Annotated in this window: 53 protein-coding genes (2 of these 53 running past the window's edge); 32 read left to right on the top strand and 21 right to left on the bottom strand. The window is 64.1% G+C overall.

Features of this window, described 5'->3' with window-relative positions; genetic code table 11:
- The 3 genes in view from ACW174_RS06370 to ACW174_RS06360 are tightly spaced (at most 13 nt apart) and all read left to right on the top strand, a layout consistent with a single transcriptional unit that may run on beyond the window.
- On the top strand, positions 1-3,114 hold the 3' portion of the coding sequence (locus tag ACW174_RS06370; RefSeq protein ID WP_035308111.1) for an efflux RND transporter permease subunit. Its footprint begins 75 nt before the window's first position; the window shows 3,114 of its 3,189 coding nt (coding positions 76-3,189); the start codon falls outside the window, past its left edge; the stop codon is at positions 3,112-3,114.
- Positions 3,111-3,839 carry a HupE/UreJ family protein gene (locus ACW174_RS06365; RefSeq protein ID WP_035308114.1) on the top strand — a complete coding sequence of 243 codons (729 nt, stop codon included), beginning with the start codon at positions 3,111-3,113 and terminating at the stop codon, positions 3,837-3,839. Before ACW174_RS06370 ends, ACW174_RS06365 begins: the two co-directional genes overlap by 4 nt.
- 13 nt (positions 3,840-3,852) lie before the next feature.
- Positions 3,853-4,569 carry a hypothetical protein gene (locus tag ACW174_RS06360; RefSeq protein WP_035308115.1) on the top strand — a complete coding sequence of 239 codons (717 nt, stop codon included), beginning with the start codon at positions 3,853-3,855 and terminating at the stop codon, positions 4,567-4,569.
- Positions 4,570-4,600: 31 nt separating this feature from the next.
- Here ACW174_RS06360 and ACW174_RS06355 read toward each other — a convergent pair whose 3' ends face one another.
- Positions 4,601-5,920, bottom strand: coding sequence for an MFS transporter (locus ACW174_RS06355; protein ID WP_088582497.1), 1,320 nt, complete (start codon positions 5,918-5,920; stop codon positions 4,601-4,603).
- 67 nt (positions 5,921-5,987) lie between these two features.
- Between ACW174_RS06355 and ACW174_RS06350 the strand changes: the two genes are divergently transcribed.
- The 8 genes from ACW174_RS06350 (at position 5,988) to ACW174_RS06315 (ending at position 11,351) form a co-directional block, all read left to right on the top strand.
- Complete coding sequence (locus ACW174_RS06350) at positions 5,988-6,263, top strand: metal-sensing transcriptional repressor (RefSeq protein ID WP_088582496.1); 276 nt, start codon at positions 5,988-5,990, stop codon at positions 6,261-6,263.
- A 7-nt stretch (positions 6,264-6,270) separates the two neighbouring features.
- Entirely contained in the window at positions 6,271-7,383 is a 1,113-nt protein-coding gene (locus tag ACW174_RS06345) for a nickel/cobalt efflux transporter (RefSeq protein ID WP_135194135.1), read from the top strand.
- 7 nt (positions 7,384-7,390) lie between these two features.
- Complete coding sequence (locus tag ACW174_RS06340) at positions 7,391-7,585, top strand: DUF1289 domain-containing protein (RefSeq protein WP_135194134.1); 195 nt, start codon at positions 7,391-7,393, stop codon at positions 7,583-7,585.
- Positions 7,586-7,895: 310 nt separating this feature from the next.
- Positions 7,896-8,948, top strand: coding sequence for a type III polyketide synthase (locus ACW174_RS06335; RefSeq protein WP_492016826.1), 1,053 nt, complete (start codon positions 7,896-7,898; stop codon positions 8,946-8,948).
- On the top strand, positions 8,948-9,454 hold the full coding sequence (locus ACW174_RS06330; RefSeq protein WP_245159367.1) for an isoprenylcysteine carboxyl methyltransferase family protein: 507 nt from the start codon (positions 8,948-8,950) through the stop codon (positions 9,452-9,454). The genes ACW174_RS06335 and ACW174_RS06330 overlap by 1 nt, the downstream gene beginning before the upstream one ends.
- A 455-nt stretch (positions 9,455-9,909) precedes the next feature.
- On the top strand, positions 9,910-10,479 hold the full coding sequence (locus tag ACW174_RS06325; protein WP_492016825.1) for a JAB domain-containing protein: 570 nt from the start codon (positions 9,910-9,912) through the stop codon (positions 10,477-10,479).
- Positions 10,480-10,749: 270 nt separating this feature from the next.
- Positions 10,750-10,956 carry a hypothetical protein gene (locus ACW174_RS06320; RefSeq protein ID WP_287928202.1) on the top strand — a complete coding sequence of 69 codons (207 nt, stop codon included), beginning with the start codon at positions 10,750-10,752 and terminating at the stop codon, positions 10,954-10,956.
- A complete protein-coding gene (locus tag ACW174_RS06315; protein WP_492016824.1) occupies positions 10,944-11,351 on the top strand; it encodes a helix-turn-helix transcriptional regulator in 408 nt (135 codons plus the stop codon). Before ACW174_RS06320 ends, ACW174_RS06315 begins: the two co-directional genes overlap by 13 nt.
- Here the strand turns inward: ACW174_RS06315 and ACW174_RS06310 are convergent.
- On the bottom strand, positions 11,348-11,614 hold the full coding sequence (locus ACW174_RS06310; protein ID WP_492016823.1) for a DUF7662 domain-containing protein: 267 nt from the start codon (positions 11,612-11,614) through the stop codon (positions 11,348-11,350). The two genes, ACW174_RS06315 and ACW174_RS06310, sit on opposite strands and share 4 nt — an antisense overlap.
- A gap of 404 nt (positions 11,615-12,018) precedes the next feature.
- Here ACW174_RS06310 and ACW174_RS06305 point away from each other — a divergent pair, with 404 nt between their 5' ends.
- Both ACW174_RS06305 and ACW174_RS06300 read left to right on the top strand, forming a co-directional pair.
- Complete coding sequence (locus ACW174_RS06305; RefSeq protein ID WP_287928198.1) at positions 12,019-12,405, top strand: c-type cytochrome; 387 nt, start codon at positions 12,019-12,021, stop codon at positions 12,403-12,405.
- Between the two features lie 268 nt (positions 12,406-12,673).
- On the top strand, positions 12,674-13,612 hold the full coding sequence (locus ACW174_RS06300; RefSeq protein WP_372693229.1) for an L-lactate dehydrogenase: 939 nt from the start codon (positions 12,674-12,676) through the stop codon (positions 13,610-13,612).
- Positions 13,613-13,723: 111 nt separating this feature from the next.
- On the opposite strand, the gene ACW174_RS06295 is transcribed toward ACW174_RS06300, so the two are convergent.
- From ACW174_RS06295 to ACW174_RS06285, 3 genes are all read right to left on the bottom strand, one after another.
- Positions 13,724-14,770, bottom strand: coding sequence for a YncE family protein (locus ACW174_RS06295; protein WP_287928196.1), 1,047 nt, complete (start codon positions 14,768-14,770; stop codon positions 13,724-13,726).
- Positions 14,771-14,875: 105 nt separating this feature from the next.
- Entirely contained in the window at positions 14,876-17,170 is a 2,295-nt protein-coding gene (locus ACW174_RS06290; RefSeq protein WP_372693231.1) for a glycoside hydrolase family 65 protein, read from the bottom strand.
- Between the two features lie 14 nt (positions 17,171-17,184).
- Entirely contained in the window at positions 17,185-17,883 is a 699-nt protein-coding gene (locus tag ACW174_RS06285) for an HAD family hydrolase (protein ID WP_287928194.1), read from the bottom strand.
- 164 nt (positions 17,884-18,047) lie between these two features.
- Between ACW174_RS06285 and ACW174_RS06280 the strand changes: the two genes are divergently transcribed.
- The 3 genes from ACW174_RS06280 to ACW174_RS06270 all read left to right on the top strand — a co-directional run bounded on the left by ACW174_RS06280 (position 18,048) and on the right by ACW174_RS06270 (position 22,911).
- Positions 18,048-19,106 (top strand): type II glyceraldehyde-3-phosphate dehydrogenase, encoded by a 1,059-nt coding sequence (locus ACW174_RS06280; protein ID WP_287928193.1) that lies wholly within the window; start codon positions 18,048-18,050, stop codon positions 19,104-19,106.
- Between the two features lie 110 nt (positions 19,107-19,216).
- Positions 19,217-21,640 (top strand): heavy metal translocating P-type ATPase, encoded by a 2,424-nt coding sequence (locus tag ACW174_RS06275; protein ID WP_492016822.1) that lies wholly within the window; start codon positions 19,217-19,219, stop codon positions 21,638-21,640.
- Between the two features lie 47 nt (positions 21,641-21,687).
- On the top strand, positions 21,688-22,911 hold the full coding sequence (locus tag ACW174_RS06270) for an MFS transporter (RefSeq protein WP_492016821.1): 1,224 nt from the start codon (positions 21,688-21,690) through the stop codon (positions 22,909-22,911).
- A 138-nt stretch (positions 22,912-23,049) separates the two neighbouring features.
- Here ACW174_RS06270 and ACW174_RS06265 read toward each other — a convergent pair whose 3' ends face one another.
- Both ACW174_RS06265 and ACW174_RS06260 read right to left on the bottom strand, forming a co-directional pair.
- A complete protein-coding gene (locus ACW174_RS06265; RefSeq protein ID WP_287928190.1) occupies positions 23,050-24,327 on the bottom strand; it encodes an ATP-grasp domain-containing protein in 1,278 nt (425 codons plus the stop codon).
- 93 nt (positions 24,328-24,420) lie between these two features.
- Positions 24,421-25,083, bottom strand: a complete 663-nt coding sequence (locus tag ACW174_RS06260; RefSeq protein WP_287928189.1) for a DUF6629 family protein — start codon at positions 25,081-25,083, stop codon at positions 24,421-24,423.
- A 198-nt stretch (positions 25,084-25,281) separates the two neighbouring features.
- Between ACW174_RS06260 and ACW174_RS06255 the strand changes: the two genes are divergently transcribed.
- The gene (locus tag ACW174_RS06255) at positions 25,282-26,709 is read left to right on the top strand and encodes a multicopper oxidase family protein (protein ID WP_492016820.1); all 1,428 of its coding nucleotides are present in this window, start codon (positions 25,282-25,284) and stop codon (positions 26,707-26,709) included.
- A 380-nt stretch (positions 26,710-27,089) separates the two neighbouring features.
- Here ACW174_RS06255 and ACW174_RS06250 read toward each other — a convergent pair whose 3' ends face one another.
- The 5 genes from ACW174_RS06250 to ACW174_RS06230 all read right to left on the bottom strand — a co-directional run bounded on the left by ACW174_RS06250 (position 27,090) and on the right by ACW174_RS06230 (position 31,972).
- Entirely contained in the window at positions 27,090-27,815 is a 726-nt protein-coding gene (locus ACW174_RS06250) for an alternative oxidase (protein ID WP_287928186.1), read from the bottom strand.
- Between the two features lie 30 nt (positions 27,816-27,845).
- Positions 27,846-28,874 carry a sensor histidine kinase gene (locus tag ACW174_RS06245; protein WP_292078892.1) on the bottom strand — a complete coding sequence of 343 codons (1,029 nt, stop codon included), beginning with the start codon at positions 28,872-28,874 and terminating at the stop codon, positions 27,846-27,848.
- A gap of 151 nt (positions 28,875-29,025) precedes the next feature.
- On the bottom strand, positions 29,026-29,559 hold the full coding sequence (locus ACW174_RS06240) for a pyridoxamine 5'-phosphate oxidase family protein (protein WP_287928184.1): 534 nt from the start codon (positions 29,557-29,559) through the stop codon (positions 29,026-29,028).
- 80 nt (positions 29,560-29,639) lie between these two features.
- Positions 29,640-30,398 (bottom strand): cyclic nucleotide-binding domain-containing protein, encoded by a 759-nt coding sequence (locus ACW174_RS06235; protein WP_372693233.1) that lies wholly within the window; start codon positions 30,396-30,398, stop codon positions 29,640-29,642.
- Between the two features lie 542 nt (positions 30,399-30,940).
- Complete coding sequence (locus ACW174_RS06230; protein ID WP_287928182.1) at positions 30,941-31,972, bottom strand: glycosyltransferase family 4 protein; 1,032 nt, start codon at positions 31,970-31,972, stop codon at positions 30,941-30,943.
- Between the two features lie 208 nt (positions 31,973-32,180).
- Between ACW174_RS06230 and ACW174_RS06225 the strand changes: the two genes are divergently transcribed.
- Both ACW174_RS06225 and scpC read left to right on the top strand, forming a co-directional pair.
- The gene (locus ACW174_RS06225) at positions 32,181-33,014 is read left to right on the top strand and encodes a universal stress protein (RefSeq protein ID WP_287928181.1); all 834 of its coding nucleotides are present in this window, start codon (positions 32,181-32,183) and stop codon (positions 33,012-33,014) included.
- A gap of 93 nt (positions 33,015-33,107) precedes the next feature.
- On the top strand, positions 33,108-34,625 hold the full coding sequence (gene scpC, locus ACW174_RS06220) for a succinyl-CoA:acetate CoA-transferase ScpC (protein WP_287928180.1): 1,518 nt from the start codon (positions 33,108-33,110) through the stop codon (positions 34,623-34,625).
- 11 nt (positions 34,626-34,636) lie between these two features.
- Here scpC and ACW174_RS06215 read toward each other — a convergent pair whose 3' ends face one another.
- Positions 34,637-35,158, bottom strand: coding sequence for a DUF1003 domain-containing protein (locus tag ACW174_RS06215; RefSeq protein ID WP_292078893.1), 522 nt, complete (start codon positions 35,156-35,158; stop codon positions 34,637-34,639).
- Positions 35,159-36,437: 1,279 nt separating this feature from the next.
- Here ACW174_RS06215 and ACW174_RS06210 point away from each other — a divergent pair.
- From ACW174_RS06210 to ACW174_RS06190, 5 genes are all read left to right on the top strand, one after another.
- Positions 36,438-37,373 carry a hypothetical protein gene (locus ACW174_RS06210; protein ID WP_492016819.1) on the top strand — a complete coding sequence of 312 codons (936 nt, stop codon included), beginning with the start codon at positions 36,438-36,440 and terminating at the stop codon, positions 37,371-37,373.
- 8 nt (positions 37,374-37,381) lie between these two features.
- Positions 37,382-38,122: a hypothetical protein gene (locus tag ACW174_RS06205; protein WP_287928177.1), complete on the top strand. Its 741-nt coding sequence runs from the start codon at positions 37,382-37,384 to the stop codon at positions 38,120-38,122.
- A gap of 20 nt (positions 38,123-38,142) precedes the next feature.
- Positions 38,143-39,669: a toll/interleukin-1 receptor domain-containing protein gene (locus ACW174_RS06200; RefSeq protein WP_287928175.1), complete on the top strand. Its 1,527-nt coding sequence runs from the start codon at positions 38,143-38,145 to the stop codon at positions 39,667-39,669.
- Positions 39,662-41,182, top strand: a complete 1,521-nt coding sequence (locus ACW174_RS06195) for an argonaute/piwi family protein (RefSeq protein ID WP_287928173.1) — start codon at positions 39,662-39,664, stop codon at positions 41,180-41,182. The genes ACW174_RS06200 and ACW174_RS06195 overlap by 8 nt, the downstream gene beginning before the upstream one ends.
- A gap of 107 nt (positions 41,183-41,289) precedes the next feature.
- A complete protein-coding gene (locus ACW174_RS06190) occupies positions 41,290-42,090 on the top strand; it encodes a hypothetical protein (protein ID WP_287928172.1) in 801 nt (266 codons plus the stop codon).
- Between the two features lie 46 nt (positions 42,091-42,136).
- Here the strand turns inward: ACW174_RS06190 and ACW174_RS06185 are convergent, their stop codons facing one another.
- The 3 genes from ACW174_RS06185 to ACW174_RS06175 all read right to left on the bottom strand — a co-directional run bounded on the left by ACW174_RS06185 (position 42,137) and on the right by ACW174_RS06175 (position 44,475).
- Complete coding sequence (locus tag ACW174_RS06185; protein WP_314527351.1) at positions 42,137-43,003, bottom strand: hypothetical protein; 867 nt, start codon at positions 43,001-43,003, stop codon at positions 42,137-42,139.
- A gap of 294 nt (positions 43,004-43,297) precedes the next feature.
- Positions 43,298-44,167: an ImmA/IrrE family metallo-endopeptidase gene (locus ACW174_RS06180; RefSeq protein ID WP_287928169.1), complete on the bottom strand. Its 870-nt coding sequence runs from the start codon at positions 44,165-44,167 to the stop codon at positions 43,298-43,300.
- Entirely contained in the window at positions 44,164-44,475 is a 312-nt protein-coding gene (locus tag ACW174_RS06175) for a helix-turn-helix domain-containing protein (RefSeq protein ID WP_314527349.1), read from the bottom strand. The genes ACW174_RS06180 and ACW174_RS06175 overlap by 4 nt, the downstream gene beginning before the upstream one ends.
- 122 nt (positions 44,476-44,597) lie before the next feature.
- Here ACW174_RS06175 and ACW174_RS06170 point away from each other — a divergent pair, with 122 nt between their 5' ends.
- From ACW174_RS06170 to ACW174_RS06160, 3 genes are all read left to right on the top strand, one after another.
- Positions 44,598-44,819, top strand: coding sequence for a DUF2188 domain-containing protein (locus ACW174_RS06170; RefSeq protein WP_183197751.1), 222 nt, complete (start codon positions 44,598-44,600; stop codon positions 44,817-44,819).
- Positions 44,820-44,876: 57 nt separating this feature from the next.
- Positions 44,877-45,137: a hypothetical protein gene (locus ACW174_RS06165; protein ID WP_183197753.1), complete on the top strand. Its 261-nt coding sequence runs from the start codon at positions 44,877-44,879 to the stop codon at positions 45,135-45,137.
- Positions 45,138-45,384: 247 nt separating this feature from the next.
- Positions 45,385-45,855: a hypothetical protein gene (locus tag ACW174_RS06160; RefSeq protein ID WP_287928168.1), complete on the top strand. Its 471-nt coding sequence runs from the start codon at positions 45,385-45,387 to the stop codon at positions 45,853-45,855.
- Positions 45,856-45,948: 93 nt separating this feature from the next.
- Here ACW174_RS06160 and ACW174_RS06155 read toward each other — a convergent pair whose 3' ends face one another.
- Complete coding sequence (locus ACW174_RS06155) at positions 45,949-46,611, bottom strand: hypothetical protein (RefSeq protein WP_287928167.1); 663 nt, start codon at positions 46,609-46,611, stop codon at positions 45,949-45,951.
- 373 nt (positions 46,612-46,984) lie between these two features.
- Here ACW174_RS06155 and ACW174_RS06150 point away from each other — a divergent pair, with 373 nt between their 5' ends.
- The gene (locus ACW174_RS06150; RefSeq protein WP_492016818.1) at positions 46,985-48,976 is read left to right on the top strand and encodes an ATP-dependent nuclease; all 1,992 of its coding nucleotides are present in this window, start codon (positions 46,985-46,987) and stop codon (positions 48,974-48,976) included.
- Positions 48,973-50,862, top strand: coding sequence for a UvrD-helicase domain-containing protein (locus ACW174_RS06145; protein ID WP_287928165.1), 1,890 nt, complete (start codon positions 48,973-48,975; stop codon positions 50,860-50,862). The genes ACW174_RS06150 and ACW174_RS06145 overlap by 4 nt, the downstream gene beginning before the upstream one ends.
- 95 nt (positions 50,863-50,957) lie before the next feature.
- On the opposite strand, the gene ACW174_RS06140 is transcribed toward ACW174_RS06145, so the two are convergent.
- The 4 genes from ACW174_RS06140 to ACW174_RS06125 form a co-directional block, all read right to left on the bottom strand.
- Positions 50,958-51,881, bottom strand: a complete 924-nt coding sequence (locus ACW174_RS06140; RefSeq protein WP_287928164.1) for a nucleotidyl transferase AbiEii/AbiGii toxin family protein — start codon at positions 51,879-51,881, stop codon at positions 50,958-50,960.
- Positions 51,868-52,698, bottom strand: coding sequence for a type IV toxin-antitoxin system AbiEi family antitoxin domain-containing protein (locus tag ACW174_RS06135; protein ID WP_287928163.1), 831 nt, complete (start codon positions 52,696-52,698; stop codon positions 51,868-51,870). Before ACW174_RS06135 ends, ACW174_RS06140 begins: the two co-directional genes overlap by 14 nt.
- 528 nt (positions 52,699-53,226) lie before the next feature.
- Positions 53,227-53,637, bottom strand: a complete 411-nt coding sequence (merC, locus tag ACW174_RS06130) for an organomercurial transporter MerC (RefSeq protein WP_287928162.1) — start codon at positions 53,635-53,637, stop codon at positions 53,227-53,229.
- Positions 53,638-53,907: 270 nt separating this feature from the next.
- A complete protein-coding gene (locus tag ACW174_RS06125; RefSeq protein ID WP_088582493.1) occupies positions 53,908-54,357 on the bottom strand; it encodes a MerR family transcriptional regulator in 450 nt (149 codons plus the stop codon).
- 81 nt (positions 54,358-54,438) lie between these two features.
- Here ACW174_RS06125 and ACW174_RS06120 point away from each other — a divergent pair, with 81 nt between their 5' ends.
- The 3 genes from ACW174_RS06120 to merA all read left to right on the top strand — a co-directional run.
- The gene (locus ACW174_RS06120; RefSeq protein WP_205678540.1) at positions 54,439-54,840 is read left to right on the top strand and encodes a mercuric transporter MerT family protein; all 402 of its coding nucleotides are present in this window, start codon (positions 54,439-54,441) and stop codon (positions 54,838-54,840) included.
- A gap of 22 nt (positions 54,841-54,862) precedes the next feature.
- Positions 54,863-55,171 carry a heavy-metal-associated domain-containing protein gene (locus ACW174_RS06115; protein ID WP_312595178.1) on the top strand — a complete coding sequence of 103 codons (309 nt, stop codon included), beginning with the start codon at positions 54,863-54,865 and terminating at the stop codon, positions 55,169-55,171.
- Between the two features lie 187 nt (positions 55,172-55,358).
- A protein-coding gene (merA, locus tag ACW174_RS06110) for a mercury(II) reductase (RefSeq protein WP_088582490.1) crosses the window boundary here: on the top strand, positions 55,359-56,729 show its 5' portion. Its footprint extends 60 nt past the window's final position; 1,371 of the gene's 1,431 nt are visible here — the first part of the coding sequence; the start codon lies at positions 55,359-55,361; the stop codon falls past the right edge of the window.

Genomic DNA, 56,729 nt, shown 5'->3' with positions numbered 1-56,729 from the left:
ATCGGCGTCTGGAGCTTCCAGCGCCTGCCGATCGACGCCACTCCGGACATCACCAACGTCCAGATTCAGATCAACACCGAAGCCCCCGGCTATTCGCCGCTGGAGGCCGAACAGCGCATCACCTTCCCCGTCGAGACCGCCGTCGCAGGCGTTCCGGGCCTTCAATACACCCGCTCGGTTTCGCGATACGGGTTGAGCCAGGTGACCGTCATCTTCGACGACGGCACCGACATCTATTTCGCACGCCAACTGGTGAATGAGCGCCTCCAAAGCGCCCTCGGTCAGCTTCCCCCCGGCGTCACCCCTGAACTTGGCCCTATCGCCACCGGCCTCGGGGAGATCTTCATGTATACGGTCGAGGCCGAGCCGGGTGCACGACGTCCCGACGGCCAGCCCTATACGACCGAAGACCTGCGCACGCTTCAGGACTGGGTCATCCGGCCCCAGCTTCGCAACACGCGCGGTGTCACCGAGGTCAACACCGTCGGCGGCTACGAGCGTCAGTATCACGTCACACCCGATCCGCAGCGGCTGGCGGCCTACGGGGTGACCATGGCCGAGGTGGTCGAAGCGCTGGACAACAACAACGCCAACGTCGGCGCGGGCTATGTCGAGCGCTTCGGCGAACAGTATCTGATCCGGGTGCCGGGGCAGGCTTCGACGAGTGAAGACCTGGGCAACATCGTGATCGCCACGCGTGGGGGCGTTCCGATCCGCATCCTGGACGTCGCCGACATCGGAATGGGCCAGGAACTTCGCACCGGCGCCGCGACCGAGAACGGCAAGGAGACGGTCCTTGCGACGGTTCTCATGCTGGCTGGCGAGAACAGCCGTATCGTCGCCCAGGCCGCCGCCGCCAGCCTGCAGGAAGCCGCCAAGGCCCTGCCGCCCGGTGTCGTCGCCACGCCGGTCTACGACCGCACCGAACTGGTGGAACGCGCCATCCACACCGTCGAAAAGAACCTCGTCGAGGGCGCCCTGCTGGTCATCGTCGTGCTGTTCCTGCTGCTCGGCAACATCCGCGCGGCCCTGATCACGGCGGCGGTCATTCCCGTCACCATGCTGATGACCATCACCGGCATGGTGCGGACCGGAACCTCCGGCAATCTGATGAGCCTCGGCGCGCTCGACTTCGGCCTGATCGTGGACGGCGCCGTCATCATCGTCGAGAACTGCCTCAGGCGCTACGGCGAGGCCCAGCATCGCCTGGGTCGTATCCTGACCCGCGAGGAACGGTTCGATCTGGCGGCGACCGCCTCCAGCGAGGTAATCCGGCCCTCGCTATTCGGGGTCATGATCATCACCCTGGTCTATGTCCCCATCTTCGCCCTGACCGGGGTGGAGGGGAAGACCTTCCACCCGATGGCGATCACCGTCGTCATCGCCCTGACGGCAGCGCTCCTGCTGTCCCTGACCTTCGTACCCGCCGCCGTCGCCATGTTCGTCACCGGCAAGGTCGAGGAGAAGGACAGCTTCCTGATGCGCTGGGCCCGGGTGGGTTATCAGCCGGCGCTCGACTTCGCGCTCAGGACCCGCAGCCTGATGATCGGCATTGCGGTCGTGCTGGTGCTGCTCGCCGGGTTCGGGGCGTCGCGGATGGGCTCGGAGTTCGTGCCCAATCTCGACGAAGGCGACATCGCCATGCACGCCCTGCGCATCCCGGGCACCAGCCTGACCCAGGCCGTGCAGATGCAGACTGCGTTGGAAGCCCGCATCGCCCGCTTCCCCGAGGTGGAGCGGGTCGTGGCCAAGATCGGCACCGCCGAGGTCGCCACCGATCCGGTGCCGCCCTCGGTCGCCGACACCTTCATCATGCTGAAGGACAGGAAGGATTGGCCGAACCCTCGCAAGTCTCGCGGCGACCTCGTCGCCGAGATGGAAGAGGCCGTGAATGAGATTCCCGGCAGCAAATACGAGTTCACCCAGCCGATCCAGATGCGGTTCAACGAACTGCTGAGCGGGGTGCGGGCCGACGTCGCCATCAAGGTCTATGGCGACGATCTCGACGAACTGCTGCGCCTCGGCGCCGAGATCGAAGCCATCGTGGCCTCGGTGGACGGGGCCGCCGATCCCCAGACCGAACAGATCACCGGCCTGCCGGTGCTCCAGATCACACCCAACCGACCCGCCATGGCGCGCCTTGGCCTGAGCATCGAAGACGTCCAGTCGGTTATCTCCACCTCGATGGGCGGCACGACCGCCGGGCAAATCTTCGAGGGTGACCGTCGTTTCGACGTCGTTGTCCGCCTGCCCGAGCGTCTGCGCGCCGACACCAACGCCATCGGTCGTCTCCAGGTCCCGCTCCCGGCGGGCGAAGGACAGCCGCGTCAGTTCGTGCCCCTGAATGAGGTCGCCACGATCGAACTCACAAAGGGTCCGAACCAGATCAGCCGAGAGAACGGCAAACGCCGCATCGTGACCACGGCCAATGTCCGCGACCGCGACCTGGGTTCGTTCATCCGCGAGGTTCAGGACCGGGTCGATGCTGAGGTCGCCATACCGGCCGGCTATTGGGTCACCTATGGCGGAACGTTCGAGCAGTTGATCTCGGCCGCCAAACGATTGCAACTCGTGGTTCCCGCGGTGTTGCTGCTGATCTTCGGCCTGCTGTTCGCCTTGTTCCGCTCGGTCAAGGACTCGGCCATCGTTTTCTCCGGCGTGCCTCTGGCCCTGACCGGAGGGGTGGCCGCCCTGATGCTGCGTGGGCTGCCTCTGTCGATCTCGGCGGGGGTCGGATTCATCGCCCTGTCCGGGGTCGCCGTGCTCAACGGTGTCGTCATGGTCACCTTCATCCGCAGCCTGATCGCCGAAGGGAAGCCTCTTGGCGAGGCAATCCGGGAGGGGGCGCTGACCCGTCTTCGCCCGGTGCTGATGACGGCGCTCGTCGCCAGCCTCGGCTTCGTGCCCATGGCCTTGAACGTCGGAGCCGGCGCCGAGGTCCAGCGCCCGCTGGCCACGGTCGTCATCGGCGGGATCATCTCCTCGACCCTGCTGACCCTGCTCGTGCTCCCCGCCCTCTACAGCCTCGTCCACGGCCGCCCGTCTTCGCCGAACGGCGTCAGACGGTCGTGGCGTGAGCGGCTTCCCTTCGCATACTCCCGGAGGACTTCATGAACCCGCGTCTCCAGCGCGCGACCGCCTGGTTGCGAACGCCCATCGGCCTGCTGAGCGCAGGCCTGTTGGTGCTCTTCCTCAACGGCCTGTTCACCGCCACCCTGGCGCACGGGGTGGCGGCAGGGGACAAGGGCTACATCCAGGAGACGTCCGGCATCGTCTTCTGGCCCTTCGTCTATCTGGGGGCCAAGCACATGGTCACCGGTTACGACCATCTGCTGTTCCTGTTCGGGGTGATCTTCTACCTCTACCGCCTCAAGGATATCAGCCTCTACGTCACCATGTTCGCCGTCGGGCATTCGACGACCCTGCTGCTGGGCGTGATGCTGAACGTCAACGTCTCCAGTTATCTGATCGACGCCATCATCGGCCTGTCCGTCGTCTACAAGGCGCTCGACAACATGGGGGCCTACCGACGCTGGTTCGGTGTCCAGCCGGACGCCAGGGCCGCGACCCTGGCGTTCGGTCTGTTCCACGGCCTGGGTCTGGCGACCAAACTGCAGGACTTCCAGCTGTCTTCAGACGGCCTCTTGGTCAACCTGATCGCCTTCAACATCGGCGTGGAGATCGGCCAGCTTCTGGCGCTCGGAGCCATCCTGATCGCCATGGGATTCTGGCGCCGGACCGCCAGCTTCGGGCGCCACGCCTATCTGGCCAACGTCATCCTCATGATCCTCGGTTTCATCCTGACGGGCTATCAGCTCGTCGGCTTCTTCGTCGCCTGACGGGAGACCTTCCATGCAAAATCTCAATCAACCCGATCCCGCCGAACTGCCGTCGACGGCCAAGCTGCTCAAGTCTACCGGCGTCGCCGTCGTCATCGCCTCGGCCCTGCTGGTCACCGTGGTCCTTCCAGCCGAGTACGGCGTCGATCCTACCCGCATCGGCTCGGTCTTCGGGCTGACCGAGATGGGCCGGATCAAGCGCCAACTCGCCGTTGAAGCTGCGGCTGAAGCGGCCTCAACGGCGGCGGTCATTACATCCACGAGGACCGCGCCTGCCTTGCCGGCAGCCGCACCAGTGGGCTCACCAGACACCGCAACTCAGGAGCCGGCCAGGTCTGCCAAGACCGAAGCCGTCCCGCCAGCGGTCACGACCCAGACGGCAGCCGCAGCTACGACAACCAATGGCGCATCGGCGGGTCGCAGCCATCGCACGTCCCTGACCCTTGAGCCTGACGAGGGGGCCGAGATCAAAATGGCCATGGGGGACGGCGCGAAGGCGAACTTCACCTGGTCCACCAGTGGCCCGGCGGTGAACTATGACACCCATGGTGACGGCCAAGGGATCACCTATCACGGCTATAGCAAGGGAACCTCCGCCCGCGAGACGGGGGTGCTAACGGCCGCTTTCGCGGGTCATCACGGCTGGTTCTGGCGTAACCGCAGCGGCGAGCGTGTCACCATCACGCTTCAAACCTCGGGCGACTACGAGAGCGTCGATTTCGTCGACTGAGGCTTACGGTCGGATGTCTCCCGCCTTGGGCTCACTCCTTCGTCGTCGGCCATCGCGGGTGGCGCTCGTCGATGACGAAGGGATGGCTGTGCAACGCCTCTCCGGATTGACCGTCCAGATGCGGATCGTCTTCGGCCGGTGCGTCATGCCGATGCGGCAGGTCCGTCGGGTCGTTCGCAGGCCAGACTACAAATCCTAGGACCGTTCCGAACGCGCACAGGGCGGCCAGCACCAGAAAGGCCGCGCTGGGGTCCGCAGCCGCGCTGACCAGACCGGCGACCGGATAGGCGATCAGCCAGGCGGCGTGGGACAGGGCGAACTGCGCCGCGAACAGGGCCGGACGATCCTGTGCGTTGGAAGACCGACGCAAGGCGCGACCCGCCGGTGTGAGGGTCAGCGAATAGCCGACGCCCATGACGGCCCAGAGGATGAGCAGGGCGACATAGGTGGTCGCCAGCACCGATCCCCCAAGCAGCACCAGGGTCATGATCGCGGCGCCCCACAACATGGCGGTCCGGTCTGCGACCCGGTCCAGCAGGCGAGGCAGGGCGATCGCCGCCGCCATCGACCCCGCCCCGAAAGCCGCTAGCGCCCAGGCGGCGGCTTGGCCGGACATGGCGAAGCGGGACTGCACCAGGACGACCGTGTTGACGAACACCATGGCCCCGCCGGCGGCCTCGGCGATGCTGATGGCGATCAGACCGCGCAGACGTGGCGTCAAAGCGAACAGGCGAACCCCGCCCGTGAGCCGCTGGATGAAGGGTTTCTGAGCCGTCTGCGTCAGTACCGGCAGTGCAGCCGTGACGACGAAAAGGGCCGAGATAACGAAGCCGAGGGACGTCCCGGCGAACAGATTGTTGTAGCTCATGAAGGCGAGGAGCACGGCCGCCAGCACGGGACTGGCCACGCTCTCGAGATCGGCCGCGAGGCGCGAGAGCGACAGGGCCTTGGTGTATTCCGCCTCGTCAGGCAGCAGGTCGGGGATCATCGCCTGGAACGCCGGGGTGAAGGCCGCCGAGGCGACGTACAGCACCGTCATCAGGGCATAGACCTCCCAGGCCTCGCCAACGAACGGCAAGGCGCCGGCGACACAGGCCCGGACGACATCCAGCGAGACCAGCAGGGCCTTGCGGGGAAGCCTGGCCGCCAGGGCGCTCGCGAAGGGCGCGACGCCGATATAGGCGATCATCTTGATGGCCAGGGCCATCCCCAAGACTTCGCCGGCATTGGCCCCGGCCAGATCATGCGCCAGCAGACCCAGCGCCACCGTCGCCATGCCCGTGCCGAGCAGGGCCGCGACCTGAGCCGTAAACAGGTGCCGATAACCGGCATGTCGGAGCGGGGAAAACATCGAAGATCATCCTGCGGGTCGAGCCAGGGGGCTAGCCTTATCCCCTCCGGGGGGATAGCATCTTGCTATGGCCCACGTCGTCCATAAATCCCATCCCGAGATCGTCAATCGGCTCAAACGCGCCGAGGGACATCTGCGGAAAACCATCGCCATGATCGAGGGCGGCCGCACCTGCCTCGACCTCGCCCAGCAGCTTCACGCAATCGAGAAGGCCGTGGCGGCGGCCAAGAAGGCCCTGATCCACGATCACATCGACCATTGCCTCGCCCATGCGGCGGAGGGCGATCCGGCTGAGGCGCGGCAGGCCATGGCCGAGTTCAAAGACATCACCAAATACCTGTGAGACGCCGATGACTCCGTTTGCGGACCTGCTCGCGCAGGGCTCGGCCCATGCCTGGCTGTTCATTCCCTCGGCCCTCCTTCTCGGGGCGCTTCACGGTCTTGAGCCGGGGCATTCCAAGACCATGATGGCGGCCTTCATCGTCGCCGTGCGCGGGACGGTCTGGCAGGCGGTATTGCTCGGGCTTTCGGCGACCTTGTCGCACACGGCCATCGTCTGGGCGATCGCCCTGACCGGTCTTTACTTCGGTCAGTTCTTCGACATCGAAGCCTCGGAGGGCTGGTTCCAACTGGCCTCGGCCGTGATCATCCTCGGTGTCGCCGCATGGATGCTGTTGGCCACATGGCGCGAGCAGAACGCCGTCCATAACGAGCATGATCATGACCACACCCACGACGAGACGCGCTGGATCGACACGGGCCATGGCGTCGTCAGCCTGAGTATCTTCGAGGACGGTATTCCGCCGCGCTTCCGGTTTGCCCCCGATCACGGTCCTGTCCCGAGGGCCGGCGACATCAAGGTCGCCACCACGCGCGCGGACGGCTCCGTCCAGACATTCCACTTCGAGACACGCGACGGCTATCTCGAATCGGCTGACGTCATTCCCGAACCCCACGCCTTCACGGCGCGGCTGGTTCTGGGCCACGGCAATCACACCCATGACTTCGACGTCGAGTTCGCCGAACACGATCACGAGCATGGTCATGACCACGGCGGCCTGGATGTCTCAAACCCCGGCCACCAGGACGCCCATGAACGCGCCCACGCCAACGACATCAAGAAACGGTTCGCCAACCGCAAGGTGACCACCTGGCAGATCATGCTCTTCGGCCTGACAGGCGGCCTGATCCCGTGCCCGGCCTCGATCACCGTCCTGCTGCTCTGCCTGCAGCTGAAGCAGGTGGCCTTGGGTGCGACCCTCGTCCTGTGCTTTTCGATCGGATTGGCGGCGACCATGGTCACCGTCGGTGTCGCAGCGGCGATCGGGATGCGGCATGCGGAGAAGCGCTGGTCGGGAGGTTTCGCGGCTTTTGCGCGGAAAGCGCCCTATTTTTCAGGCGGGCTGATCGCCATCGTCGGCCTGGTTCTCACCTGGCAGGCCGTCGTGGCCCTGGCCGGGTAGTTCCTTCATGACCGGCACGCCCTGTATCGATATCTGCACCTTCGACGGCCGCTCGGGTCAGTGCGAAGGCTGTGGTCGAACGCGCCCGGAGATAGCGGGCTGGCGCAAGCTTAGTCCCTATCAGAAGAGAACCATCGAACGGGATCTGCCGCGTCGTCTCGCCAGGCTTTCAGCCAACCTCACACCGAAACCGACGGTGTGAAAAGAGACGTGAGGCCGTGGCCATCGCTCCGGTCCACCTTGCGGGTTACGGCGTTTGAGACCCGACGACGTCTCATTCTGACCGGCGCTGGCGAGATAGCGGTCGAGAATGAACTGGTCGAGAGGCACGCCGACCGCCCATCTCGGGAGCTGTTTCGTGCTTCATCCTCGAACGCTATGCTTCCGCTTCTGGGTGCTTTTGCGAGTGATGCCGGTTCTTATCTAGCTGTACTGTAAGCCTTTTTGGAACCTTGAAGCTTTCGCGCGATTAGCGTTCGGGTCGCAACCGATGCCGACCGGAGCGAACCTCGATGCCGGCTTCCGCCAAACTTCTCTCCATCGCGACCGCAAACGCGCCGAATGTCATGACCCAGCCGGACGTGGTCCGGGTCGCTCAGGCGCTGTTTAGAGACCGGTTTCCCGGAATCGACCGGATGCTGCCCGTGTTCGACACTGCGGGGATCAGGACGCGGCAATCGGCCATGCCCCTGGATTGGTATCTCACTCCACGGAGTTGGCCGGAACGGACCCAGGCCTATCTCGACATCGCGGTCGGCATGTTGGCCAGAGCCGCGGAAGCGGCTCTCGATCAAGCAGGCCTGAAAGGTTCCGATGTCGACGTGGTCATCACGGTCTCATCGACGGGCATCGCCACGCCCAGCCTTGAGGCCCGCGCCATGGCCCGGATGGGATTTCGCTCCGATGCAGCGCGGGTCCCGGTCTTCGGCCTCGGCTGCGCCGGCGGAGCGACGGGCCTCGCCCTTGCGGGAAGGCTGGCCCAGGCCTCGCCGGGGGCCGTGATCCTTGTGGTCGTGGTCGAGCTCTGCACCCTTTCGTTCCGGATGGAGGATCTGACCAAGGCGGACATTGTTGCGACGGCGCTGTTCGGCGACGGGTCGGCCGCCTGTGTGGTGCGCTGCGGCGAGGCGGGCTTCGCCTCGATCGAGGCGGCGGGCGAACACACCTGGCCCGGAAGTCTGGACGTCATGGGCTGGCGCGTCGGCCCGACCGGTCTGGGCGTGATCTTCGACCGCGCCATTCCTCCGTTCGCCCGCGAAAACCTTCGACCGGCGATGGTCGGGATGCTCGAACGCCAGGGCCTGGAGCTTGAGGATGTTGATCGTTTCATCTGTCACCCGGGCGGAATGAAGGTCATCTACGCCCTGGAGGGATCCCTGTCCCTCGATCAGGGCAGTCTGGATCACGAACGGGAGGTTCTGGCCGACCACGGCAACATGTCCGCGCCGACGGTCCTCTACGTCCTCGACCGGGCGAGACGACGGGGCCTGCCGAACCGGTCGGTCGTGACCGCCCTGGGGCCAGGTTTCACCCTCAGCACCGTGACCCTGAGGGCGGCGGCGTGATGTTGTCCATCGTCGTCCTCGCCCTGGTGACCGCGCAGCGGCTCGGGGAACTGGTTCTGGCCGAGTATAACACTCACCGTCTGCGCGCCCAGGGCGCCGTCGAGACGGGCGCGGACCACTACGTCTTCATCGTCCTCCTGCACGGGGCCTGGCTTCTGGGACTGTGGGCGTTCGCGTGGGACAGGCCGGTCAACCTTGCCCTGCTCGCCGTCTTCGTTCTGCTCCAGGCAGGCCGGGTCTGGGTGATCGCCACTCTCGGTTCCCGCTGGACGACCCGGATCATCACCTTGCCAGGCGCGCCGCTGGTCACTCGGGGGCCTTATCGCTTCGTCTCCCATCCCAACTATGTCGTGGTCGCCCTCGAGATCGCGGTCCTGCCGCTGGCCTTCGGACTGGTCGGCTATGCGATCATATTCAGCCTTCTCAACGCAGCGATGATGTGGGTGCGCATCCGCAGCGAGGCCCGGGCTCTTTCGGCGGCAACCGCCGGAGCGCAGCCGGGATAGGAGACCGCTCGAGGCCTTCCTGTCGTGTCAGCAGGCGCGGATCCTGGCGGTGAGCTTAGCAACTCTGGTGCGAAGCCCCGTCCACCAGCCAAGCGGCTTTTTGGTTTTAGGCGGTCCAGCAAGTTCGCGGCGCCTGGCTCAGGGCAGTGTGAACACCGTCTGGATCCAGCCGCTCGTCTGGGCATGTTCGAGCAGCTCGAAGATCGGGATCGCAAACAGGAAGATCAGGCCATTCCTGAGGGTGACCAGAAAAAAGATGGGGCGGACTTCGAGGGTCTCGGCGTCCCGCCACTTCGAGACGTCTGGCCAGAAACGAGGCGTGGCCGGCGAGCATGAGGAGCCATTTCAGGAGCCAACCTGACGCCCGCGGCGTACCTCGCCAACAGTGAACCGGAGAAAAAGGAAGGGCGGAGGCGGCCGCCCCGAGCGGGGGTGGAACAGTCCAGGAGCCCGTGATGCGACCCTTGCCCTCATCGACGCCCCAGCCTTCCGATCGTCTCTCGGCGTCGCTTTTTGATCTACCGGGAGCCCTTCAGCCGGAGTTGGACGACGCGTCCCTACTCTCCCTGCTGATGACACGCACCTTGCCACAGCGTGACATTCCCCGGGCCGTTGAGACTTTGCTGAAGGTCTTCGGCTCGGTGGCAGCCGTCGTCGCTGCCGACCCGCCGGAACTCGCCCGGGCCGCTTCACTGAACGCGACCACGATCACCGACCTCAAACTACTGCAGCAGTTGAGCGTCCGTCTGGCCCGGTCGGAAGCTTGCCGACGTCCCGTCGTATCGTCCTGGTCATGCCTTATAGCCTATGTGCGCTCAGCGTTGGCCCACGCACCCCGGGAGCAGTTCCGCGCCCTCTACCTGGATCGAAAGAACGTCCTCCTCCGGGACGAATTCCTCGCAGAAGGGACCGTTGACCACGCGCCGGTCTACGTCGCCGCAGCCGTTGACTGCTACCTCGCGCTCTCGGCCGGGAGGGGCGCCCGCAATTCCCGAGACTGTCGGGTGCGGGAGCCGAGCCGATGACCCCGGCGACGGAACCGGTCATCTCGCCGACAGGGGCGACCGATGAGGATCTGCTGACCCGCAAGGAAGCGTCCGCCTTCCTGATACAGTTCGGTATCCGCATGAAGCCCGAGACCCTCGCACGGCTGTGGTCCACTGGGGGAAATGGCCCTCCCTGTCTCCACGTTCGGCATAGGCCCTACTATCCGCGTGGCGTGCTTCGCGCCTGGGCCCTGGACCAGGTCAGTGACTTGCGAGCGTCTGCGCCGCCGGCGGCACGGGGGCGGCGGCATGGCTGAGATGTGTTTCGAAGGGTTCAGGACCGAGTGGGCGCCCACGGTGGCGGATCTGCTGATCGACCCCGCAGTCAGCTTCGCCCTCAAGGACGTTCTTAAAACCTGGGAGGTTCGAGATCCGGTCGATGCGGCGCGAGACGCCCGCTTGCTGGCCGAGGTTCTGGAGCGCCGGGCGGACGAGGCGGTGTCATGGACCCTGTGAGCGAGCCGCCTCCGTTCGACGCGTTGGAAGACCGGATCCTGCCCTGGTCGCAGGTCAGGGTGATCTGTGGTCTGAGCCGGACGACGGTTTGGCGCATGCAGAAGAGCGGAGACTTCCCGGCCAGCGTCCAGGTGTCGCAGAACCGTGTGGGCTGGTGGCAGAGCGAGTTGCTGGCATGGAGACGAGCAAGGACGCCCCGGCGTCTGCCGGAGCCGCGGGCCATAGTAGCGGCGCAGGAACCGGTCGAACCGCCACAGATCAGGCGAATCCAGGAACAGGCAAAGGGAGCCGGTCGACCAGAGGCCGTGATTGACCCGGATCCAGGCGCCAAGACCCGTCGAAAACGGAAAGCCGCCGTTGCGGAAAACCAGACGGCGTTCGATTTTGGCGGTTAATGCGCGGGATGTGGGGCTTTGACCCGCTTGAAACGCACACGGTCAGCCCCAGCGATCAAAAGGGCGTCGAAGCCGGCGTCGCCCCAGGCCCGACGCTGAATTTGGGTCGTGGCCGGATCGGCCGTGCTGGCCCACCACTGCGGCAGGCTCGCGCTCTTGGGCAGCATATAGCCGATCTTGCGTTCCATCTCGACGAAGGAGAGTTCGAGCTCATCCGTCTTCTGTCTGCGGAGATAGTCTCGAAGCGGATCGTATTTGCCCATCGCTTCAGATGACCGGACACGGGGGTTCAGCGCAAGTCGAGCCGTCCTCAGAACAGCGCGGGCGAACCCGCCGCACATCCGGCCGGGGGTGGGAAATCGCTGGTGCGGCTCTAACCGACGGCGGATAGCCCGGCTCGGATCTCAACGACCTCATCGAACCGATCATCATTGAGGCGGTGGCGCTCGCGCGGTCTTGATCGACGTCATGGGACAAGGACAGGAAGCTGGCTTCAGCTGTATGTCGAGACCGCGCTCATACCGGTCGGGAGGCTCTCTGGCTCAGGGCGAACCGCTACGACCTGGGCAAGGTGTGCTACTGCACCGCATCCCGATGGCTTTGATCTCGATCAATGACGGCCGCGCCGAAAGAGGCGCTTTGAGCACAACCTCATGGAGCGGAAGTCTTGCGTCTAATCGCGATCACCGGATTGTTCTTGTTGACGGGATGTACGACCGATCCTGTCTATCGTGAAGCATCACGCACTGCGGAAGCAGCGCGATACTATCCGGTGGAAACGCTGGATTTCGCCTCCATCGCTCGGGGGAAGGCGCTTGTAGAAAGCCGCTGTGCAGCCTGCCACTCCGTCGGACCCACGGGGGAGAGTCCGAGCGCCGCCGCGCCGCCGCTGCGGCACTTGGGGACCCGTTATCCGGTGGCGGACCTTCAGGAAGCTTTTGCCGAAGGCATTACGAACGGCCATCCGGAGATGCCCCAAATCACTCTGGAAAGCGACGAAATCGCGGATCTGATTGTCTATCTTCAGGACGTACAGAACCATTCGAAGCCGTGACCGGGATGCGGGGCCGGCCGGCCCCTCTGGGTCGTCCGGCCTGATCCGGCCCGGGCTCACAAACCATTAGGGTTTCGAGCTCGATTGGGTGAGTGCGCGCGCTGTCAAAGCTGGCGAGTATTCAGGCCGATCCCCGTGTTTCCCGGGCAATCAGAAGCGGCAGCGGTCAAGGCCGAAGCCGATCAGAATGTTTTTCGGTCAGCGACGCTGGCCGGGGAGGCGGCGCGGTGCGGGCGGCTCCAGCCGCGCCGGTCGAAAGGAAGACCCGATGATCGAACACGAACGGATTGTGATCGTTGGCGCAGGCCACGTCGGGGCGACGGCCGCATATGCCCTGATGCTTCGAGCCCTGTTCGAGGAGATTGTGCTGATCGACAGCGATTTGGCGCTGGCCGAGGCTGAGGCGGCCGACCTCTCCGATGCGAACGCGCTCGCCAGGCCCGCGCGCATCTGGGCCGGAAGCTACGCCGACGCGGCAACAGCCCGGATTGCTGTCATTACCGCAGGGGCGGCGACGCACGGCTCGGAAAGTCGCCTGTCCGTAGCGTCCCAAAGCGCCATGATCGTCACGACCTGCGTCGGAGAGCTGGTCCAGGCCGGGTTCGCGGGGATCATCCTTGTCGCCGCCAACCCGGTGGACGTGATGACGCTAATGGCGCTGCGTCGCTCGGGCTTTGCGTCGGCAAAGGTCATCGGCACGGGAACACTGCTCGACACGAGCCGTCTCAAACAGACGCTCGCCGAGAGCCTGCAGGTCACGCCCGGGTCCATCGACGGGCTTGTTCTGGGCGAGCATGGCGACAGCGAGGTAGCAGCGTTCTCGACCGTTCGTGTCGGAGGGTTGCCGCTGAGCGAATTCTGTCCGCCGGGGCAGGAACTCGACCAGGGCCAGATCGCCACGGAGGTGCGCGACGCCGGCTACCGAATTGTCCAGGGCAAGGGCTACACATCCTTCGGGGTGGCGACCGCGATCGTGCGGATATGCGAGGCGATCTTGCGCAATGAGAGGGCGGTGCTGCCAGTCTCGACGCTGCTGACCGGACAATACGGTATCGCCGATGTCTGTCTCAGCCTGCCGTGCATTCTTGGCGCAGGCGGGGTCGAACGCATTCTGTCGCCGGCACTCACCCCCTCGGAGACGGCGGCATTGAACGCGTCGGCGAGGGCGTTACAGCAGGTGCTTGCGCATATGGATCTGGCCATCTGATCGCGAGACGTCGTGGCGGGCAAGGTTCCGTCGACGCCACACAGCCTCTGTGCCGCCGACGGCGGCTCGATGCCGGCGGTTCGTTCCGTGGCGTGGAGACCGAAGGAGAAATCAGTCGTTGACCTCGGCGAGGCTGATGCCGCCCGGCCCCCTTCCGACCGGGATGGTGCGGACAAGCCGGCGGGTCCGGGGATCGAGCACGGACACCGTGTCGGCGAAACTATTGGCGATATAGACCCGGTCGCCATTGCCGCCGACCACGACGCCGTGAGCGCCCGCGCCGGCGACGATCGTGGCGACGACAGTTTGACGGGCGGTGTCGATCACAGAGACGGTGTTGCCTGGACGCGCTTCTGTCCCCTGGTTGGCGACATAGACCTCCCGGCCGTCAGGTGAGGCGAAGACCTGAATAGGTCCGGGTCCGACCGGGATACGGGCGACCACCCGTCGGCTTGCGGTGTCGATCACGGCCGTGCCGTTCTCATCTCGCAAGGTCACATAGCCGAAGCGTCCATCCGGCGTGAATGCGACCTGGACCGGGCCACGGCCGACTGGAATGCGCTCGACTTCGTCCAGATCGACGGCGTCGACGACGGAAACCGTCCCATCGCCAGTATTGGCGACATAGAGGGTACGACCATCCGGGCTCATACGCAGGCCGTGGGGCGATCGCCCGACAGTGATGTTGCGATCCACTGAGCCCGACTTGAGATCGACGACCGTGAGCATGTTGTCTCCCGCGCTGGTGACAAACGCCCGCTCGCTCCGCGCATCGACGACGACATGCGCCGGCATCCTGCCGACGGGGATAGTCGTGCTGGGGCCTTTTGAAACGGCGCTCGCGTCGAAGATGAGGAGGCGCCCCGGTCCATCCATTTCAGCCTCTCCGTCCGGGCCCTGAGGTGCTGAGGCGCCGACTGCAAAGAGGGATCGACCGTCGCTGGAGACCTGAACGTTGTGAGGGGAAACGGCAATACGGGTCGTCTCGACCTGGCCTGTCTCGGGATTGATGACGGAAATCGATCGGCCCTGTTCGTCGGCTGTAAACAGGATCGGGCGAGTATTCCGATCCTGGTTTTCACACCCGGCCAACAAAAGGGCTGCGGTCGCGCTTGCCGCCACCAGGACGACTCTCTTGACGTAGGTTTTGAGAAACATCTGCTGTTCCGGTTTACGGGACGGGCCGATAGCGACCCCAGGCTCCATGACGCTATCCGGCGAATTCGCGCATTGATCCATGTCAGAACTGGGCGGTGGGCAACCTCATCCATCACCGGGTTCAACCGGTTGCCTGATGTCGGCGACAAGGGCCTGGTCGAGGCTGACGCTGTGGGGTTCTCCGTAAACCGCGATGATCATCGGCAGTCCGGATTCCAGCGAGACCTCGAGTGTCCGGTTGGTCTGGTCGATCCTGATCGCGAGGCTCCGGTTGCGCCATTGGAGGCTGAAACTCAGGCTGGTCCAACTCGCCGGCAGCTGCGGCGCGAGGGCGAGTCCGTCGCTCCGTAGCGCCAGTCCGGCGAACCCAAAGACCGACATCATCCAGAGGCCGCCTTGAGCCGCGATGTGGACCCCCCCTCCGATCGCGGACTTGGTGTCGATCAAATCGATCGCCGCAGTCCTGTGGAAATAGTCGAGCGCCCTTTCGACATCTCCCAGCCGCGCGGCCACGAGGCCGTGCATGGCCGTGCTCAAAGAACTGCCGTGCCCGCAGCGGGGCTCGTAGTATCGGAAGTTTTTCAGGTCCGCGCCGGCGTTGAATTCGCCAGGCAGCAAAGCCAGCAGGGCAACGACATCGGCCTGTTTCACCACCTGCGACTGCTGGGTGCGTTCACGCCCGAGGATGACGTCCATTGGGACGGTGCGGCCCGCATAGGCCGATAGATCCACGTCCTCGAGATCGAAATAACCCGCGAACTGCTCGTACAGGCCGGTGGCCGGATCCAGACCCGTCGCCAACGTCTCCGCGACGTCGGACCAACGTTTCAGCTCGGCCTCGTTCAGGTCGAGGTGGCTCGACAGGGCTGACCATCGATCGGGCCATCTTTGGCGCAGCAGGCCGGCGACGTCGAGCGCGCGGCGAATGTTCCAACGGGCCATGACGTTGGTGAACGCGTTGTCGTCGATATTCTCGTGATACTCGTCGGGGCCGATGACGTTGCGGATGTGGTGCAGGCCATCGGCTTCGGGCTGGGCCCGACTGGCCCAGAAGCGTGCGGTCTCGAGCAGTATTTCCGCCCCGGCCTCGATCAGGAATTCGTCGTCGCCTGTCGCCTGCCAATATTGCCAGACGGCATAGGCGACGTCGGCGCTGATGTGTTGCTCCTGCACGCCGGTAAGGATGTCGACGATTTGTCGATCCGGACCGACCGCCTGCTCAGGCGTGGTCTCCAGACCGGTATCCGTCGACTCCCAGGCGTAGAACGCGCCGCGCCATCCTCGATCCGCAGCCTTTGCCCGCGCCCCGTTCAGGGTGTGGAACCGGTACATCAGCAGGGACCGGGCCGCCTCCGGCCAGGTCACGATATAGAAGGGCAGGAGGAAGATCTCGGTGTCCCAGAAGACGTGCCCCCGATAGTCGGCCCCTGTCAGCGCCCTGGCGCCGATAGAGACACGCGGGTCGTCCGGGTTGGCGGCGCTGTTCAAATGGTAGATGGCGAATCGAAGCGCCTTCTGCGCCGCGGCGTCGCCTTTGAGGTCGATGTCGCTGGACGACCAACGATGTGCCCAGGCCGTCTCATGCCGTGTGAGCAGGTCTCGCCACCCTAAATCTCGACCGGCCTTGAGTTCATTCAGAGCCTTGACGCCGGCGTCCGGACCGGGAACCGCGCTTCGCGCCACCCCCATAATGCGCTCAAGGCAGATGATCTGTCCGGGACGGCTTTTCCAGGTCCACGACCATTTGAACGGGGCGAGCACGACCGGCGCCATCTCCAGGCCGTCGATCCGCAACGCCACCGCTGCCGCGATTTCCAAGCGCTTGCCGGAACGGCGGGTGCGCCATACGCCCAATTCGTTGTCGAGCCGCTCCGCCATGAGGTCGCGATCGAGGCCTTCGAAGGACGCTTCGAGCGTCATCTCGGACTCGCCGCGCTCAACCTCCAAATGATGCATTTGCAATCCCAGGGATCTGCGGTCCTGTGACACCAGGTTCAACCGGACAAGGCGGGCGCTCACGGCGGATCCGTCGACCAGGCGGCATTCCGAAAGCAAAAGGCCTCGCCGCATATCGAGCGTGAGCGCATGCGATGGACCAGGGCCGAAATGCTGGACAAGCGGCCCCCCAGGCAGGCTGATATGGACCTGCAACCCGTTCGGGACAGGGATCAACTCAGGCACTGCCCGGTCGCCATCGGGCGTATCGAACAGTCCGGCGACATAGGTGTTCGGTGAACCGACGCCCTGCGGTGATCGATTGACCGTCTGGGACGCTCGTACGCCGAGAAACCCGTTGCTGATCGCGAACCGAGTGGCGCGATCGCTCTCGCGGAGCGGATCACAGCCATCGTCACTCAGGACCCATGAGGCGTCGGCAGTCGGCTCCAGCGCCTGTTTCATGGTCTTCGGATCCTTCACAGTGTCGGGCCGACCAGCCGGCCAAGCGCAAGCTCGGTGATCACGACGTCGTCCAGGCTTGTGACCACCAGGTCCGCGCGCGCCGCACGCAGCATCTCGGCGTCGCCGAGGCGTGCAACGCCGATAGCCGCCATGCCCCCGGCGCGGGCCGCTTCAATCCCCGCTGGAGCGTCTTCCGCCACGAAACACTGCGCGGGCGCCACGCCCATCTCGCGGGCCGCGATCAGAAAAAGCTCCGGATCCGGCTTGCCGTGCGTGAGGTCTCGACCCGAGACATTGACGCGGAAGATGTCGAGCAGGCTCCGGCCGGCCCGCAGCGGGATCGCGCGCATCATGGCGGTGGCGTTCCTGGAGGAGGAAGCGGCCGCCATGGGCCAGCCGAGGGCGGCGACCGCCTCAACGAAACGCAGCGCGTCCGGAAAGGCCGCCACGGCGCCTGTCCGGATCAGCTCCTCCAGCCGCGCCTGCTTGCGTTCGGCATAGGCGACCGCGTGGCGGTCGGCGTTGCTCACACCCAAGGCCTCGAGTGCGGACCGGGCGCCGTCGAGCCGTAGCTTTCCCGCGACATGGGCTTGATAAATAGCCGTCGTGAAGCGGTCCGGCTCGGCAAGCCCCACGAGCGCCTCGCGCCACGCCCTCTCGTGGGGCGAAGCCAGCAGGACCCCATCGACGTCGAAGATTGCAGCGGCCAGCATCACCGCCGCTCGACCCTGCGGTTCGTCTCTTCTGGCATCTGCGCCTCGGCTCCGCTGTCCTTCGACATCGACCGAGGATGACATGCACCGGCGCGGCGAGCTTTGATCCAGATCAATGCGCGGATCCCGCATCGTCTGCTTTCTAGGCCGGAGGAGACGTATGTATGACCAGGTCGATACGGGTTGCCGTGAATGGTTATGGCGTGATCGGCAAACGCGTCGCCGATGCCGTTAGGGCCCAGAGCGATATGACGCTCATTGGCGTGTCCGACGTCGCGACGGACTGGCGAACCCGTGTGCTTCAGACCAAGGGTGTGCCGCTTTTTGCCGCCACGGCCCCGGCAGAGGATGCGTTCCGGGCCGCAGGCGTTCAGACGGCTGGCCGCCTGGATGATTTGCTTGGCGAGGCGGATGTCGTTGTCGATTGCACCCCCAAGCGCGTGGCGGCGGACAATGTCCCCCAATACCGCAAGCGTCAGCTCAAGTTCATTCTTCAAGGGGGCGAGAAGCACGGCATAACCGGGCATTCCTTCGTCGCCGAGGCCAATTTCGAGACGGCGATCGGGCGTGAATCGACCCGAGTGGTTTCTTGCAACACAACCGCGACTGTGCGGACCTTGAGCGCACTCAAGCGCGCCGGTCTGCTTGGACGCGCCCGGGGAACCCTGCTTCGCCGCGCGACCGATCCGTGGGAGAGCCATCAGGGCGGCATCATGAACACCCTGGTTCCTGAGCCCGAAATCCCCAGCCACCAGGGTCCGGACGCCCGGACTGTCGATCCCGACCTCGACGTGGTGACCATGGCGGTCAAGGTCCCCGAGACGATCGCCCATCTGCACTACTGGTCAGTCCAGTTGACCCGTCCCGTGGACAAGGAGGAGGTGCTCAATGCCTTCCGCTCGTCGTCACGCATCCTGTTGATGAAGACTGAGCACGGTCTGGATGCGCTTAACGCCGTCAAGGAACTGATGGCGGATCGGGGCCGCTCCCGCAGCGACCTTTATGAAGTGGCGCTGTGGGCCGACATGCTCACGGTGCAGGGCGATGAGCTCTTCTACGCCTACATGGTCGACAATCAGGCGATCGTCGTGCCCGAAACGATCGACGCCATCAGAGCGCTCGATGGACGCGAGACATCCGGGCGGCGCTCAATCGCCGCGACCGACTCGGCCATGGGCATCGAAGGCCGACTCTTCGCCGAGGCCGGCGCCCGGACACCCTAGACGCCCGCGCTTAAAGACGTGACCGCTCCAGGACCATTGCCGACCGGGAGGGGCGCAGACAATCCAACGGAGCGTCACTCGGGCTCTCCCTCACCAGTCGGAGAGCATCAATGACCACCCGGACGCTTGAAGTCGGTAATCTCTTCTCCGTCCTTGGGGCGTCCGGGATTGAACGACAGCTGCGTCGCATCGACGGCGTCGGCCGCGTTTCCGTCAATCCGGTGTCGGGGTCCACCACGGTCGCCTACGACGCGGCCAAGACCAGCCTGTCTGAAATCAGGGCGGCGATCGAGGCCTGCGGCTTCCACTGCGCCGGCGAGGCCCTCCCCAACCATGTCTGCCAGAATCACGAAGCGCCGGCCAAAGGCGCCCCGGAGCCGGTCGGGCCCGCCGACGCGCATCGAGGACATTCCCGCGAGACATCCAAGGCGAAGTCGGGCCTCATGAACGGGAAAGACCCGGCCCGGGGCAAGGCGCAGAAGGACGCCATGGCCCACGAAATGGGCCATGGCTCCGGAAAAGACATGCAGTCGATGGTGCGCGATATGCGCAACCGCTTCTGGGTCGCGCTGGGATTCAGTCTGCCGATCTTCGCCTTCTCGCCGATGGGCATGGACTTCATCCGGATTCCGCCTCCGTTCGGCATGAGGCTGGACCTCGTCCTGTTCATCCTTGCGAGCGGCGCCATCCTCTATCCGGTCTGGCCCTTCGTCGTTGCCGCCTGGCGGTCATTGCGAAGCGGCGTCGCCAACATGGCGGTGCTCATAGTTTTGAGCGTTGGCACCGGTTATCTCTTCAGCGTCGGCTCCACCTTTATCTACGGCGGACAGCAGTTCTACGAAGCGTCGGCGATTCTGCTGGTCTTCATCCTTCTCGGTCACTGGCTTGAGATGCGCGCCAGGGCCGGCGCATCCGAAGCCATTCGGGCCTTGATGGATCTGACCCCGCCCAAGGCGACCGTTTTGCGTGACGGCAAGGAAGTGGAGGTGCCCACCGCGGAGGTGGTGTCCGGCTATACGGTCGTGATCCGGCCCGGCAACAAGATACCGGTCGATGGCACCGTGCTGGAGGGGGCGTCGCTCGTCGATGAATCCATGCTGACCGGCGAGTCGATGCCGGTCGAGAAAAAGGTGGGCGACACCGTGATCGGCGCGACGATCAACAAGAGCGGCACGTTCCAGTACAGCGCCACCAAAGTCGGTGCGGACACAGCACTCGCCCAGATCGTCAAACTGGTTCAGGAGGCCCAGAACTCCAAGGCTCCCTCGCAGCTGCTGGCCGACCGCGCGGCCCAGTGGCTTGTCTGGGCCGCGATCCTCGTAGGCCTGCTGACCTTCGTGGTCTGGTTCTGGGTCATCGGCCAGCCCCTCCTGTTCGCCGTCAGCCTGACCATCACCGTCTTTGTCATCGCCTGTCCAGACGCGCTGGGCCTGGCGACTCCTATGGCCATCATGGTCGGGACCGGACTGGGCGCCATGAATGGCATCCTGTTCAAGAATGCGTCGGCGCTCGAGGACGCCACCAAGCTGGACGTTATCATCTTCGACAAGACCGGCACCCTGACGATGGGCCAACCCGAAGTCGTCGATCTGGTGACGGCGGACGGCGCCACGGAGCATCAGGTGTTGGCCGCAGCCGCGGCCGTGGAGGCCGGATCTGACCACCCTCTGGCCCAGGCCATCCTGCGCAGGGCCGAAAAGGTGAAGGCGCCCAAGGCGAGCGGGTTCACCAATCTCGAGGGCAAGGGCGCTCAGGCAAAGATCGGCGGCAAGACGGTGTTGCTCGGCAACAAGCGGCTGATGACCGAGAACAAGATCGACCTCGGGGAACTCGGCGCAAAATCCGAGGCGTTGCAGGGCGCCGGCCGGACCGTGGTCCACCTGGCCGTGGCCGGCAAACTGGTCGGTCTGATCGCCATCGCCGACGCGGTGCGGCCCACTGCGATCGAGGCGGTCAAGGCCCTGCGCGCTCGGGGCGTCGAGGTCATCATGCTGACCGGGGACAACCAGGGTACGGCCGAACGGATCGCCAAGGGTCTCGGCATCGATCGCGTGTTCGCCGACGTTCTGCCCGGCGACAAGGCGAGCAAGGTCAAGGAGCTGCAGGCTCAGGGCAAGAAGGTCGGCATGGTCGGCGACGGCGTCAATGACGCCCCGGCCCTGACCCAGGCCGATGTCGGCTTCGCCATCGGCGCCGGCACGGATGTCGCCATGGAGAGCGCAGACATCGTCTTGATGAAGAGCGACCCGTTCGACGTCGTCGGCGCCATCGAACTGTCCCGGGCGACGCTTCGAAAGATGCACCAGAACCTGTGGTGGGCCGTCGGGTACAACGTCATCGCCTTCCCGCTGGCCGCCGGCGTGCTCTATCCCTTCCTGCTTGGACCGAGCATCGCCGCCATCGCCATGTCCGGGAGCTCAGCGCTCGTGGCGATCAACGCCCTGATGTTGAAACGAACCCGCCTGACCGGCATCCGCCGGACCGGCGAGGCGGTCGTAGCGGAGCCGACGCTTACCGCGACGGCGGCGGTGTGAAGCGTAACGCCAGATTGACCCTGCCACCGGTTGCGATGGCTGTCCTGATGGCCTCGGTGTTCACGGTGTCGATGGGCTTCGGCGTCGTCCTCCCATTGCTGCCGTTCCTGATTGAACGGCTGGTTGGCGAAAGCGCCTCGGCGAGAGAGGTCTCCCGGTCGACAGGTCTGCTGACCGGCCTCTATATGCTGTCGTTGTTTCTCTTCGCACCGATGTGGGGCCGCCTTTCGGACAGGCATGGACGCCGCGTCATCCTGCTGATCGGCCTGACGGGTTTTGGCGCCACCATGCTGGTCTTCGCCTTCGTCGAGAGCCTCGTCGCGGTCTACGCGGAGCGGATCCTGAGCGGTCTGTTCGCCGCTGCGGTCACGCCGGTGGCGCTTGCCGCCGTAGGGGATCTGGCGGCGACCGACGAGGTGCGCGCGCGCCGATTGACCTTCGTCAGCCTGGCGGGGGTCTCGGGATTTCTCCTGGGACCCATGTTAGGCGTGTTCATCGCGCGCGCTGCCGCAGACGTGCTGTCGATCACCAATCCCATGGGGTCGTTGGCGTTTCCGCTGGGCGCGACGGCGGTTCTCGCATTTTCCGTGGCCGGCGCAGCCGTCTTGGCGATACCACGAAGCCGGCGCAGGGGGCGGATGGGCGCGCCCGACCCGACCGCTTCGTCGACAGGCCGCTGGCTGATCCCAAATCTGCTGATCCTGGGATTCATCGTCGCGGCCGGTGTCGGTGTTTTCGAGGTCGGTCTGGCGCTTCGCGGCAAGCAGGAACTGGGCATGACCCCGACTCAGATCGCCCTGATGTTTACGGAGTGCAGCCTGGTCATGCTCGTGGTTCAGGCCATTGTCTTCTCGCCCTGGATCAAGCCCTCGGCGACCCGCTGGCTCATAGCACCGGCCCTGGTCGTCCTGGCGACGGGATTGTTCCTGCTTCCGCGCGCGACGGATTTCACCCTGATGCTCGCGGTGATCGGCGCCGTGGCGGCAAGCGCCGGCATTCTCGCGCCGATCCTGACCTACTGGACCTCCAGCATGGCCGGTCAGGCGCAGGGCGCTCAACTCGGCCGGCAAACGGCTGCCGCAAGCTTGGGTGCGGCCGTCGGTTCGGCCGGGGGAGGCCTTTTATACGATGTCGCCTGGTTGCCCGATGCCTCGTTCATCATCATGGCCGTATTGACCGGGTTCGGCGTCGTTCTCGGCATGGCCATGCCTCGCATGCTGACCCATGCCCTCCCGATTGACCGTCAAAGGCGCGCTTCAGCTGAAAACTAAACCACGGCGCCGCTGCGTGTTGAAAGGTCAGCGGCTTCGGTCCGGACGTCACGTTTGGTTGGCGGGCGACAGGATCCGAAGCACCCTGGCCGGCCAGGGGCGCAAGCATCGCCACGCCTGACCTCGGCATTCGGGGGCCTAGACGACAAAAACGGGAGCGAAGCCGCCGCCCGGGGTTCTGAAATTTGTCGTCTGGCCCTGATAGACGCGGGCGGCCATCTGGAGAGGCTGGCCTTGATAGGTGTAGAGGCGGACATCGAGCTTCAGAGACTGGATCTCTCCGTCGATCTTGATGCGACGTTCACTCGGCTTTGCCAGTTCCTGGGCGATATAGCCGCCTCGCTGGATCTCGGCCCAAACGCGCCGGGTGAGCTTGTCGCCGCGATAGACGGCCTTTCCACCATGACCGCCAGCGGGCTTGAAGAAATGCCGGCTGCGCTCCGCCCACAGCCTCTCCGCGTTTTCGGCCGTCACGAGGGCGGTGTGGGGGATCGCCGAAAGGCTTTTCAGTTGGCCTGGCGTCAGATCCCAACCGGCGACCATGGCCGGGTCCGACAACAGGCTGAGATTCCGTTTGTCGGCGAACAGGGCATGGTTGCGGGGGTTGGGCGTCAGAACGACAGCGCCGTGGAGATAGGCGTCTCGCAAAGCTTCGTGGCCTGCGGCGTCGAGGGAAAAATCGACGAGGCGGTTGTAGACGAGGTCCACGGTCTGCCCATCATGTTCCAGGCGTCCCCCGGAAATCCGGAGTTCGGAGGGATCGACGACACAGGCCTTCACGCCGCGCTGTTCGAAGAACCGCTGGGCCAGCAGGAACTCCGGGTAGAGGAACTGATCTTTCGGGCCGTCTTCGACGATGGCGATCGTCCGTGGCTGACCGACGCGACCCTGCAATTCCCATTCGTCGATAAACATTTGCCACACGAGCGCTTCGAACTCGCCAGGCGCGTTTGCGCGTCTGGCGTCACTCGCTTGGCGGCAACAGGCCTCTTGGGCGCGGGCCAGCAAGGCGTTCAGGAAGGCGCCCCCGGCATTCGTATTCACTTCGATCAGCTTGGGGCCGCTGCCGCCAAGATGAAAATCATAGCCCATGAAAACGCCGCGGGGGCCGAAGTCGTGGCGGGCGATCGCGGGAGCCCAGCCAAGCACCTCTTCCTGATAGGCCGTGTCGCCGGTCGCCGCTTCGATGGCCGCGACGACGTCGAGCATGGCCTTGACGTCGTGCGTGGAGATGAAGACGGGCCCGCCGGAGAACAGATTCGGCCTTGAGGCGAGCAGCGCGCCAACGAGGTCCGGATCCCCGGCCTCCGCACGGATCGCCGCACTCAAGCTGGATCTGTCGAGCGTGATGCAGAAGCAGTCTCTGTTGAGCACAGCGTCGCGGGCGCTGTCCCCGATGCCGCCGGTTTCACTCATCCGCTCTTCCTTTTCCGACGGCGGCGCGAACGGCGGTTTCGCCTGCCGACCGGCGCCGCCTGGGCAGACTATGGAGCGTCAAGCCTGCGGGCATCATGTCGGCACGGAGCCGACCGCGCAGTCGGGCTCACGTCGACCCGTCTTGAAGCCTCCGCCGAAAGCCATCCAGACGAGGTAGAGAGACATCAGCGCTCCGCCGAAACAGAAGACCGAGACATAGGCGTAGGCGAAGAAGGCGTAGGTGACCGCCATGACGGCGAACACCAGCAGACCGAACACCTTGACGTTGCGGTCCCACGACAGGAGGAGCGAGCCCGCCACGATCGCCATGTAGATCACGTAGGTTCCTTCCCGCCCTATGATGAAGTCCAGAAGCTCGGTGCTTTGATAGACGATCGCGTTCGGCAGGAATCTCACCGTGAGCCAGCCTTCATGCGCGAAATAGGGGACATACTGCAGGCCTCCCAGCATCCCGCCCAGGACCGCCATGACGAGAAACAGGGGTTTGCGGCGAGAGCCTTCTATGAGGAAGACGGCGACCGGCACCCATACGGGCCAGGCCAGCCAGGAGAAGAACATATAGGCCAGGGAGTACCGGGCCACCGCGACCTGATCGTCGAGCCCGCCGGCGGTCCAGACCAGACCCTCGAACATCTGCTGAAGGCCGAACAGAAGGGGCAGGGCGAACAAGGCGGCATAACGCCTGTCCGTCCGTAGTCCCCGAACCAGGGTGACCGTGCCGACCGGGATCAGCACGACGGCGGCGGCATAACTGACGGCGGCTGAAAGGCAGATGGCTTGCGTCCTGTCGCCGGGTCGATCCGGTGCGTACGACCTGCGGCTCCTTGGGGGGACAAAGCAAGCCTGCGGATCACGGTCGGGTATTGATCCCGATCAATGCACGGACCGCTGGGGGCTTCAAAGTGGCCGCCACCGTTTATCCAGGAGCTCCCGATGAATCGCCGCCGCCTCCTCGAGGGCAGTCTGCTGGGCGCCACGGCGCTCGCTTTCGCAGCCCCGCAAGTTTCGTGGGCCAAGAGCTTCATGGCTCGGCCGGCGACCGTCCCCGTACAGCTTCGGATCGCCCGGCGAACCATCGAGGTCAACGGAAGGGCGGCAAGCGTCTTCGGGTTGCGTCAGCCGAATGGAACGCCCGGCCTGGCCTTGCGGGAGGGGGACGCATTCAATGTGATGCTGGAGAACGATACGGATGAGGCGACCATCATTCATTGGCACGGCCTGACACCGCCTTTTGCAAGCGACGGGGTGGCGGGCGCCGCTCTCCCGCTCATGGCGGCCCGCACTGAACGGAGCTTCGATTTTCCGGTGGGTGCGGCGGGAACGCACTGGATGCATGCCCACACACTGCAGGAGCAGGCGTTGCTGGCGGCTCCTATGATTGTCCGAACCCTGGCGGAGGAGCGGCGCGACGAACAGGAGATCATCGTTCTCCTGCATGATTTTTCGTTTTCCTCCCCCGAGGAGATCCTCGAAAGGCTGAAATCACGCGGCAGCCCGGCGCCCGATCATGCGCCGATCGCCGGCATGGCGCCGACGACCGCCTCGACCGACGGCGTCGGGATGGCGATCGACATCAATGACGTCGAGTACGACGCCTATCTCGCCAACGACCGAACCCTCGGCGACCCTGAAATCGTTGCCGTCGAACTCGGCGGACGGGTGCGGCTACGGGTTATAAACGGGGCGACGGCTACCGCCTTCACCCTGGATCTGGGTGAGGTCGACGGGGAGGTGATCGCCGTCGACGGGCAGCTCGTCCAACCGGTCAAGGGCCGGCGCTTTCCTGTGGCGATGGGGCAAAGGCTCGACGTCCGTCTACAGTTGCCGCGCGAGGTCCGGTCGTTTCCGGTCCTTGCTCTTCGGGAGGGCGCCAGGCAACGGACGGGCCTGATCCTTCAGCCCCCGGGGGCGACCGTTTCCAGACTGCCTGAACTGTCCGTCGATGACGCTCCCGTGCTGGATCTGGATTTTGAAGCTCGCTTGTCCGCTCTGGTTCCGTTGGAAAACCATTCGGATCACAGGGCCTTCGATCTGGCGCTGACCGGATCGATGGCGACCTATGGCTGGGGTCTTGAAACCGCTGAGCCGATGGTGGTGCGCCGGGGTGACCGGATCGAGGTCACCATGCTCAACAAAAGCATGATGTCCCATCCGATGCACCTCCATGGCCATCATTTTCAGGTGGTGGCGATCAATCGTCAGCGGTTTTCCGGCGCCATGCGGGATACTGTGAACATCCCACCCCAGCGGTCGGTCACCATCGCATTCGATGCCGGCAATCCCGGTCAGTGGGCTTTCCACTGCCATCACCTCTACCACATGGCGGCGGGAATGATGACGCAGCTCTCTTATTCAACCTAGACTGACGTCGTCGAGCGGCGAACGACCACACTCCGGGCATGGCCGCAGGCCGTCGGAGGCCTTGGGTCTTGCCTGACCGCTGGAGCCGCCGACCGGGCGCCGGTTCAACACGACGATCGCCACCAGCGGCCGCGGGCCATGCCCTCGAGGTCGCCTGCGCCGGGGTCAAATACTGTTTGCTGAGCGCGTCGGGTGGCGGCGGCGCGAACCCCAGCGTTTGACGGGATAGTGAGCACCGGGGCGGCCTCGCCGGTCAGGGCGGATTCCTCGACGCTCAGCCGCTCTCCGTCCGCGGCCCAACCCGTGTGGAGCAGGACCTTGGGGCCGGCGATTGCCGGCCTCCATTCAAGTCGCTCCTCACTCGCAGCCCTCGGAGTATTTCACGCGTGCATGCGAATTTCGTTGGCGTGCGGCGGATAGGGGGCGACGGGAAGCTGATCGATCGCCGTTCCGCTCAGCGTGCTGGCGAAGCCGTGGTTGACGTCCCGGTGATGGGCCTCGTCGGCCCGTACCATCAGCACGACGTCGCGCAGCGTCGCGTCGGCTGGCAGCTTCCAATAATGGATGGCGATGTCCGGCGCCGGAACATTGGGCGAGCGGCCCTCGTCGATCTCCTTCAGATACAGGGTGTAGCTGATGACGGCCTCCTCCTCGAAATATCCGACCACCCGGTGGGCCGTGCGCGACGAGATCAGGTAGAGCCCGAAAAAGCCGATGTAGAACACCGCCTGGGCCAGCTGGATCACCAGCCGCTCGAACCATGTCGGCTGGGCCACGGCGATGAAGGTCATCAGATGCATCCGCTCGTTCTCGGCCTCCTCCATCAGGGTGCGGATCCAGCCGTCGTCGTCCTTCATCTGTCGCAGGCATCTCAGGTGAGTCAGCGTGGCCCCGACCATGCCGGGCACGGCGGCGACGGTTTCCAGCACGATGGCCCGGTGACCGTATTTCTTGGCGAAGAAGGTGTCGGCGCAGACGCGCAGCAGTTTGGTGAAGCCGAGGGCGAATTTATCAGAAAAGCCTCGCGGCACATGGTGGACGGCGGGTTCGGCGACCTTCTCCTCCGCCAGGGCCCGGTCGTCCGGAGCGAGAATTCTATTGACCATCTGCAAGTCCTTTCAGGACGCCGTTTGTGGTTAGGGGAGACAAATGATGGATACCCGCGTACCGGGCCGCGCGTCGGCGAGCTCGACGCGAGCGCCCAGCTGACCAGCAAGAGCCTGAATGATCCCGGTGCCCAGACCTGGCTTGACCGTCTGGGATCCGCTGGGCATGCCGACGCCGTTGTCGGTCACGCTGAGGATCCAGCCATCGCCTCGGGCGTGGTAATCGACGACGATGTCGCCGTTTCGGTCGTCGGGAAAGGCGTGCTTCAGCCCGTTGATGACCAGCTCGGTGACGATCAGACCCAGGCTTACGGACATGCCGGATGAAGCGATGCTGTCGTCCACGGATACGGTCAGCGCCAACTGGTTGTGGTCTCTGATCATCGAGTCGCCGATGCTCCGACACAGGTCGGTGAAATAGGCCCGGAGTTCGACGTCCCCCGTCGTGGATCCGGCCAGGTGCCGTTGCACGGCCGCGACGGACAAGATGCGCTGATGGGCGTCTCGCAAATGGCTTCGGCTCTCATCCGATCCGACCGTTCGAACGCCCTGCATCAGGACGCTGGCGATGATCTGGAGACTGTTGGCGACCCTGTGCTGCACCTCCTGATACAGCAGCGCGTTCTGACGGATGAGTTCGTCCTTCTGACGATCCTTCGCCCTGGGGATCGTCACATCCGTGATCGTCAACAGGAGCCGCACGCCCTGATCCGGCCCTGGGCTCAGGCGACGCGCATGAAAGATCAGATGCTTGGGTGGCCGATCGGCGAGCACCAGATCCATCTCGTAGGCACGGATGTCAGCCTTGCCATAGGCGGTCGCTCTCAGCAGAGACCACAGCTGCGGCACATTCCATTCGCCGGCGCCCAGATCCGCCAGCCGGCAACCCGGGATAGCGTTCGGGTCGATGTCGAAATCCTCGAGGAACGACTGACTGGCGGCCACGACCTCGAGTTCACCGTCCAGCAGAAGCACGGGGGCGACCGAGGCGTTGATGAGCGACAGCGCGAGAGACATCGATATATCGGGCACGGGCACGGGCACGGTCGATGTCGGCATGAACGATCCCTGTTGAATGTCGCGGAGCCGGCCGGGCCCACGCCTTGGGCCGACCGGTCAAGGCAGGCTAGCCCTGCGGGCTGACAACTGCCTTGATCCAGATCACGGGGGCGCTGCGACCGGCGTTTCGAACGGCGGGAAGGCGATCAAATCAAATGGCATCCGGGCGGGTGGCGTCAGGCTCTCGGCCGCCTGGTCCCGCAGGTTCGCCTAGCGAGAAACATTCCGTTCGGCTTCGGCCATCGACGGCCGAGATCGCGCAGATCAGTTCCGGTTTCACATGGATGATCGCCACGGAACTGGTCGCCGGGCAGTAGACGCTCACCATCGGCCAGCGCTTGAACATCATCTGGTTGAGCCGTTCGACTTCGCCGGCGTCCGTCACCTCGGTCGCGTGCGCGGCCATCGAAACCCCGACGGCGCCGCCCCGCTCCGCCAGCGAGTGGATCGAGACCGAAACACGATCATCGGCCTGGAGATTGGCCAGTTTCTGGCTCTCGCGGCCGCTGACGAAATACAGGTTCAGCCCGTCATTCAGATAGCCGACGGTCGTCACTTGGGGCCAGCCGTCGGGTCGATTGACTCCGATGCTCATCAGCCGTTCACGATCGAGAAGTTCGACGATGGTTTCGACCGCGGCCCCGTTGATCGGCGGGTAGCGGTCGATATTTGAGTCAGCGTCCATGATGCGGTCCTCCGGGTCAGCGGTCTCCCGCCTACCCTCCCGGCCCGCCGGCTGCCTTGATCTGGCTCAACGGTCCGGCGTCAGAGTTCTCCGCAGGCGTGCGCGCGCAGCAAGTCCGGACGTTCGACGATCAGCTCGCTCTGGGAGGGCATCGAGATGATGCCTTTGGCCTTCATGCGGGTGAGCACTCGGCTGACCGTCTCGATCGTCAATCCCAGATAGTCGGCGATCTCGCCACGTTTCATGGGCAGTCGGACATGGCCAGGGGCCGTCGGACGGGCGGGGTCGTGCCCGGGCAGGTCGAGAAGAAAGGACGCCAGACGCTCGATGGCCGTCTTGCGCCCCAGCAGAAGCATCTGGTTCTGAGCGGCGGCCAGCTCATGAGACGTGCGGTGCAGGAGCATATGTTCCAACGGCGAGCTGCTCTCGACCAGGGCGCGGAACGGTCCTTTGCGGAACCTGCAGACGGTCGTCGGCTCGATCGCCTCGGCGGAGAACACATAAACCTCACCGATCGCCAGGCCCAGGAAGTCGCCGGCGAACAAAAAGCCCGTGATCTGGCGCCGACCGTCGGGCAACAATTTGTAGACCCTCAGAGATCCCGACGTGATGTTGAAGACATGGGGCGCGGGTTCGCCTTCCCGCGTCAGAACCGCCCCGGCTGCCAGCTTGACGACTTCAGCCAGGTCTCCCAGGCGTTTGAGATCCTGATCGGCGACGCTGCCGCAGACGCTCAACGCCCGCGCGCCGCAACTGTCGCAATCGTTGACTTTGGGCCGGTCGACGCATCCGTGAGGAAGCGTTCGCGGCGCAAGCATGGGCTTCGTGGCAGCGATCATTCGCTAAAATGCGCGCCGGAGCCCCGAACGCCTAACGAAATCGTTGATCCAGATCAAATGCCGCAACCCGTAGCGATCTATTCGGCGTTGAATTACTCAGATGACGAGGAGTAAAATTCAAAAATCGTTCGGTGTGACATAGACGAACCCTTGTATTCGCCAAGGTTTTTGCAACCGTAAAGCTTCGTCCGTTATTTGGTCGCCGGGAGCTGACCCGCGCCGGGATTAAGCTCGCCTTGATCGGCGCCGGCGCCGTCTTGGCCTCCCGAGCCGGTCGGCGACTGGATCGAATTCAAATATGCGATCAGGTCTCGGTTTTCGTCGTGCGACAGGACGAACTCCAGCGTGGCGGGAAATGCCGCCCGGAGGCGGACCGCGACCCGCCCCCGGAGATCGGCGGGAGGTGAGTTCCGGGTTAGCTGGTGACGACCGTCGACGCGTGAGCCGAACGTCAGGTCGCCACAGGCCCGGTCCGAGGGCCATGGAGGTCTGGCCCGTCTGACCGCCCTCCCACCAGATCTCTGAGGATGCGTCCGTTTCAGCTAGGCGGCCAGGAGCGCATCATAAACATCCACGTAACGCAGGGCCATGGCGGTGGCGGAGAAACGCCGCTCGAATTGGGCGCGAATGGCCTGCCGGTCGAGTTGCGCGGCCTGTAGCGTGGCCGCGACGGCCTGGGCCATGGTGTCGACCAGAAAGCCCGTCATTCCGTCCTCGACGATTTCGCTGGTCGAACCGCAACGGAACGCGACCACGGGCGTGCCGCACGCCATCGCCTCGATCATGACCAGGCCAAACGGCTCGGGCCAATCTATGGGAAAGAGCAGGGCGTCAGCGCCGCCCAGGAACTCCGACTTCTGGTGATCGCCGATCTCGCCGATGAACTCGATCAGCGGATTGCTCTCGATCAATGGCCTGATCGTCTCGTCGTAGTAGACGCGATCGGCTGCATCCACCTTGGCCGCGATCTTCAGCCGCTTTCCCAGTCTCGTGGCGATCTCGATGGCCCGGTCTGGCCGTTTCTCGGGCGATATGCGTCCCAGAAAAGCGAGATAGCCGTCCGACCGGCCGGAATATCTGTAGAGTTCGGCCGGCATCCCATGATGGACTGTGGCCCGCCAGTTGGCGAACGACAGAGGGCGACGCTGGTCGTCGGAGATGGAGACGAGGCCGAACTCGGGCCACCGCGCATACACCCCCGCCAGATCTTTCATGTCCAGCCGCCCGTGCAATGTCGTCAGCGTCTTGCCCGCCCAGTTCCGGAACATGGGGAACTGGATCATGTCGGTATGGAAATGGATCACGTCGAAATCGTCGACCCGGTCCAGAACCTGAGCCAGCATCGTCAGATGAGCCGCCAGGTCAGACTTTAACGGCGAGGGGTCGAGCCTGATCGCCTGGTCGCGAACCGGAACGAGACGCGCCCGGGTCTCTGCGTCGGCGCTCGCGAACAAGGTCACCTCGTGGCCGAGGTCCACGAGGGCGTCGGTCAGATGCGCCACGACCCGTTCAGTACCGCCATAGAATTTCGGTGGCACGGCTTCGTACAGCGGTGTGACTTGGGCGATCCTCATCTGTAGAAGCTCCGGGGGACCATCGAGGAAGGGGCGCAGGGGCCGCCTGCTGGCCCCTGCGACGGAGCGGTGGGACTCGAGGTCATGGCGCATGTCTCCATCCGATGAGGCGCGCATCTTGCCAAGGCGATCGGCCGATATCCTTGATCCCGATCAATGCGTCGCCCGGGGCGAAGGGCGCAGTTGGCCCGAAACCGGAGCCAACCCCATGACCTATGAGAGCCTGATGGTCTATGTCGACCAGGGCGTCGAGACCGAGGCGCGCATCGCCTTGGCCTGCGATCTCGCCGAGCGGTTCGACGCGCGCCTGATCGGAATATCGGCCAGTCTGCCGGATGCGCCCCAGGTCGATCCCTATGCCGGCGGGGCGATGTTGGGTGAAATGCTCGGTCTGTTCCGGGACATGGCCGAGGCCGATGTGACCCAGGCCGAAACGACCTTCTGGAAGGCGGTCGGAACCCATGCCGATCGCTGCGAATGGCGCGGGAGGATCGGCTTTCCGTCCGATGTGGTGGGGCAGGCCGTCCGCGCCGCCGACCTGCTGATCCTCGGTCGTCTCGATCCCGCGCGAGCGCCGCAACGGTCCATCGACCCGGGCGACGCCCTGATGGCGCTCGGGCGTCCTGTTCTGATCGTCCCGCCCGCGCCGGTCCGCCTTTCTCCGGGAACGGCGGCGGTGGTGGCGTGGAAGGACTGCCGCGAGGCCCAGCGCGCGGTCGCCTCCGCCCTGCCGATGTTGAGAGCCTCGGCCCTGACCTATGTGATCGAGATCTGCGCCGAGGGCGGCATGGACGAGGCCGCGGCCCGCACGAACGATGTCGCCGCCTTCCTGGGACGCCATGACATCGTGGCGAGCGCCCAGGTGCTTCAGGGCGATGACGGCGCACGGTCGAGCCAGATTCTCAAATTCGCCGACGAGCATCAGGCGGGCCTGATCGTCGCCGGCGGTTACGGCCACGCCCGCATGCGCGAATGGGTGCTGGGCGGCGTGACCCATGGGCTGCTAGGCGCGTCCCCGGTCTGCCTGCTGCTCAGCCATTGATCCCGGCGCATCGAGGATCACGATCGTGGGAGACGGCGCGAGGCTCGTGGACCTACGCGCAGGGAGGTTTCGAGACGTTGGAAGGATCGTTCCATGACGGATGACCGCATCGCAAGCGCAAGGCACCGGGCCAAGGTGATGTCGGCCGAGGACGCCGCTATTCTGATCGCGCCGAATACGACAGTGGGGCTCAGCGGGTTCACCGCCTCAGGCTATCCGACCGCCGTGCCCCTGGCGCTGGCGGCCCGGATCGAGGCCGAGCACGCGGCGGGGCGTCCCTTCAAGCTGCGCATCTGGACCGGCGCCTCGACCGGGCCGGAGCTGGACGGTGCCCTGGCCAAGGCCGACGGCATCGAATTCCGGCTGCCCTACAACAGCGACCCGACTTGTCGCGACAGGATCAATCGCGGCGAGATGGCCTATTCCGACATGCACCTGAGCCAGGTCGCGCCTGTCGCCTGGCAGGGCTTCCTCGGCCCGCTGGACACCGCCATCATCCAGGTCACCGGCATCCGAGAGGACGGGGCGCTGATCCCTGCGTCCTCGGTCGGCAACAACAAGACCTGGCTTGACCGTGCCAGCCAGGTGATCCTGGAGGTGAACCGGTGGCAGAACCCGGAGCTTCTGGGCATGCACGATATCTACTACGGCACGGCGCTACCGCCGAACCGGGTGCCCATTCCCCTGATCCGCGCCGGCGATCGCATCGGCGAGCCGTGCTTCCGCTGCGACCCGGACAAGATCGTGGCCATCGTCGAGACCGACCAACCCGACCGCAACGCCGGCTTCACCGCGCCCGGGCCGGATGACCTGGCCATCGCCGGACACCTGCTGGAGTTCCTCGAGCACGAGGTGTCGAAAGGACGTCTGCCGCCGTCGCTGCTGCCGCTGCAATCGGGCGTCGGCAATACAGCCAACGCCGTCCTGACCGGCCTGATCGACGCGCCCTTCGAGGACCTGAGCGCCTATACCGAGGTCATCCAGGACGGCATGATGGCGCTGATGGACAGCGGCAAGCTGCGGGTCGCCTCCTCAACCGCCCTCAGCCTCAGCCCGGAACTGACCGAGCGGGTCAACCGGAGCATGGGCGACTACCGCGACCGCATCATCCTCAGGCCGCAGGAGATCAGCAACCACCCCGAGGTGATCCGGCGCCTGGGCTGTATCGCCATGAACGGCATGATCGAGGCCGACATCTACGGCAACGTCAACTCGACGCACATCATGGGCTCGCGGATCCAGAACGGCATCGGCGGCTCGGGGGATTTCGCCCGCAACGCCTACATCTCGATCTTCATGAGCGCTTCGACGGCCAAGGGCGGCAAGATCTCCACCCTGGTGCCCGCCGTCTCCCACGTCGATCACATCAATCAGGACGTCCAGGTGATCGTCACTGAACAGGGCCTGGCCGATCTTCGCGGCCTGTCGCCCAAACAGCGGGCGCGCGTCGTCATCGACACCTGCGCCCATCCGAGCTTCCGCCCGGCGCTGGAGGACTACTACCAGCGCGCCCTGAAGGGGTCTTACGGGCTGCAGACGCCGATGCTGCTTGACGAGGCCTTGTCATGGCATTCCCGGTTTGTCCGCTCGGGAAGCATGGCCCCGCTCTGACCACGTTGGCCTCAGGGCTTGGCCAAGGCAGCGAGGGCCGCCTCGATGCGAGCCATCTGGTTTTGGCTGAGTTCAAGGCGGTCGTGCAGCCGCATGATCTCCAGCTCGGCCCGCAGATTGACCGTGTAGTCGTGCTCGGCCGCAAGACGGTCGCGGACCGCCTGACGCTTCTGGCTCATCATGATCACCGGGGCCTGAAGCGCCGCGACCGCCGAGAGCATAAGGTTGAGGAAGATGAAGGGGTAGGGATCGAAGGCGGACGAGAAGCGCGCAAGCCCCAGGTTGAGAACGGCCCAGCCGATCAGGACGCAGCTGAACACGCCGATGAAGGTCCATGATCCCCCCACGTCGGCGACGGTGTCGGCCAGCCGTTCCCAAAACGTCCGGTCGTCGGTCTCCAGAACCGGGCTGACGCCCGACGGCGCTTCGCTGACCATCAGATCAACGACGCTTCTCTGGACCGGGGTGAGGTCGGCGTACGGCGCGCCGAGCAGGCCTTGGGAAAGCTCGTCCTGACGAATCTTGAGGGTCATATCGGGCCTTCGTCCAATGCCGGCGAGCGGGCTCGCGTCGGCGCTAATGGCTGTGTTTGAGCCAGGCCGCTTCACGCGGGTTCGTGGTGTCGTCGGCAGCCGTCACGACCGCCATCTTGAGCACGCCAGTTTTCTGGTGAGAGAATAGGCCGCAAGCTGCTTCGAGTCTGTGTGATCTTCGGCGGGCTGCCGCGTGAGCGCCGGTCCAGCCGCGAACTGCTCCAGCGCGGCGACAAGGGCGATGCGAATCGTCCATTTGCGGCGGCGCCGAAGGGCGTCTGGCCCCGGCGCGCGGGGGAAGGCGAATCGTCCGGTGGTTCTGGAGGTGATCGCCCGCCTTTCGCACGCCGGAAGCCCATCGGAACCCAAGTTCCCGATTTGGTCATACGGAGCGCGCAGCGAACAGCGGGCCCGCGACACCCTGCCAGGAGCCAGAACGAAACCCTGGCAGGGTTGGGCATGGCAGGGTTGATTTGAATCAAGGCGGAGCGGGCCCAGGCCCTTCAAGGTCAGGCGAAGATTGTCTTTGACAGGTACGAACAGATGACCAAATCCGCAGGATTTCTCGGCGCGCTGGCGCTGGCGGCTCTTGTTGCCGGGTGCGCGACGGCCCAACCGCTGACGGCGGAGCAACGGCTCCAGTGTGAAACGATGCTTGGGGGCATGAGCAGCAACGCCGCCCAGGCGGGAAGCGCCAAAACCCCAGGCCCTACCCCGATGACAATGACACACGCCCAATGTCGCCGAGGACTTGCCAACAAGATGTCGCACCAGGAAGCTTAGCGCGCACCGCACCCAAGGTACTCTGGTCAATCGACGCCAAGGCGTACGAGGCCTAGTGCCTAGTGGGTGGATGTGCTTCCAGTCACCCCAAAAATGCCTGCAGGTAAGCGCCACCGTCTCGGCGGGGATGAGTTCAGGATGGGCCAGGAGGAGGCGCTGATCGAACTGACGCCGCTCGCCGGGGCGCCTGGCTTCTCTGAAGATCAACTCCCGGACCGACTGGTCTGGCTGCTCCTGGGGGGCGCCGGCTCAGGCGTGAAGACCTTGAACGCGATGCGGACCTCTTCCAATGGAAGCGAGCTTGATACCGGCGTTTCGCGGGTGTGGGCCTGTCGGCGAAAGCGCACCCACGACAACAATAATAACATTAGATTGAATAGTAACATTGCCAATGTTATCGTCCAATCCAATGTTATCGAACGCGACATCCTTTGGAACCCTGGGCCGTCTTTTCGACGATGCGGCGGCCTACGTCACGCAGCTGTTCGACATCCGATTGACGTTCGAAGACGCCGACGTTGGTCTCCTGCCGTTCTTCCTGACGGATCGCTATAGTCTCGCCGAAACGAGCCTGTTCGGACGAAAGCTGCTCATTCTCGCCACGCCCGGCCAGGACGCGGAAACGCCGGCGACGATCGCCAAACATATCGAGACCGCCCGCTCGACATCGGACGTGTTCGTGGTTGTCTTCCTGACCGACGCCCTGAGCTCGGCCAATCGCCAGCGTCTTATCCAGCAGGGCGTCAACTTCATCGTCCCCGGCAATCAGCTGTTCCTGCCCGAGCTCGGCGCCGATCTGCGCGAGTATTTCCGGTCAGAGGTCCGGCCGGCCGTGGAGCAGTTGACGCCGGCCGCCCAGGTCGTGGTCCTGGCCTCGTTGCTTCGTGAGGACCTCGATGGCCAGACGCCCAAGTCCCTGGCCGAGCGGTTTCAATATTCCGCCATGAGCACCGGGCGGGTGGTTGATGAACTGCAGCGGCACGGCATTCTCAGCATCGATGTTCGCGGCCGGGAGCGTCGCATCGCTTTCAAGCAGGAGGGCGACGACCTCTGGCGGGCAGTCCGTGATTTGCTTCAGTCGCCCGTCCGCGCCCGTCGCCTGGTCAGGCCGTTTCCCGAGGTCCGTGCGTTGCCGCTGGCCGGGGAATCCGCTTTGTCGGATTACACCCTCCTCGGTCCTCCCGTTCATGAAACCCGGGCGGTCTCCGCACGTCAGTGGAAGGGGCTGGTCTACCAACACGACCTTCAGCCGGCCGACGATCGTGACCCGGAAGCCATCCGCATCGAAACCTGGTCTTACGATCCCCGTCTGCTTTGCCATCACGGACCAGTCGTGGATCGCCTCTCCCTGTATCTGAGCCTGGAGGATCGTCATGACGAACGCCTCGATCAGGCCGTCGATACCCTCATGGAGCCCTTCGGATGGTCGTAGGCATTGATGTGTTCAAGGCGGCCTTCGCGGGTTTCGAGGACCAGTACACATTGATCGGCGGCGCGGCGGCCGAGATTCACATGACGGGCGCCGGATTGCCGTTCCGGGCCACAAAGGATCTCGATCTGGTCCTCTGTCTCGAAGCTCTGAAGCCGGAGTTCGTCCAAGCCTTCTGGGCTTTCATCGATGCTGGCGGCTATCAGACCCGTGAACGCAGCGATGGCGCGAGGGATTTCTTCCGGTTTACCCATCCTTCCGACAAGACCTATCCGGCGATGATCGAGCTGTTCTCGCGACTGCCCGATGTCATCACCGTGCCGAAGGGCGCGCGCCTCACGCCCATACCGCTGGACGGGACGGTCGAGAGCCTGTCGGCCATGCTGCTCGACGACGCCTATTACGCCTTGCTCAAGGACGGAACGACAGAGATGGACGGCGTCCCTGTCATCGACATCCAGACCCTCATTCCCTTCAAGGCGTTCGCCTACAACAACCTGGCGCGCGACCGGGCGGACGGCCAGCAGGTCGATAGCCGAAATGTCACCAAGCATCGCAACGATGTGTTCAAGCTCCTTCAGCTGTTGGGGCCGACGATGACCCTGGCGCTCCCGGACGGGATCGCCGCCGATCTGCGGGCCTTTGTCGAAGCGGTCGAGGCGGACAAAACCTTTGATCCGAAGGCGCTGAAACTCACGCCGCCTGACGCGGTGCGACTCGTCGCGCGGCTCAAGGCCGTCTACAACCTCTAGCGAGATCGCGACGGCGAAGCGTGCGACGGATCAACAAACAGCGCGGCGGAACAAAACAGGAAGATTTTTGGAAATCACGCTATGGTTCCTGTGTGATTCCATCATCTGTAACCTCGCCATCGCCTCAAACGCCCGCCGGACCCGGCCGACGCCTCGTCTTCATTAGCCATGCCAATCCGGAGGAGAACGATTTCGTCCGATGGCTCGGCGTTCAACTCGCCAGCGCCGGCTATGAAGTCTGGTCGGATGTCACCAAGCTGATCGGCGGGGAGCTGTTCTGGGACGACATCGAAGACGCCATTCGCCATCACACGGCGAAATTCATCCTCGTCGTTTCTGCCGCCGCCTTGAACAAGGAGGGCGTGAAAGACGAAATCCACCTCGCCGTCACGGTGGAGCGCAGCGACAAGATCGCCAATTTCCTCTTGCCGGTCAGGGTCGACGATGTCCCCTTTTCGGACTTCAACGCCAATATCGCCCGCAAGAACGTCATCGACTTCAAGGCCGGGTGGGCGCCCGCCCTGGCGAGAGTTTTTCAGGTCCTTGAGCGTGACGGCGTGCCGAAGGGCGCAATCGCTCCGGCTGACGTCGCAGCCTGGTGCCTCCGGCGGTCCGACGCCGATCAGATGCCTCGGATCGAGCCCGAGCAGCTCTACTCGAACTGGCTCCCAATTGCCGCGCTGCCTCCCCAAGTGTCCCTCTTCTCGCTCGGCGTCGCCGAGACGGCGGTCTCGAGCGTCATGTCCGGGACCCGTCTCCCCTGGTTCAAATACTTCAGGCTGGTGGGGACGTTCGGAACAGAAGTGGACCTGAAGCTCGCGCTGCCGGAACAGGTCATCGAGCGTCGCTACACCTTGACGCGGGAAGACATGTTGGCCGGGATGCCGGCGGCGATGCCCGGCGTCAAACGCGCGGACGCCCGGCGCATGGTCGTCAATCTCCTGCGGCAATCCTGGAACAACGCCATGCAGGCCAAGGGATTGTCCGCGTTCGAGATGGCCGACAACTCGGTCGCATGGTTCTTCACCAAGGACCTGATCGAAAAGGACACCGCCTATTTTGTCGATCACACCGGCAAACGCAGGCGCAAGGCCATGGTGGGCCGGAGTGAGAAGCGGGGCGTCTATTGGCACCTCGGCTTCATCGCCAAGCCCGTCATGACGGACACGCCCCATTTTGTCATGAAGGCGGCCATCATCTTCTCGCACGACGGCAAGACGCCGCTCGACAGCGTGGAGAAGATGCACAAGCTCCGGCGCGGTTTCTGCCGAAACTGGTGGAACGGACAATGGCGCGACCTGATGCTGGCCTACGTGGCCTGGATCGGTGACGAGGACGGCCATTTGAAGCTGCCGATGGGCGATTTCGCAGAGGTGGTCGTGGATGCGCGGCCAGTCCTGTTTGAATCGCCGATCTCTTGCGCCGATCCCGCCGTGAAATCCCGGGCCGTGGTCCCGGACGATGAGGACGAAACGCCTCCGGAGGCGCCGGTGGAACCGGACGAGGCCTTCGAGATCGCGGGCCTCGCGGAGTCCGCAGATGACTGATCCGATCCAGGGCCTGCAGATCCTGACGGAGCCGCTACTCCAGTTCGGACACGGCCAGATGCTGCCCGACCCTAAGGATGGTCTGTTCCTTTTCGGCCCCATGATCGACGAGGCCAAACCCGCTGAAATGAGAGTCGGCGTCATCGGCACGGACGAAGGGATCGCGCGGTACAAGAAGTGGGTGGCTCAGATCACGGGATATATCCCGGCCGCAAAGGCGGAGCAGCATCACCTGGCGTTTCCGGGCTTCGAAGCAGCCTTCAAGACCAAATGGCCCGCCAACCCCGTCGCGACCATCTCGATTTCAGCGGCGGCCTTGTCGAGCACAGTCCGGATCCCGGACGGCCACGAACGCGTGTACAAGACCGTCGATCTCTTCGACCAGGCCATTCGCAAGTTCCTCCGCGAGGAGGACAGCGTTCCGGCGGTCTGGTTTGTCGTGATACCGGACGACGTCCACCGTTTCTGTCGGCCGAAGTCGATCGTCCCCTTGCCCGAACGGACCAGGACCAGCCAGAGGTTCTCTGCTCGTACGGCGAGGAACTTTGTGCAGGCGCCGTCGATGTTCGCAGAGGACAACGCCGCCGCCGAGCCCTACCGGTACGAGGTCGATTTCCACAACCAGCTCAAGGCGCGGCTGCTCGATCAGAAGGTGGTTCTTCAGATCGTCCGGGAATCAACGATCGATCCGGAGGGCGTCAATGCGCTCGGCGGCAAGCCGCGGATGCTCCAGGATCCCGCCAACATCGCCTGGAACCTGTCGACGACCGCCTTCTTCAAGGCCGGGGGGCGCCCCTGGGCGTTAGCGGGTGTCAGAGAGGACGTCTGCTACATCGGTCTCGTCTTCAAGAAGACCGATACCGCCGGATCGCCAGGGAACGCCTGCTGCGGCGCCCAGATGTTTCTCGGATCCGGAGACGGCGTCGTGTTCAAGGGCGCCGTGGGGCCCTGGTATTCCCTGACGACGTCCGAGTTTCACCTCGATGAGGCGAAGGCGAAGGAGATCGCCGGCCTGGTGGTCGAGGCCTACATCGCCAAGCACGGCCGCCCACCCAAGGAGCTCTTCATTCACGCCAAGCAGCATTTCAACGAGGCTGAATGGCGGGGCTTTTCCAGCGCCGTGGGACCTGACACACGGCTCGTCGGCGTACGGATTCAGACGACGCGCGAGATCAAACTCTTCCGTCAGGGACGGAGCCCTGTCCTGCGCGGAACGGCTCTGACGGTCAGCCCGCGCAAGGGCTATTTGTGGACCATCGGCTTCGTGCCCGATCTCCAGACCTATCCCGGGCGCGAAGCGCCCAACCCGCTGTCCATCGAAGTGACCAAGGGCGACGCGGATCTGACCCAGGTCATGCAAGACGTCCTCGGTCTCACCAAGTTGAACTTCAATGCCTGCATCTACGGAGATGGTACGCCGGTGACCTTGAGGTTTGCAGACGACGTCGGCGAAATCCTGACCGCCGCGCCAATCGCCAACCTGCCGCCTTTGCCCTTCAAGCACTACATCTGAACGCTGCGCACAGCCGCAGCTCTGGCCTCGCACGTGGGGTGGGAGCAAGCCCTTGACGGAAACACCCACTTCGTGGAAGTTAAAACTTCCAGAGAGTGAGAGTTTACATGGGGCGCCCTTCGAGATCGACACAGGACTTACTGACCTCGCGCGAAGTGGCGTTGGCGGCGGATATTACGCCGCGCAATTTCGCGCTGCTCCACGATCAGGGACTCGCGCCCAGAGCGCGGGACAGCGTTTCGGGCAAGGCGGGCGCGCGGGTCTACGACGGCGTCGGGCTGGCGCACGCCGCGCTGATCGGAGCGCTCCACCTCAGCGGTCTCGAGCTCCTGGTCGCCGGCCGGCTGGCCGCCGCCTTCGCGGACCAGTTCGACTTGAGCTACGGCAAGCTCCCCTCAAACCTTGGGGCCTATATCCACGCGCCGCTCAATCCGCAGTCGGGCTACAGGCCGTGGGACGACGAGCCGGGCGAAGCACCGATCGATACGGATCAGGACTACTGGCTCCATGAAAGGCTCCGGAACCGGTCGGGCCTGTATCAGCCTGCGACGGCGCTGACCGGCGATTTCATCATCGACATCGCAGACCACAGTTTCGTCACCACGGAGAACAAGGGGCGGGAAACGATCAAGGTGTTCTCGCCCGTCTCCGGCGGACTGCCCGCGAGCCCCGACTTCCGCATCGTCGGCCGGGGCTCGACCGCGCAGATCGTCGCGGTTCACGAGGAACTCGACAGTCTCGACGTCTTCAGCGATGCGCGGGCCGCCGACCAGTTACGCCGCCTTGAACGAGACTATCTCGATGGCCGCGACAATGCGGTGACGCGCCTGCGCATCAATCTCTCCCTGGCGATCCGCAACGCGTTCGATCGCCTCCAGGATCAGCGGGCCAGCATCACCATGGGCTGATCGCGCCCGACGCCCAGATGTCTTTCGCTGCGCCAGGCATCTCACATCATGGCATCACTGATTCTTGGTCGCCAGCTTCACCCAAACGCCTGCGGGCCTCTTGCAAGGCGTGGCCCATGACTTGCCACCGCGCCATGGGGCCGCGCAGATGAATGCCGTCCTTGCCGAGGTCGAGCATGACCCCGATCGAGAGCTGCATCTCCCTTCGCCCCGTTGAGGTTTCGAACGTGAGCATCGTTTCCGCATGCGAGCTGCTTGGGGTCGTGTCCTCGAACCGTAGGATGCGGAAATCCGTCAGCTTAAGCCCGCGCGCGTCGCGACGGGCTTCGTAGAAGCCGCTCGCGAGACGATACTGGAGGTAGCCGGGGTCTCCGGGCAGGCTCGCCGCCAACGCCTTCATGGAGATCGGCCGGCGTTTGCCCAGCAGCGCGGCATGAGCCGCTTCTCTTTGCACCGACGCGGAATGGAGCTCGGCGTTTCCTGGGTAGGCCGCCCGGAGCTGTTCCCGATCGACCGCGTGCTTGTGGTGATCGATGTCCAGCTCCTCGAGCGCCTTCTCCGGATTGGTCGCCAGAAGACTGAGCCAGAACCCGGCTTCGTGAATGGGGCGCACCGCTCCCACGGCCTCTATCGTCATGGCGCGCTCGGCAAGCATGATGCTCGCTGTGTAGGCGTTCAGCGCACGGCCGTAGACGCGGACGGCGGTCGGCGCCGCCGCATTTGCAGGCCCGCCGTCGCCGGCGTCCTGATGATCCTGGAATAGGCTCACGGCATACCGGTTCAGCTCGCGCGCGAGCTCGAACCAGTCACGGTAGTTGTCGATGTAGATATGTCGCCAAGTTTCGACCTGTGGCGACAGCAGGCCTTCATCGGCCAGCGCCTCGCGAGGGTCTGCCTCTTCCTGCTCGACCATGGTTCCGGTCCGTTCGTTCCAGCTTCGCGAACCTAACCCAAGGCATAGGCGATCCGCATGAGAGAGCGCGATGTCCGATGGCGGCCGTCAGGCAGATGACCCCGACAACCCCAATGGCGAGGACGGACGACGAGCGTCTCCCCGTTTGCTAGGGGATGGTGAAGGATGGAGTTGCGCCAGACCATGCCGTTTGGCTCGTCCTCTCAGTTGGCGGCGGCCTATGCGAGAAATGGGATGGGCACCTTGTCCAACGGTTGACCGAAAATGAGTGTTCTGACGCCTTCAGCACGCGAGCTAGAGTCTTGGACTCCATCGCGCGACTAGGTCGTCTTCCTCTTCGTCCTCGTCGTCTGTCGGACCGTCGGCCACCAGGAGCATGGTCACCGCGTACCCGTTCGCCTGCCGCAGAACCTGTTCAAGAACACGTGGCGCCGGACGACCCCAATCATGCTGAAGCCAGATCGTCCCATCCATCTCGATCCAGTCAGATGGCGCTGAAACGCCAGTGTTCGGCTTAACCTTGGTGGCGCAATCTGACGGCAGGCGACTTTTCCATTCAACGGCCAGCCGCGGGAAGTTCACGTGTGAACGGGCGTAACGGACCACTCCACCGTAGGAAAAGACGATGGCGCACGGTGTCGAGGTCAGCTCGACGAACCGGTTCGCAGCCGCTTCCAGGCTGACATCATAGGATCTCGCCAGCTTTCTGACATGACCGACGTCCGGAAGGCCAAGTTGGTCCGCGTCGCGTTCGAACCAAGGCTTCGGCATGAGGATGCCCGCGGCGAAACGGTTGGCTTCGGCTTCGCGCCGTTGCGCGGGTGTCGCGAATCCACGCTCGCTGAGGTGCGCCTGCGTGCACTTCTGATTCCCAACGTGGGTGGGGATCAGAAAGTGACCGAGCTCATGGCCGATGGTGAACCGTCGACGGCCGCCTGGCACGCCCGGCCTGCACAGAATGATGCCCTGGCTCTTGTCCAGGTCGGTCAGCAAGGCTCCTTCGAAAGAGGTCGTGTCCAAATCCCTGATCTCGAGGATGTTCACGGCCGCCGCGAGCGCCTCGATCGGAACGGGCGGCGTCCAGTCAGGGTGATGCCTCAGGATGGTCTGGATCAGCCGCTCGGGAGAGCCGCAGTCCGCCAAATCCATGAGGAGCTCGCTCACGGCTTCTTCAGGGCCTCAGCCATGGCGCGAACGGCCGCCCAGGCCTTATCGTCCAGCTTACCGTCAAACTCTCGATAGAACTGAAGGGCAGGTGCCTTGTCCGCAGGTTCGCTCTCATCAGACAGGAACGCCACAGTCACCTTGTAATAGTCCGCCAGCCCCCTGAGCAGGTCCAGGCTCGGGTTGGTGCTGTCGCCGCGTTCAAGCTGCCAGATGTGAGCCTTGGACACGCCGACGCCGTCAGCGACCTGCTGGAGTGATTGCCCGCGTCTGACCCGCAGGTCCTTGAGCTTGGTGGCCAAAGACATTCGGTCCCTCGGAAACGCCGTACAGATAAATCATACGCGCCGGAAGACGGTGTTGACAAGCGTATCGTCGTAAACTATATCATACGAGGCGTTCATCGAGAGCGAGAAAGGAGGTGAAGGAAATGGGCAAGAACCAACATGTCGTCCCCCACGCCAATGGCTGGGCCGTTCGTGGTGCGGGCAATGCGCGCGCAACCACGGTGCATCAGACACAGGCTGAAGCGATCTCTCAGGCACGAGGAATCGCTCAAAACCAGCAGAGCGAACTGCTGATCCACGGTCGCAACGGTCAGATCCGCGAGCGTGACAGCTTCGGAAACGACCCCTACCCGCCGAAAGGCTGAACCTCGAAAGGCCGCGTCATCCATGACGCGGCCTTTCGTTCATCAGGAGTACTCCCAATGCGCTTCGAAGGCGCCATCGTTCGCGAACAAGGCATCGTCTTCGCCATCGTCGTGGTGAAGCGGCACATCCTCGACAACAACGCGGAGGCCACCCGGGTGGCGCACAGCTTCCAGCCCGCCTTTCCCGGTCTGCCCGTGGTGCTGATGGCGCAGAACCACCGGGGCGCGGCGACCTATTTCGGCCGGCCCGACATCGCGCGTTTCCTGTCTCGCGTCCCCGTCAGCGCCATTCCCTGGCGCGAATACACTCTGAACTGAGGTCCCCATGATGAAGCTCCGTAGAATCCGCCCGCCACGGCCGCCCAAGCCCGTCGATCGTGTGCAGAACATGCGAACGATCCGGCCCTTGGGGAAAACCAAATGGGTCCGCGCCCATTGGCGCTGGGACTACGATCGTCACGCCTGGGAGTGGGTGCTCGGACATTGGTCGAAGTAGGGGCGCGGGCCCAGCATCCGACGCGCCGCCGCAGGGGTCGAATACCGCCCCGCCAATGGAGAAGCCGAAATGGACGGCCATAACTTCGAGAGGCTCAGGGCTCACATCCTGCCTCTGTCGCTATCGCAGGACTTCGACGTTGCGAGGCGAGAGTGGGGGCTTGTCGCGGTGGAAATCAGCGACGAGTGGGACCACTGTCCGTGCGGCCAGGACATCAAGGAGCATTGCTACATCCGCAATCGGATGACCGACCGCGAGACCTATGTCGGCAATGTCTGCATTAACCGCTTCATCCAGATCGACACCGGCAACCTGTTCGACGGGTTGAAGCGGATCGCGAAAGATCCCACGGCGAATGCGAACAGCGATCTGATCGAACATGCGATGCGCATGGGATATCTCTACGGCGAGAAGGAATACACCTTCCTCAAAAAGACAGTACGCAAGCGTATCCTGTCGGAGAAGCAACTGGCCTGGAAGGTCAAGATCAACCGACGCATCATCGCTCAAACCGTCGTTGTGAAGCGTACAGTCCGATAACTCCCTGTGCGTAATTCCGGGCTTTCGGGCTTAAAGAAACGGCGCACCCCAAGGAGGGTCCCGCACGGCAAATCCTTCAGTCGCGTCGCGTGTTTAGGGGCGTATTGCGATAAGCCCGGTGACCCGCTCCACCTTGCCCAGCCAGTTCGCCGCCTCTGCCCGCCTGTACTCCACCAGTTCCCGGATCGAGGCATAATCGTTCTGAAGGTTGCGGGCGAAGATCGGCTCATGATGGGCGATCCGGTTCCGGAACTTCCGAATCCTCTCAAGGTCGAGGAATATCTGCGCGCGCGCTTGCGCCACGGTCAGACCCGCAGGGATTCCAGGAAGGACGGTGCGCAGATGCGCGTCCCAGATCCGGCTGTCCTGTCCCTGAGTGAACACCTTTTCCCAGAACGCGAAATTGAGCTCTGAGACGACCTTGCCCACAGTTGGCTGACGCCCGGCGACCGTCCGAAGATTCTGCTGGGGATCGTAGTCTGTCTGCCGCCTAGGAACGGGCAGGCTCCTGATGAAACCGTTCACCCAAGGCCAGTTGGCGCCATGGACCGCCTCGATGGCGTCCGCCGCCGCGTTGCGGATGGCCACCTCGCACAGGTGAAGCGGCACCATAAAGGCTGCGGAGACTTCCATATTCCAAGCGTAAAGTTCCAACGCTTGGTCGACATGCCCCTGCTTGGCCTGCAGATAGGTCGCAAAACGGGGTGCCGATATGACGTCCGGCAGATCAGTTATTTCCTGCGGCGTGAAAGGCATTACGCTAACGTAGGCGGCAATGATCGGGGTTGTCGACGGAGTGACGGACTTTCACTTTCGAGTTGACACTTTCGCTCTAAAACCCCACCTGTTCGCCACTGGCTTTGAGACACGCGGGCGAAAGCCTCCCCTCATCGTCGATGGAATACGGAAGCCCGCCAGAGATGGCGGGCTTTTTGTTGATCGACGTAGCTTGGCGTGTGGTTCCGGTGAGGGTGCCCAGAAAAGCTGGTCAGGTGGAGGTCGTCCACACCATCACGTCACAGGCTAATGGCTCAGGATAACCCCTTGTCGGGCCTGGCAAGGGCGGCCAGAACAAGCCGCAGGTAAAGGTTGCGGCACCTCAGCGCGTCGCGTCGAGGGGAGTGGCGTCGTGCACATCGAACGACTCGAAGTTTCCGGCTTCCGATGCTTCGGACAAAACCCTGTCCCGATCCTTCTCGATGAAGGATTGACCGCCTTCGTCGGCGTGAACGGTGCAGGAAAGACCGCCGTTATGCTTGCGCTTCAGCGGCTCTTCGGCGTTACGCCGGACCAACGGAGGCTTCGGCGACAAGACTTTCATGTCCCGGCTGCCGAAGTGAATCCGCCCAACGAGCGCCGGTTCACAATAGAGGCGGTTTTGGCCTTTCCGGAGCTCGACGATCCGCTAGCGGACGCGTCCGCCGTTCCTGAGTTCTTCTCTCAGATGGCCACGGACGACAGCGGAAGAATGAAAGGTCGCTTGAGGATGGAGGGGATTTGGACGGATGACGGCTCCATCGATGGGGCGATCGAACACACCTATCGCGCCGTTCGGACGATGGGCGCCTTTACGGACGCTGAGTGTTCGGACCTGAAACCCAAAGATAGAGCCAGAATCCAGCTCATCTATGTACCGGCCTCGCGCGACGGCATCTCGCAGGTGACGGCCTTTTTGCGTGGACGCTTGTGGCGGGCGATCAACTGGTCGGAAGGCACGCGGACGACGTTCGCTTCGGCGGGCTCCGCCCTGAACAACGCGTTCTCCGGCGAGCCGGCGGTAGACGCCGTGGTCGCAGCAGTCACCAGGCGATGGCAGCAGGTCCACACCGCAGGCACGGACTCCACGCCAGTGTTTCGGCCTATCGATCTCCGGTTCGAACAGTCCATCCGCAAGGCTGAGGTCTTGTTCCGCCCCGACGAGGCAGGGCGCGAACGTGGTCTCGATGAGTTGAGTGACGGCCAGCGATCCCTGTTCCACCTCGCCATGACTGCGGCGACGCTCGACGTAGAATCGAACCTGGCGACGGATCCCCGCCCTGATGGATTTCAGTCCGGCGGCATCAGCGTTCCCGCCTTGACCCTGATCGCCGTCGAAGAGCCAGAAAACAATCTCGCGCCGTTTTACCTCTCCCGTATCGTCCGACAGATCCAGGAACTGACCGCAGGGTCACGGGCTCAAGCCATGCTCTCGAGCCATTCGCCCAGCATTCTGGCGCGGGTGAAGCCCGAGCAAGTCCGTCATTTCCGTCTCGACCCGAAAACCCGCGCCTGCCGCGTGAGAGGGATCCGATTGCCTCCGATCGCGGACGAGGCTTCGAAGTTCGTTCGCGAGGCTGTGCGCACCTACCCCGAGCTCTATTTTGCCCGTTTCGTGATCCTCGGCGAAGGCGCCTCCGAAGAGGTGGTGCTCCCGCGCCTCGCCGAGGCCCTTGGCCTGGACATCGATCGGTCTTTCGTGGCGGTGGTTCCCCTTGGGGGCCGCCACGTCAACCACCTGTGGCGGCTGCTTGTCGATCTGGACATTCCGCACGCGACCCTTCTGGATCTGGATTACGGTCGTGCGGGCGGGGGCTGGGGGCGCATCAAGACCGTCTGCGCGCAGCTGATGGAAAACGGCGTTCGGCCTGACCAACTTTTCGAAAGCCCGAGTCCGGCGGGCCCCTCGGCCGACCTGGCGGCCTTCGATACCTTCGCCGCCGCGAACTGGACAAACATTCAGACGTGGGCGCGATCTCTTCGAAGGTTCAACGTCTTCTTCTGTGAGCCGCTGGATTTGGACTACTCGATGCTGATGGCGTTGCAAGCCGCCTATTCGTCGCCAGAGCCTGGGCGCTCCGGACCGTCCGCCGCCGGGGAGCCGCGGGACTCGGTGTTAGGCGACGGCGGCAATCACGCCCTCTACGACTCCAGCCAGGACAGCCTGCTGCGTTGGTATCGGTACCTCTTTCTGGGGCGAGGCAAGCCAAGCACGCATGTGCGGGTTCTGAGCGGTCTCGACAGTCCGGCCCTCGCTTCGGCGGCTCCCGAGGAACTGAAGGCCTTGCTCGGCGCCGTCGCGGTCCAGCTCGATCCCCCACCGCCGGCTGCGCCCGGGACTCTGACCGTATCGCTAACATCATGACGTTACGGTTCACCGCGCCAGACGACTGGAGGCCGCGCGGAATCGATGCCCTCGAACCCGCCGCGTGGACCGCGCTCCGCCACCCGGGATCGACCTCGGTGGTTGCAGGCCCTGGCGCGGGCAAGACAGAGTTCCTCGCTCAGAAGGCGACCTATCTGCTGGAAACAGGCCTGTGCCGCCCGCCTTTCCAGATCCTGGCCATTTCCTTCAAGGGCGATGCCGCCGGCAATCTGGCGGACCGCGTCAAACAGCGATGCCCTGCGGAGTTTTCGGATCGGTTCACGTCGATCACGTTCGACGCCTTCACCAAGAACCTGGTCGACAGATTTCACACCGCAATTCCCGCAGAATGGCGCCCGACGAAGCCCTATGAGATTGCCTTCTGGGATTACAAGTCGACCAACTATTGGCTCACTCGAGCACGGCTAGCGGCGCCAGAGCCATGGAAGGCCGAGATCGAGGAAATCGGTCCTTCGAGTTTCGAGGGTCGAACGGTGGGGGCCAGACGCATGCTCGTTCCTCACCCGGAACCGCGATCCGGGGCTGAGTTTGCGACGACAAGGTGGTGGTCAGAGCAACGGGGTGCGGGAGATCCATCCAACCTGACCTTCGTCACGTTGAACCGCATGGCCGAGCTGCTTCTGAGATCAAATCCTCAGATCGCGAACGCACTCCGCGCCACCTATCCCTTCATCTTCGTCGACGAGTTTCAGGACACCACCTTCGCTCAGTATGATTTCCTCTATTCGGTCTTCAGGGGCAGCAGCGCCGTTATCACCGGCGTCGGAGACGACAAACAAAGGATCATGGGCTGGGCCGGCGCGAGACCAGACGCCTTCGCCCGATTGGAAGCAGACTTCCACGCTCTGCGGGTGCCGCTGCTCTTCAACTTTCGTTCTTCACCGGATCTCGTCGCCATCCAGCATGTCGTCGCACGCGCCCTCGACCCATCGTCGCCACAGGTCGTTGCCAAGACAGGCAAACTTATCGACGGCGACGTGGCCCAGATTTGGAACAGCCCGACATGCGCTCAAGAAACGCGCCATCTCGCGACGTGGTTGGCCAGCGACATGACGCGGAGGGGACGTCGCCCACGCGACTATGCGATCCTCGTCAAGCAGAAGGCGGAGGCGGTGGACACCGAACTCCGCGCGCCGATGGCCGCGAGCGGCTTGCGCATTCGCAACGAAAGCGCGCTGGTCGGCAAAGTCCCGCTTCAGGACCTGCTGTCAGACAGCCTCTGCCGGCTCGTCGTCGCTGCGCTGAGGCTCGGATCTGTCCAGCGTTCGCCTGCGGCCTGGCAGTATCTATCCGCCGCTGTCTCGGCGCTGAGAGCGATCCCGCCCGGCGACGATGCTGCGGACGCCCGGGCTGAAGCCGCTCTGTCCCGTTTTCTGGCCGGGCTTAGGAAAGACATGACTGAAACCGCGCCCTCGGCGGAGGCGGCGGTTAACATCGCAGAGGCCGTGTTGACCTTCCTCGATCCCGCGGCCGTTCAAAGAACCTATGTTGAATATGGAGCAGGCAGTCTTCTCGAGATCGTCGTTGAAGGGGTCCTGCAGCACCTGATGGCATCGGCGACCGGGGTATCGACCTGGTCCGAGTGCTTGGATGCCTTCGAAGGTCTCGATCAGATACCTCTGATGACCGTGCATAAGAGCAAGGGGCTTGAGTACGACACGATCGTCTTCATGGGTCTCGACGACCAAGCTTGGTGGGCGCACAAACCCGGCGACAAAGAGGGCCTCGCCGCGTTTTTCGTCGCCCTCTCCCGAGCGAAGCAGCGGGCCATCTTTGCGTTCTGCCAGCAACGTGGCCAACGATCAAAGGTAGCCGAACTCTACGCGCTCCTAGGGCAGGCTGGCGTTCCGGAAATTTCCATCTAGACCGCTCGGGCAGACACCGAAACGACCGTTTGCGTCAGTTGCTCATAGCGTCCGAACCTCGGAGTCAGTGAGCATGTTGCGGTCTGGTGGTATTGTCAGACTGATTGCGGCCAAGTCTGTCGAAGCCGTTCGACCATGCCCGCGCGTCGGTCGGGCTCCAGGCGGTCGAGGTTCAACTGCTTCCAGCGCACGGCGGGGAGGTCGGCGGCGTCGGGCAGGCCGATGAGGTCCCAGTCAGGCGCGCCGGCCTTGAACCCGATCAGGAAGGCGCGGTGGGCCTCGGGCATGTCATCGACGATGGCGGTGATCAGGGCTGTGCGCGCAGCGATGAGGTCCTGGAGGTCCACCGGGTCTTCGGTCATCCCATCGAAGCCGCGTTCGAACTCCTGGGCCAGATTCTTGGGATTGGCGCGGAGCACCTCGGCCATGGGCCGGTGGTGGCTGGCCAGATAGATCACGAAGGCCTGTCGCAGTGCCGGCGTGATCCCCTCATTGGCCAGCAGATCGCGGACGTCGAACAGATCGCGAGGATGTTGGCGGTCCAGCGCGGCCATGATCTTGCCGGCATAGAGATCGGCATGGGAGACCATCCGTGCCTCCGCATAGCCGAAGCGCTCTTCCACCGCTGCTGAAACCGGACGGACTTCGGGCTCGAACACCACGCCGCGCAGGACCGGCGTCACCTCCACCTTGATCACCGCCCCGTCGGCCCGAACAAGCAGCTTGTCGATCACAGGCTGGGCTCCGCCCTTGCCGCGGACGACGACAGATCCCGGCAGGGCTTGTTCGACCTCGTCGGCGATCCGCCTCAGGGCCGCATCGATCGCGGCGAGAGACGCATTACGATCCTCGACGGGGAGATAGGTCAGGTCGATGTCCACCGACAGACGCGGCAGATCGCGAACGAACAGATTGATCGCGGTGCCGCCCTTCAGGGCGAAGCAGGGTTCCTGGAACACTAGCGGAAGGGTGCGGACGAGAAGGCGGACTTGGCGGGCGTAGACGTCACTGACCGGCATCGAGCGACCTCGGCACGGTGATCCTGTAGGTCGGGTCGAGGCGGCCGCTCCTGACGAGCACACGGTTGCCGCTGCCCAGATCGATCGTGCTGCGGTCGAGGGCTTTGAGCCAGGCGTGACCGTGCCGGTCGGCGAAATAGAAGAACAGGCGTTTGACCTTCACGCTCATGCAATCCTCGAGCAGACGCTGGAGCCGTCGCGGGCTGAGGGTGGCCAAGGCACCCATCAACTGGTCCGCCTGGTCGAAGCTCTCATGATCCGGCAATTCGTCCAGAAGTTCGAGGATGGCGCGCTCGGGCGTCGATTGGCGCAAGGGCCATTGCCAGTGGCCCAGGGGGGTGTCCACCACTGCGGCGCGGGCCCAGTCCGCCAGGAGGCCGGTTTCGCTGGAGTCCTCGCGGAGCCGGGCGACCTCGAAGTATCGGGCGTTCCGGAAGAGCCTTTGGGACGGGTGATATTTGAACTCTACGTCCAGCGGCAGGTCGGCGAGCCAGGTCGGCGGGGTCTCGTCGCCATAGAGATGAACTTCCTTGCGGGCGGCAGGAAGGTAGTGGGCATAGCCCTGCAACTCGAGCGCGGTGCGGCCTCCGATCACAATGGAATAGTCGAGGAGGGCCTGGAGCGAGAGAACGGCTGTCGGCCAGTCGAGGGTTCCGCGCGGACGGCGGTAGACCCGGCGCGCAGTCCGTTCCAGTCGCCCCGAAGCGACGTATTTGGCACGGAGAGAATTGGGATAGCCGTTCTCGTTCATCCAGCCGGAATCGACCAGAAGGCCTTCCGGGAGGATACGTTCGAGCTTGTTTAGCTTTCCTAGCATTTGAACACTTATAGTGTCCTAATATGAAGATTGTCAAACATATTGGTTTGCCATTCGGCATATTGGAACACCATCAGTGTCTTAGTGCGCTCAAAGTCAAACTCTGGTGCGGGATTGATACCGGCGCGTCGCCCCGAGCTTAGGTCTTGGGACTGAAACGCTCACCAATCCGCTCTGCAGGCGCTCGAACCGGATCGTCGCTCAGATGCCAGCGCAGTCGGCCGACAAATAGCCAACACGTGCCAAGCGACGTGGCCTTCGGTTCGGCAGGAGCCTTGGAAAAAGAACGCCACGGAAACTGCTAGGGTTTGATCACTCACACCATTCTCCGGGTCTAAGCTCGCGTAACCATGTCGGCCGCATCGCGTCGGAACGGAGATAGGGTCTGTAAATCCTGCAGATTCACGGGGATGGCTCAGCGCGCTGAATCTCCTCGGCCACCGATCTTGTTGTGGCAAACGATGAGGTGGCAGCGGTGTGATCCTGCGACCAGAGGCCATCTGCTCGTCTTACCGGGGGAGAGGGAAGTCAAGCCACGCCGCCGAAACTCCTTTTCGGCGGGGACACCAGATCCCCGATCGACACGGCGATCATCAATGCGAGACCTGGGTAAAGGAGCCAGGCCGTCGGCCAGCCAAAGCTCGCCATCAGCAAGGCGGCCGCCAATACCAGCAGAGGTCCGACCATGCCGAGGATCATTCTTGACCATCGCCGATGACGCATCCCGCCGGCTACGTTGGCCGTCAACGCGATGACCGCGAACAGAGGGAGCAGGTAGCGGATGAAGACCCCTTCATACTGACTCAAGAACCCTAGACCCAAAGCCGCGGCCAAGCTGCCGAGTGCCGGAAAGCACGCCGCGCAGCCCATAGCCGCAACAATCGCGCCGACTACGCCCGCTTTGTCAGCCGCGCGGGTGATGGGTTCTTGGTCCGGCATGCTTTTCCTCGGTGAGCTGGAATATGGCGATCTGAGCCCAGCAAGTGTTGAGCGCGCTGGTGTCGATCCTCTCGGACAACCGAGTAGGGTCTGTAGTCCCTACAGATACAAGAGCGTTCTCGTCTTTGCAAAATCCGCCGAGTCGATTGCGTGACGTGGCGAGGCGAGGCTCGCCGTCATGGAACAGCGCCAGAGATCAGCCGCCAGAACCCTGGATGAGGCGGGATACAAAGGTCCGAACCTGAAAGCTGCGGGCGGGCAGGGGCCTAGTTACGGCGCCGGCCGGGTTGCGGCCTCGGAATCAAACAGGGCCTCCAGGATCGGGCAATCCGGCGTGGCCCCGTCGGCGCAGCGAGCGACCATATCGACCAGCACCTTTTCCATCTTCCTCAGGGCAGCCAGCTTTGAACGGACATCGCCCAGATGGGCGGCGGCGACCACGCGTGCCTCCGCGCACGGAAGATCGCGCTGCTCGGCCAGTTCAAGCAAATCCCTTATTTCATTCAGCGTGAACCCAAGCTCCCGCGCCCGGCGCACGAAATTCAGCCGGAGCAGATGGCCGCGGCCATAGAGGCGATGCCCACCCTCGCTGCGAGCAGGCGCGGGCATCAGGCCGATCTTCTCGTAATAGCGCACGGTTTCGATGTTGACCCCGGTCCGCCGGGACAACTCGCCGATAGGAAGCTGTGGGGCCGTATCCCGCAGGGCCGATTTGTCCATGAAGCGTTTTACCCCTTGTATCTGTAGTGACTACAGACCCTACCTTGTGTGTATCGACCCGTGAAGGCGTGAGGAGTGTCAATGGCAGACGGCAAGCAAGAACTCGGCGGACATCCGGCGCTTACCGACAAACCCAACGCTCGCGGGTGGCTTGCTGTCGGAGGACTTGCCGCCGCGATCGGCGCGACCTCCTGCTGCGTATTGCCCTTGGCCTTGTTCGCGCTCGGGATCAGCGGGGCGTGGATCGGCAATGTCACGGCGCTGGCCCCCTACCATCTTTATTTCGTGGCCGCCGCCGTGGTCTTGGTGAGCCTCGGCTTCTACCGGGTCTACCGTCAGCCGCAGGCCTCCTGCGACGAAGACGTGAACTGCACCCGGCCAGCCTCGACCCGCCTCGTCAAGATCGCGCTCTGGACGGCGACCCTGCTTGTCGCCCTCGCTCTTGCATTCCCCTATGTCGCGCCGCTGCTGATCGGCGCCTGATTATTTCCCGGAGACTTCGATCATGAGCCTTTCAATCCGCACCGCCCTCGTTTTCGCGGCGGCTCTCATGACCGCCGATGCCGCCCAAGCCGCCGAACGCACGGTGAGGCTCGACGTCAGCAATGTGTCCTGCGTGACGTGCGCGCCCATCGTCCGTCGCACCATCTCGCGCCTGCCCGGCGTTGAAGCGGTGACCGTCACCGTGACCTCGGGCGGGACTGGACAGGCCGTGGCGGTGGTGACCTACGATGACGCTCGGGTGACGCCGGCCGCCTTGGCGCTCGCGTCGACCAGGGCCGGCTATCCTGCCCGTGTTCAGGCGCGCCGATAGAGGCTGCCGGCGTCCGGTTGTGACGCCTCGAGGCCGATATTCGACCAACTTTCGCGCGGCCAGTCTCCGCGTCAGCAGACGCTCGTGATGACATCCAGCTCTCGCCGCTATCCGACGCAAGCCGGGCAACGTCGGGTTTGACGTCGCCTTGTTCGCGGCAGAGTCTATTTAGAAGGATCCGGACCGTATGAGTGATTGTTGCACGCCCTCACGGGATATCGCCAAGACTTACGATCTCGTCGTGGTCGGGGCGGGGTCGGCCGGGTTCTCGGCCGCCATCACGGCGGCGGAACAGGGCGCTCGGGTCGCGCTCGTCGGAGACGGAACGATAGGCGGCACTTGCGTCAACGTCGGTTGCGTGCCGTCCAAGGCTCTGATCCGCGCCGTCGAACCCCTGCACCAGGCCCGGGCCGCGAGCCGCTTCGACGGCGTCCGGGCGTCGGCTGCCATCGCTGACTGGTCGGGGACGGTTCGCCAGAAGGACAGACTGGTCGACGACCTTCGCCAGGCAAAGTACGAGGACGTGCTGCAGGGTTATGACGCCATCACCTACCACGAAGGCGCGGCGAGACTCGTCGAGGGCGGCGTGGAGGTCGGCGGCGTCCGGCTGACTGCGGACAAGGTGATCATCGCGACCGGTTCACGTCCGGGGGTTCCAGCGATCCCCGGCATCGAATCCGTGCCTTATCTGACCAGCACGACCGCGCTCGAACTGGAGGCCCTGCCCCGATCGATGCTGGTGATCGGCGGCGGCTATATCGGGGTGGAACTGGCCCAGATGTTCAGCCGGGCGGGCGTCCACGTCACCATCGCCTGCCGCTCCCGGCTACTGCCTGAGGGGGAACCCGAAATCAGCCAGGCGCTGCAACGCTATCTCATGGACGAGGGCGTCACAGTCGTGGCGGGGGCAGTCTACGGGTCCATCGACCCGTCCGGCGAGGGCGTGGCGCTCAGCTTCACGCAGTCCGGTGGCCCCGGGGTGACCACCGCTGAGCATGTTCTGATCACAACGGGCCGGGTTCCCAACTCCGATGGGCTGGGGCTTCCCGAGATGGGGATCCAGATCTCGCCAACGGGAGGCATCTTCATCGACGACCGGATGCGCACGACGCGCGCGGGCGTCTATGCCGCAGGCGATGTCACCGGCACGGATCAGTTCGTCTATATGGCCGCCTACGGCGCGCGACTGGCTGCCCGGAACGCCCTGAACGGCGACACCCAAGTCTACGACAATCGCGCCATGCCGGCGGTCGTCTTCACGGATCCGCAGGTGGCGACGGTGGGACTGACGGAAGCCGCAGCCCGCGCGGCCGGTCACGATGTGCAGACCTCGATGATCACCCTTCATCACGTTCCTCGCGCGCTCGCGGCCAGGGACACGCGTGGGCTCATCAAGCTGGTGGCTGATCGCGGCACGCGGCGACTCCTCGGCGCGCACATTCTGGCGCCTGAAGGGGCGGACAGCATCCAGACGGCGGCGGTGGCCATCAAGTGCGGAATGACAGTGGAGCAGTTGGGCGACACGATCTTCCCCTACCTCACGACAGTCGAGGGCCTG

It is taken from the genome of Brevundimonas sp. AVps31 (assembly GCF_058681355.1).
The sequence above is the reverse complement of the archived record's forward strand: the minus strand, read 5'-3'. Positions and strand labels throughout refer to the sequence as shown.

Bases quoted from the DNA above. Each gene is read 5' to 3' on its own strand.
- ACW174_RS06365 (WP_035308114.1), top strand. From the start codon at position 3,111: ATGAACCCGCGTCTCCAGCGCGCGACCGCCTGGTTGCGAACGCCCATC.
- ACW174_RS06360 (WP_035308115.1), top strand. From the start codon at position 3,853: ATGCAAAATCTCAATCAACCCGATCCCGCCGAACTGCCGTCGACGGCC.
- ACW174_RS06355 (WP_088582497.1), bottom strand. From the start codon at position 5,920: ATGTTTTCCCCGCTCCGACATGCCGGTTATCGGCACCTGTTTACGGCT.
- ACW174_RS06350 (WP_088582496.1), top strand. From the start codon at position 5,988: ATGGCCCACGTCGTCCATAAATCCCATCCCGAGATCGTCAATCGGCTC.
- ACW174_RS06345 (WP_135194135.1), top strand. From the start codon at position 6,271: ATGACTCCGTTTGCGGACCTGCTCGCGCAGGGCTCGGCCCATGCCTGG.
- ACW174_RS06340 (WP_135194134.1), top strand. From the start codon at position 7,391: ATGACCGGCACGCCCTGTATCGATATCTGCACCTTCGACGGCCGCTCG.
- ACW174_RS06335 (WP_492016826.1), top strand. From the start codon at position 7,896: ATGCCGGCTTCCGCCAAACTTCTCTCCATCGCGACCGCAAACGCGCCG.
- ACW174_RS06330 (WP_245159367.1), top strand. From the start codon at position 8,948: ATGTTGTCCATCGTCGTCCTCGCCCTGGTGACCGCGCAGCGGCTCGGG.
- ACW174_RS06325 (WP_492016825.1), top strand. From the start codon at position 9,910: ATGCGACCCTTGCCCTCATCGACGCCCCAGCCTTCCGATCGTCTCTCG.
- ACW174_RS06320 (WP_287928202.1), top strand. From the start codon at position 10,750: ATGGCTGAGATGTGTTTCGAAGGGTTCAGGACCGAGTGGGCGCCCACG.
- ACW174_RS06315 (WP_492016824.1), top strand. From the start codon at position 10,944: ATGGACCCTGTGAGCGAGCCGCCTCCGTTCGACGCGTTGGAAGACCGG.
- ACW174_RS06310 (WP_492016823.1), bottom strand. From the start codon at position 11,614: ATGGGCAAATACGATCCGCTTCGAGACTATCTCCGCAGACAGAAGACG.
- ACW174_RS06300 (WP_372693229.1), top strand. From the start codon at position 12,674: ATGATCGAACACGAACGGATTGTGATCGTTGGCGCAGGCCACGTCGGG.
- ACW174_RS06295 (WP_287928196.1), bottom strand. From the start codon at position 14,770: ATGTTTCTCAAAACCTACGTCAAGAGAGTCGTCCTGGTGGCGGCAAGC.
- ACW174_RS06290 (WP_372693231.1), bottom strand. From the start codon at position 17,170: ATGAAACAGGCGCTGGAGCCGACTGCCGACGCCTCATGGGTCCTGAGT.
- ACW174_RS06285 (WP_287928194.1), bottom strand. From the start codon at position 17,883: ATGCTGGCCGCTGCAATCTTCGACGTCGATGGGGTCCTGCTGGCTTCG.
- ACW174_RS06280 (WP_287928193.1), top strand. From the start codon at position 18,048: ATGACCAGGTCGATACGGGTTGCCGTGAATGGTTATGGCGTGATCGGC.
- ACW174_RS06275 (WP_492016822.1), top strand. From the start codon at position 19,217: ATGACCACCCGGACGCTTGAAGTCGGTAATCTCTTCTCCGTCCTTGGG.
- ACW174_RS06270 (WP_492016821.1), top strand. From the start codon at position 21,688: ATGGCCTCGGTGTTCACGGTGTCGATGGGCTTCGGCGTCGTCCTCCCA.
- ACW174_RS06265 (WP_287928190.1), bottom strand. From the start codon at position 24,327: ATGAGTGAAACCGGCGGCATCGGGGACAGCGCCCGCGACGCTGTGCTC.
- ACW174_RS06255 (WP_492016820.1), top strand. From the start codon at position 25,282: ATGAATCGCCGCCGCCTCCTCGAGGGCAGTCTGCTGGGCGCCACGGCG.
- ACW174_RS06250 (WP_287928186.1), bottom strand. From the start codon at position 27,815: ATGGTCAATAGAATTCTCGCTCCGGACGACCGGGCCCTGGCGGAGGAG.
- ACW174_RS06245 (WP_292078892.1), bottom strand. From the start codon at position 28,874: ATGCCGACATCGACCGTGCCCGTGCCCGTGCCCGATATATCGATGTCT.
- ACW174_RS06240 (WP_287928184.1), bottom strand. From the start codon at position 29,559: ATGGACGCTGACTCAAATATCGACCGCTACCCGCCGATCAACGGGGCC.
- ACW174_RS06235 (WP_372693233.1), bottom strand. From the start codon at position 30,398: ATGATCGCTGCCACGAAGCCCATGCTTGCGCCGCGAACGCTTCCTCAC.
- ACW174_RS06230 (WP_287928182.1), bottom strand. From the start codon at position 31,972: ATGAGGATCGCCCAAGTCACACCGCTGTACGAAGCCGTGCCACCGAAA.
- ACW174_RS06225 (WP_287928181.1), top strand. From the start codon at position 32,181: ATGACCTATGAGAGCCTGATGGTCTATGTCGACCAGGGCGTCGAGACC.
- scpC (WP_287928180.1), top strand. From the start codon at position 33,108: ATGACGGATGACCGCATCGCAAGCGCAAGGCACCGGGCCAAGGTGATG.
- ACW174_RS06215 (WP_292078893.1), bottom strand. From the start codon at position 35,158: ATGACCCTCAAGATTCGTCAGGACGAGCTTTCCCAAGGCCTGCTCGGC.
- ACW174_RS06195 (WP_287928173.1), top strand. From the start codon at position 39,662: ATGACTGATCCGATCCAGGGCCTGCAGATCCTGACGGAGCCGCTACTC.
- ACW174_RS06190 (WP_287928172.1), top strand. From the start codon at position 41,290: ATGGGGCGCCCTTCGAGATCGACACAGGACTTACTGACCTCGCGCGAA.
- ACW174_RS06185 (WP_314527351.1), bottom strand. From the start codon at position 43,003: ATGGTCGAGCAGGAAGAGGCAGACCCTCGCGAGGCGCTGGCCGATGAA.
- ACW174_RS06175 (WP_314527349.1), bottom strand. From the start codon at position 44,475: ATGTCTTTGGCCACCAAGCTCAAGGACCTGCGGGTCAGACGCGGGCAA.
- ACW174_RS06170 (WP_183197751.1), top strand. From the start codon at position 44,598: ATGGGCAAGAACCAACATGTCGTCCCCCACGCCAATGGCTGGGCCGTT.
- ACW174_RS06165 (WP_183197753.1), top strand. From the start codon at position 44,877: ATGCGCTTCGAAGGCGCCATCGTTCGCGAACAAGGCATCGTCTTCGCC.
- ACW174_RS06160 (WP_287928168.1), top strand. From the start codon at position 45,385: ATGGACGGCCATAACTTCGAGAGGCTCAGGGCTCACATCCTGCCTCTG.
- ACW174_RS06155 (WP_287928167.1), bottom strand. From the start codon at position 46,611: ATGCCTTTCACGCCGCAGGAAATAACTGATCTGCCGGACGTCATATCG.
- ACW174_RS06145 (WP_287928165.1), top strand. From the start codon at position 48,973: ATGACGTTACGGTTCACCGCGCCAGACGACTGGAGGCCGCGCGGAATC.
- ACW174_RS06140 (WP_287928164.1), bottom strand. From the start codon at position 51,881: ATGCCGGTCAGTGACGTCTACGCCCGCCAAGTCCGCCTTCTCGTCCGC.
- ACW174_RS06135 (WP_287928163.1), bottom strand. From the start codon at position 52,698: ATGCTAGGAAAGCTAAACAAGCTCGAACGTATCCTCCCGGAAGGCCTT.
- merC (WP_287928162.1), bottom strand. From the start codon at position 53,637: ATGCCGGACCAAGAACCCATCACCCGCGCGGCTGACAAAGCGGGCGTA.
- ACW174_RS06125 (WP_088582493.1), bottom strand. From the start codon at position 54,357: ATGGACAAATCGGCCCTGCGGGATACGGCCCCACAGCTTCCTATCGGC.
- ACW174_RS06120 (WP_205678540.1), top strand. From the start codon at position 54,439: ATGGCAGACGGCAAGCAAGAACTCGGCGGACATCCGGCGCTTACCGAC.
- ACW174_RS06115 (WP_312595178.1), top strand. From the start codon at position 54,863: ATGAGCCTTTCAATCCGCACCGCCCTCGTTTTCGCGGCGGCTCTCATG.